General features: G+C 73.6%; 48 protein-coding genes and 1 pseudogene (2 of these 49 cut by a window edge). 28 read left to right on the top strand and 21 right to left on the bottom strand.

Annotated features, from left to right (window positions below; all coding sequences use genetic code 11):
* Window positions 1-448, bottom strand: the start of a protein-coding gene (locus IH00_RS0120430) for a DUF4231 domain-containing protein (RefSeq protein ID WP_234334903.1). Its footprint begins 482 nt before the window's first position; the window shows 448 of its 930 coding nt (coding positions 1-448); it begins with the start codon at window positions 446-448; the stop codon falls past the left edge of the window.
* A 203-nt stretch (window positions 449-651) separates the two neighbouring features.
* On the opposite strand from IH00_RS0120430, the gene fxsA reads away from it, so the two are divergent.
* From fxsA to fxsT, 4 genes are all read left to right on the top strand, one after another.
* Window positions 652-816, top strand: coding sequence for an FxSxx-COOH cyclophane-containing RiPP peptide (fxsA, locus tag IH00_RS39555; protein WP_234334902.1), 165 nt, complete (start codon window positions 652-654; stop codon window positions 814-816).
* A gap of 30 nt (window positions 817-846) precedes the next feature.
* The gene (gene fxsBH / locus IH00_RS0120420; protein WP_199819784.1) at window positions 847-3,090 is read left to right on the top strand and encodes a radical SAM/SPASM protein FxsBH, inactivated beta-hydroxylase extension form; all 2,244 of its coding nucleotides are present in this window, start codon (window positions 847-849) and stop codon (window positions 3,088-3,090) included.
* 122 nt (window positions 3,091-3,212) lie between these two features.
* Window positions 3,213-4,544: a TIR-like protein FxsC gene (locus IH00_RS0120415; RefSeq protein WP_158827868.1), complete on the top strand. Its 1,332-nt coding sequence runs from the start codon at window positions 3,213-3,215 to the stop codon at window positions 4,542-4,544.
* Window positions 4,528-8,460, top strand: a complete 3,933-nt coding sequence (gene fxsT / locus IH00_RS0120410) for an FxSxx-COOH system tetratricopeptide repeat protein (RefSeq protein ID WP_031075612.1) — start codon at window positions 4,528-4,530, stop codon at window positions 8,458-8,460. The genes IH00_RS0120415 and fxsT overlap by 17 nt, the downstream gene beginning before the upstream one ends.
* 91 nt (window positions 8,461-8,551) lie before the next feature.
* On the opposite strand, the gene IH00_RS0120405 is transcribed toward fxsT, so the two are convergent.
* The gene (locus IH00_RS0120405) at window positions 8,552-9,418 is read right to left on the bottom strand and encodes an alpha/beta fold hydrolase (protein WP_031075610.1); all 867 of its coding nucleotides are present in this window, start codon (window positions 9,416-9,418) and stop codon (window positions 8,552-8,554) included.
* Between the two features lie 232 nt (window positions 9,419-9,650).
* Between IH00_RS0120405 and IH00_RS0120400 the strand changes: the two genes are divergently transcribed.
* Entirely contained in the window at window positions 9,651-10,736 is a 1,086-nt protein-coding gene (locus tag IH00_RS0120400; RefSeq protein ID WP_031075608.1) for a S1 family peptidase, read from the top strand.
* Window positions 10,737-10,868: 132 nt separating this feature from the next.
* Here IH00_RS0120400 and IH00_RS0120395 read toward each other — a convergent pair whose 3' ends face one another.
* Window positions 10,869-11,942: a hypothetical protein gene (locus IH00_RS0120395; protein WP_052411520.1), complete on the bottom strand. Its 1,074-nt coding sequence runs from the start codon at window positions 11,940-11,942 to the stop codon at window positions 10,869-10,871.
* A 141-nt stretch (window positions 11,943-12,083) separates the two neighbouring features.
* Between IH00_RS0120395 and IH00_RS0120390 the strand changes: the two genes are divergently transcribed.
* The 3 genes from IH00_RS0120390 (at window position 12,084) to IH00_RS0120380 (ending at window position 17,766) form a co-directional block, all read left to right on the top strand.
* A complete protein-coding gene (locus tag IH00_RS0120390; protein ID WP_031075604.1) occupies window positions 12,084-15,614 on the top strand; it encodes a DNA polymerase III subunit alpha in 3,531 nt (1,176 codons plus the stop codon).
* Window positions 15,611-16,570 carry a DNA polymerase Y family protein gene (locus IH00_RS0120385; protein WP_031075602.1) on the top strand — a complete coding sequence of 320 codons (960 nt, stop codon included), beginning with the start codon at window positions 15,611-15,613 and terminating at the stop codon, window positions 16,568-16,570. The genes IH00_RS0120390 and IH00_RS0120385 overlap by 4 nt, the downstream gene beginning before the upstream one ends.
* A 332-nt stretch (window positions 16,571-16,902) precedes the next feature.
* Window positions 16,903-17,766, top strand: coding sequence for an esterase/lipase family protein (locus IH00_RS0120380; RefSeq protein WP_031075600.1), 864 nt, complete (start codon window positions 16,903-16,905; stop codon window positions 17,764-17,766).
* Between the two features lie 71 nt (window positions 17,767-17,837).
* Here IH00_RS0120380 and IH00_RS0120375 read toward each other — a convergent pair whose 3' ends face one another.
* Window positions 17,838-18,872, bottom strand: a complete 1,035-nt coding sequence (locus IH00_RS0120375) for a lytic polysaccharide monooxygenase auxiliary activity family 9 protein (protein WP_031075599.1) — start codon at window positions 18,870-18,872, stop codon at window positions 17,838-17,840.
* A 515-nt stretch (window positions 18,873-19,387) separates the two neighbouring features.
* Between IH00_RS0120375 and IH00_RS0120370 the strand changes: the two genes are divergently transcribed.
* Genes IH00_RS0120370 through IH00_RS42005 form a run of 3 tightly spaced genes read left to right on the top strand, consistent with a single transcriptional unit; the run spans window position 19,388 to window position 22,520 of the window.
* Window positions 19,388-21,007 (top strand): PP2C family protein-serine/threonine phosphatase, encoded by a 1,620-nt coding sequence (locus tag IH00_RS0120370; protein WP_078887861.1) that lies wholly within the window; start codon window positions 19,388-19,390, stop codon window positions 21,005-21,007.
* The gene (locus tag IH00_RS0120365; protein ID WP_078887860.1) at window positions 21,004-22,125 is read left to right on the top strand and encodes a cobalamin B12-binding domain-containing protein; all 1,122 of its coding nucleotides are present in this window, start codon (window positions 21,004-21,006) and stop codon (window positions 22,123-22,125) included. The genes IH00_RS0120370 and IH00_RS0120365 overlap by 4 nt, the downstream gene beginning before the upstream one ends.
* A gap of 23 nt (window positions 22,126-22,148) precedes the next feature.
* A complete protein-coding gene (locus IH00_RS42005; protein WP_031075596.1) occupies window positions 22,149-22,520 on the top strand; it encodes an STAS domain-containing protein in 372 nt (123 codons plus the stop codon).
* A 9-nt stretch (window positions 22,521-22,529) separates the two neighbouring features.
* Here IH00_RS42005 and IH00_RS0120355 read toward each other — a convergent pair whose 3' ends face one another.
* Entirely contained in the window at window positions 22,530-23,198 is a 669-nt protein-coding gene (locus IH00_RS0120355; protein WP_031075594.1) for a response regulator, read from the bottom strand.
* A gap of 124 nt (window positions 23,199-23,322) precedes the next feature.
* Between IH00_RS0120355 and IH00_RS0120350 the strand changes: the two genes are divergently transcribed.
* Genes IH00_RS0120350 through IH00_RS0120335 form a run of 4 tightly spaced genes read left to right on the top strand, consistent with a single transcriptional unit; the run spans window position 23,323 to window position 26,763 of the window.
* Window positions 23,323-24,306: a Bug family tripartite tricarboxylate transporter substrate binding protein gene (locus IH00_RS0120350; protein ID WP_031075592.1), complete on the top strand. Its 984-nt coding sequence runs from the start codon at window positions 23,323-23,325 to the stop codon at window positions 24,304-24,306.
* Window positions 24,303-24,821 (top strand): tripartite tricarboxylate transporter TctB family protein, encoded by a 519-nt coding sequence (locus IH00_RS0120345; RefSeq protein ID WP_031075591.1) that lies wholly within the window; start codon window positions 24,303-24,305, stop codon window positions 24,819-24,821. Before IH00_RS0120350 ends, IH00_RS0120345 begins: the two co-directional genes overlap by 4 nt.
* Window positions 24,821-26,317 (top strand): tripartite tricarboxylate transporter permease, encoded by a 1,497-nt coding sequence (locus IH00_RS0120340; RefSeq protein ID WP_031075589.1) that lies wholly within the window; start codon window positions 24,821-24,823, stop codon window positions 26,315-26,317. The genes IH00_RS0120345 and IH00_RS0120340 overlap by 1 nt, the downstream gene beginning before the upstream one ends.
* Window positions 26,314-26,763: a GNAT family N-acetyltransferase gene (locus IH00_RS0120335; RefSeq protein ID WP_031075588.1), complete on the top strand. Its 450-nt coding sequence runs from the start codon at window positions 26,314-26,316 to the stop codon at window positions 26,761-26,763. The genes IH00_RS0120340 and IH00_RS0120335 overlap by 4 nt, the downstream gene beginning before the upstream one ends.
* Here IH00_RS0120335 and IH00_RS0120330 read toward each other — a convergent pair.
* Both IH00_RS0120330 and IH00_RS0120325 read right to left on the bottom strand, forming a co-directional pair.
* Complete coding sequence (locus IH00_RS0120330) at window positions 26,742-27,242, bottom strand: ribonuclease FAU-1 family protein (protein WP_031075586.1); 501 nt, start codon at window positions 27,240-27,242, stop codon at window positions 26,742-26,744. The genes IH00_RS0120335 and IH00_RS0120330 overlap by 22 nt on opposite strands.
* Window positions 27,223-28,146 carry a GNAT family N-acetyltransferase gene (locus IH00_RS0120325; RefSeq protein WP_031075584.1) on the bottom strand — a complete coding sequence of 308 codons (924 nt, stop codon included), beginning with the start codon at window positions 28,144-28,146 and terminating at the stop codon, window positions 27,223-27,225. Before IH00_RS0120325 ends, IH00_RS0120330 begins: the two co-directional genes overlap by 20 nt.
* Before the next feature lie 72 nt (window positions 28,147-28,218).
* On the opposite strand from IH00_RS0120325, the gene IH00_RS0120320 reads away from it, so the two are divergent.
* A complete protein-coding gene (locus IH00_RS0120320) occupies window positions 28,219-28,593 on the top strand; it encodes a GntR family transcriptional regulator (protein ID WP_031075583.1) in 375 nt (124 codons plus the stop codon).
* 148 nt (window positions 28,594-28,741) lie between these two features.
* Here IH00_RS0120320 and IH00_RS0120315 read toward each other — a convergent pair whose 3' ends face one another.
* The 3 genes from IH00_RS0120315 to IH00_RS0120305 all read right to left on the bottom strand — a co-directional run bounded on the left by IH00_RS0120315 (window position 28,742) and on the right by IH00_RS0120305 (window position 30,587).
* Entirely contained in the window at window positions 28,742-29,545 is an 804-nt protein-coding gene (locus tag IH00_RS0120315) for a MerR family transcriptional regulator (RefSeq protein WP_031075579.1), read from the bottom strand.
* Window positions 29,538-30,074, bottom strand: a complete 537-nt coding sequence (locus tag IH00_RS0120310; RefSeq protein ID WP_031075576.1) for a VOC family protein — start codon at window positions 30,072-30,074, stop codon at window positions 29,538-29,540. The genes IH00_RS0120315 and IH00_RS0120310 overlap by 8 nt, the downstream gene beginning before the upstream one ends.
* Before the next feature lie 135 nt (window positions 30,075-30,209).
* Window positions 30,210-30,587, bottom strand: a complete 378-nt coding sequence (locus IH00_RS0120305) for an antibiotic biosynthesis monooxygenase family protein (protein ID WP_031075575.1) — start codon at window positions 30,585-30,587, stop codon at window positions 30,210-30,212.
* 203 nt (window positions 30,588-30,790) lie between these two features.
* On the opposite strand from IH00_RS0120305, the gene IH00_RS0120300 reads away from it, so the two are divergent.
* Window positions 30,791-31,438, top strand: coding sequence for an RNA polymerase sigma factor (locus IH00_RS0120300; RefSeq protein ID WP_031075573.1), 648 nt, complete (start codon window positions 30,791-30,793; stop codon window positions 31,436-31,438).
* Window positions 31,435-32,628 (top strand): hypothetical protein, encoded by a 1,194-nt coding sequence (locus IH00_RS0120295; RefSeq protein WP_031075571.1) that lies wholly within the window; start codon window positions 31,435-31,437, stop codon window positions 32,626-32,628. Before IH00_RS0120300 ends, IH00_RS0120295 begins: the two co-directional genes overlap by 4 nt.
* A 56-nt stretch (window positions 32,629-32,684) precedes the next feature.
* Here the strand turns inward: IH00_RS0120295 and IH00_RS0120290 are convergent, their stop codons facing one another.
* From IH00_RS0120290 to IH00_RS0120275, 4 genes are read right to left on the bottom strand one after another with little or no spacing between them, the layout of a single operon-like run.
* Window positions 32,685-33,788, bottom strand: coding sequence for a DUF5925 domain-containing protein (locus IH00_RS0120290; RefSeq protein ID WP_031075570.1), 1,104 nt, complete (start codon window positions 33,786-33,788; stop codon window positions 32,685-32,687).
* A gap of 40 nt (window positions 33,789-33,828) precedes the next feature.
* Entirely contained in the window at window positions 33,829-34,707 is an 879-nt protein-coding gene (locus IH00_RS0120285) for a polysaccharide deacetylase family protein (protein ID WP_052411519.1), read from the bottom strand.
* Complete coding sequence (locus IH00_RS0120280) at window positions 34,704-35,753, bottom strand: glycosyltransferase family 2 protein (RefSeq protein ID WP_052411518.1); 1,050 nt, start codon at window positions 35,751-35,753, stop codon at window positions 34,704-34,706. Before IH00_RS0120280 ends, IH00_RS0120285 begins: the two co-directional genes overlap by 4 nt.
* Entirely contained in the window at window positions 35,750-36,583 is an 834-nt protein-coding gene (locus IH00_RS0120275; RefSeq protein ID WP_031075564.1) for a glycosyltransferase family 2 protein, read from the bottom strand. Before IH00_RS0120275 ends, IH00_RS0120280 begins: the two co-directional genes overlap by 4 nt.
* Window positions 36,584-37,692: 1,109 nt before the next feature.
* On the opposite strand from IH00_RS0120275, the gene IH00_RS0120265 reads away from it, so the two are divergent.
* A complete protein-coding gene (locus tag IH00_RS0120265) occupies window positions 37,693-38,499 on the top strand; it encodes an SGNH/GDSL hydrolase family protein (RefSeq protein ID WP_031075562.1) in 807 nt (268 codons plus the stop codon).
* Here IH00_RS0120265 and IH00_RS0120260 read toward each other — a convergent pair.
* Window positions 38,483-40,093: a serine/threonine-protein kinase gene (locus IH00_RS0120260; RefSeq protein WP_039947235.1), complete on the bottom strand. Its 1,611-nt coding sequence runs from the start codon at window positions 40,091-40,093 to the stop codon at window positions 38,483-38,485. The two genes, IH00_RS0120265 and IH00_RS0120260, sit on opposite strands and share 17 nt — an antisense overlap.
* 223 nt (window positions 40,094-40,316) lie before the next feature.
* On the opposite strand from IH00_RS0120260, the gene IH00_RS0120255 reads away from it, so the two are divergent.
* Entirely contained in the window at window positions 40,317-40,580 is a 264-nt protein-coding gene (locus IH00_RS0120255) for a hypothetical protein (protein ID WP_031075559.1), read from the top strand.
* A gap of 308 nt (window positions 40,581-40,888) precedes the next feature.
* Here IH00_RS0120255 and IH00_RS0120250 read toward each other — a convergent pair whose 3' ends face one another.
* From IH00_RS0120250 to IH00_RS0120240, 3 genes are read right to left on the bottom strand one after another with little or no spacing between them, the layout of a single operon-like run.
* Window positions 40,889-42,085, bottom strand: coding sequence for a CaiB/BaiF CoA transferase family protein (locus IH00_RS0120250; RefSeq protein ID WP_031075556.1), 1,197 nt, complete (start codon window positions 42,083-42,085; stop codon window positions 40,889-40,891).
* Between the two features lie 33 nt (window positions 42,086-42,118).
* Entirely contained in the window at window positions 42,119-42,901 is a 783-nt protein-coding gene (locus IH00_RS0120245) for an ABC transporter permease (protein WP_031075554.1), read from the bottom strand.
* Complete coding sequence (locus IH00_RS0120240) at window positions 42,898-43,887, bottom strand: ATP-binding cassette domain-containing protein (RefSeq protein ID WP_078887858.1); 990 nt, start codon at window positions 43,885-43,887, stop codon at window positions 42,898-42,900. Before IH00_RS0120240 ends, IH00_RS0120245 begins: the two co-directional genes overlap by 4 nt.
* Window positions 43,888-43,949: 62 nt before the next feature.
* Here IH00_RS0120240 and IH00_RS0120235 point away from each other — a divergent pair, with 62 nt between their 5' ends.
* Window positions 43,950-44,657: a TetR/AcrR family transcriptional regulator gene (locus IH00_RS0120235; protein ID WP_031075551.1), complete on the top strand. Its 708-nt coding sequence runs from the start codon at window positions 43,950-43,952 to the stop codon at window positions 44,655-44,657.
* A gap of 4 nt (window positions 44,658-44,661) precedes the next feature.
* Here IH00_RS0120235 and IH00_RS0120230 read toward each other — a convergent pair whose 3' ends face one another.
* Genes IH00_RS0120230 through hmgA form a run of 3 tightly spaced genes read right to left on the bottom strand, consistent with a single transcriptional unit; the run spans window position 44,662 to window position 47,997 of the window.
* A complete protein-coding gene (locus IH00_RS0120230; protein WP_031075549.1) occupies window positions 44,662-45,858 on the bottom strand; it encodes a type ISP restriction/modification enzyme in 1,197 nt (398 codons plus the stop codon).
* Window positions 45,859-45,872: 14 nt separating this feature from the next.
* Window positions 45,873-46,634, bottom strand: a complete 762-nt coding sequence (locus IH00_RS0120225) for a GntR family transcriptional regulator (RefSeq protein ID WP_031075548.1) — start codon at window positions 46,632-46,634, stop codon at window positions 45,873-45,875.
* Window positions 46,635-46,680: 46 nt separating this feature from the next.
* Entirely contained in the window at window positions 46,681-47,997 is a 1,317-nt protein-coding gene (gene hmgA / locus IH00_RS0120220; RefSeq protein ID WP_031075546.1) for a homogentisate 1,2-dioxygenase, read from the bottom strand.
* Between the two features lie 166 nt (window positions 47,998-48,163).
* On the opposite strand from hmgA, the pseudogene IH00_RS0120215 reads away from it, so the two are divergent.
* From IH00_RS0120215 to IH00_RS0120180, 7 genes and pseudogenes are all read left to right on the top strand, one after another.
* Window positions 48,164-50,194, top strand: a pseudogene (locus IH00_RS0120215) (right-handed parallel beta-helix repeat-containing protein); the annotation flags it as partial.
* A gap of 779 nt (window positions 50,195-50,973) precedes the next feature.
* On the top strand, window positions 50,974-51,171 hold the full coding sequence (locus tag IH00_RS45465; protein ID WP_420710892.1) for a hypothetical protein: 198 nt from the start codon (window positions 50,974-50,976) through the stop codon (window positions 51,169-51,171).
* Complete coding sequence (locus IH00_RS0120200) at window positions 51,168-52,451, top strand: hypothetical protein (RefSeq protein ID WP_234334901.1); 1,284 nt, start codon at window positions 51,168-51,170, stop codon at window positions 52,449-52,451. Before IH00_RS45465 ends, IH00_RS0120200 begins: the two co-directional genes overlap by 4 nt.
* A 33-nt stretch (window positions 52,452-52,484) precedes the next feature.
* A complete protein-coding gene (locus IH00_RS0120195; RefSeq protein WP_031075540.1) occupies window positions 52,485-53,270 on the top strand; it encodes a TetR/AcrR family transcriptional regulator in 786 nt (261 codons plus the stop codon).
* Window positions 53,271-53,426: 156 nt separating this feature from the next.
* A complete protein-coding gene (locus IH00_RS0120190) occupies window positions 53,427-55,637 on the top strand; it encodes a molybdopterin oxidoreductase family protein (protein ID WP_031075539.1) in 2,211 nt (736 codons plus the stop codon).
* A 123-nt stretch (window positions 55,638-55,760) separates the two neighbouring features.
* Window positions 55,761-57,167, top strand: a complete 1,407-nt coding sequence (locus tag IH00_RS0120185) for a CitMHS family transporter (RefSeq protein WP_031075536.1) — start codon at window positions 55,761-55,763, stop codon at window positions 57,165-57,167.
* 1 nt (window position 57,168) lies between these two features.
* A protein-coding gene (locus IH00_RS0120180) for a DUF3574 domain-containing protein (protein ID WP_234334900.1) crosses the window boundary here: on the top strand, window positions 57,169-57,671 show its 5' portion. Its footprint extends 25 nt past the window's final position; the window shows 503 of its 528 coding nt (coding positions 1-503); the start codon lies at window positions 57,169-57,171; the stop codon falls past the right edge of the window.

Below are 57,671 nucleotides of genomic sequence, written 5' to 3'. Positions count from 1 at the left end.
GGTCCTCCCAGCCGACCTTGCGCAGCTCGCCCAGCCCGGCCTCCATCTGGAGGAGGAAGATCCCGTCCGGGTCGCGGGAGTCGGCGTCGAAGGGCGCGCCGTGGACCGCGTACCGCCAGCACATGGATTTGATGAACTCCGCGGCGGAGCGGTTCAGTTGCCACTGCGACTTCGCACGGCGCCTGGTGGCGCGGGAGCCGACCAGGAGCACGCCGGCGTACGCCGAGGCGCTGAGCGCGCCGGCCAGTTGGAAGGAGGAGCCGATCCGCCAGCCGCCCGGCATCGCCGCCAGGAAGGCGCCGAGCACCAGCAGCAGCAGCTGGAGCCGCGTGTCGCGGACGGCCTCCCGCTGCCGGGCGATCGCCGTGCCGTCGGCGCGGTGGAAGAGTGCGGGCAGGTCCTCGTTCCGGAAGACCATGCTCTGCAACGGACCCTGATACCCGCTCATGCGCACCCCCGTCTGCGGTTTTGTCGTCACTCTTTCGGTGGAATGGCTCGTTCCGGGACGGTCGGGGAATACTGGCGCAACGCTTTTGTTTCACGTACTCGCGCTGATTTGCCGTAGGTGGGCATGAGAGTAAAGTCGTGCCGCCGACACTGCAACGGTGCGGTTCCCCCTCAGAACGCCACATATCACCAAGGACGGCCGCCGTGAGCTTTCCGAACTCCATGACATTCGCTGCCGCGAAGAAGAATCGCGTTCCTCTCGCCGAGATCGACGTACGCGGCGCGGACGCCGCCAAGAAGCTCAGCCGTGTCCTGCCCGCCACCGGTGACCGTACCGGACGCTCGGCCACGTTCAACTCCGCGCTCTGAAGCGGCTGGAAGTAGCTTTAAACTGGCGGAATGACCGGACCGCTGGTCCCATTCCGTGAGATCGTCCTGAAAGTCCATAGCAGGTGTGATCTCGCATGTGACCACTGCTATGTGTACGAACACGCTGATCAGAGCTGGCGGACCCGCCCGAGGGCAATCTCTGACGAGGCGATTTCCCGGACAGCTCTGCGACTGGCCGAGCATGCCGAGAAACATGCCCTGCCCTCCGTGTCAGTGATCCTGCACGGAGGGGAGCCGCTGCTGGCGGGGCCGGCCCGGCTGCGGCGCGTCTGCGAGGAACTCACCCGGACGCTCGCCCCCCGCACCGCGCTCGACCTGCGCATCCACACCAACGGCCTCCAGCTCGGCCCCCGCTACCTCGACCTCTTCGACGAGTACGGCGTGCGGGTCGGCATCTCCCTCGACGGCGACAAGGCCGCCAACGACCGCCACCGCCGCTTCGCCGACGGCCGCAGCAGCCACCCCCTCGTCCTCCGGGCCGTCGCCCTCCTGCACCAGGACCGCTACCGCCACCTCGACCTGGGCCTGCTGTGCACCATCGACGTGGCCAACGATCCCGTCGCCGTCTATGAGGCCCTCGCCGCCCTCGAACCGCCGCGCATCGACTTCCTCCTGCCGCACGCCACCTGGGAGGACCCGCCGCCGCGCCCGGACGGCTCGCCCACCGCGTACGCCGACTGGATCCTCGCCGTCTTCGACCGGTGGAACGACGAGGGCAGGCCCATGCCCGTCCGCCTCTTCGACTCCGTGCTGTCCACCCTGAGCGGCGGGCCCAGCCTCACCGAATCCCTCGGCCTCGCCCCCACCGACCTCGTCGTCGTCGAGACCGACGGGACGCTCGAGCAGGTCGATTCGCTCAAGAGCGCCTACGAGGGCGCCGCCGCCACCGGATTCGACGTGTTCCGGCACTCCCTCGACGAGGTCGCCGCCCACCCCGGCGTCCGCGTCCGCCAGCTCGGACTCGCCGGCGTCGGCGACACCTGCCGGCGGTGCCCCGTCGTCCGGTCCTGCGGGGGAGGCCTCTACACCCACCGCTACCGCGCCGACAACGGCTTCGGCAACCCGTCCGTCTACTGCACCGACCTCGAAGCGCTCATCCGCGGCATCGAGGACCGCACGGCGGCACAGACCGCCTCCCCCGCCGTGACCGACCCCGCCGCCCTCGCCGCGGACCAGCACGACCTGACCCGCGTCCTGCTCGCCGAGCTGCACAGCGAGCTCGCCGGACGCGGCGGCGAACCGTGGGCCGAGGCCTGGGAGCTCGCGGGCGCCGTCGAGCGGCGCTCCGACGGCCTCGACGAGGTGCTGGCCCACCCCTACACGCGCACCTGGCTCCTCGACTGCCTCGACGCCCTGCGCGAGGACCGCGCCACGGCCCCCGGCCTGGCCCGCCAGCTGTCGCGGTACGTCGCCGCCGCCGCCGTCCGCGGCCGGGTCGACACCGCCGTCCGCGTCGCACCCGCCGGCGGGACACTGCACCTGCCCACCCTCGGCGCGCTGAGCCTGGGCGGTGCCAGAGGCCCGGCCGAGGTCCGGGCGACCGGGGACGGCTTCCTCGTCCGGACCGGCTCCGCCGAGCAGCGCGTCGAACGGCTCGGCGAGGAAAGCCCTGGCTGGCGGCCGGTGCGCCGCCCCGCCGCCGGCCGCGCGCTGGACGACCTCGACCCCTACCGCGACCGCTTCCCGGCCCCCGCCACCGGGCGGCTCACCGCCGGCGCCGCCGCCGACTGGAGCGGACGGCTGGACGGCGCCTGGCGGCTGCTGCGCGGCGCCGTGCCCGACCAGGCCGCCGAGGCCGCCGCGCACCTGACCACCCTGACCCCCCTCACCGGCACCGCGCCCGGTGTCGGACGGCACGGCTACGGCGCGCTCGGCCTGCCGCTGCGCGGCGACGCCGGCACGCTGGCGCGGGCCCTGCTGCGCGGCTTCCGGCGCGCCAAGCTGCGAGCGCTGCTCGACGTGACGGACCTCTACGCGCAGGACGGCGCCTGGAGCCACCCCGCCCCGTGGCAGGAGGCGCCGGTCCCGGTCTCCGCGCTGCTCGCCGGGGCGTACGAGCGCACGGGGCTCGCGGCGTACGAACCGGGGCGCGTCCCGTACGCCGATCAGGCCGAGCGGGCCCTGGACCGGCTGGAAGGCGCCGCCGAGCTCACCGTCAGCGGCAAGGTGCTCGTCGCCGCGCTGCGCAAGGAACTGCTCCGATCGCGGCAGTGCCGATCCAGAAGTCCGTCCGCCATGCTGGGCCGGGGATGACCGAAAAGCACCGTTGATTGACTGAACGTCATGGGGGCGGAGCCGAATCCGCTCCGGAATGATTGATCCGCTCGTATCCTTCCCATCCTTGATGCGAGTGGTTCACACAGGACGGGGGTCGCGTGACGTCACCGCAGCGGCGAGCGGCGGACCATCGGCCGTATTTCTTCCTCAGCTACGCGCACACACCGAGGTACGGCGCCGGCGGCCCGGATCCCGACATGTGGGTCGAGCGGCTCTTCCGCGATCTGTGCGGCCACGTGATGGCCATGACCGACCTCCCGGCCGGGGCCGAAGCCGGATTCATGGACCGGGAGATACGCTCCGGCGAAGGCTGGTCGGAACGGCTGGGCGACGTCCTGGCCACCTGCCGGGTGTTCGTCCCGCTCTTCTCACCGCGCTATTTCGCCAGCGAGATGTGCGGCAAGGAGTGGTACGCCTTCGCCCAGCGCGCGATCTACCACCACGCCAAGCACAACAGACCCGCCGATGCCATCGTGCCCGCCCTGTGGGTCCCCGTCCCGCCCGAACAACTCCCCGGTCCCGCCGAACGGCTCCAGTTCAACCACCGGGCCTTCGGCGACCGCTACGTCACCGACGGGCTCTACGGCCTGATCAAACTGCGGATATTCGCCGAGGAGTACGAGCGGGCGGTCTACGAACTCGCCAAACGCATCGTCTCCGTCGCCGACACCACCGCCATCGGCCCGGGCCGCCCCGTCGACTACCGGCTCGCCCCCAGCGCGTTCGGCCCGCCCGGCGGTGGCCCCCGCCCCATCCAGGTCACCGTCGCCGCCCCCACCCGGCACGACCTGCCCGAGGGCCGGGCCCCCGAGTACTACGGCGACATGCCGCAGGACTGGAACCCGTACCACCCGGAATCCGCCCGGCCGATCGCCTACGTCGCCCAGGACCTGGTCCGCTCGCTCAACTACCAGGCCACCGTCGCCTCCTTCGACCACGACACCGGGCCGCTGGACGCCAAGCAGCCGCCCACCCGCCCCGAGATCCTGCTGGTCGACCGCTGGGCCCTCCAGGACGACGACCGCCGCGAGCGGCTCGCCGCCTTCGACGCCGAGCACCGCCCCTGGGTCAGCGTGGTCGTCCCGCGCAACCAGCTGGACCACCAGACCCGCGCCGCCGACGCCGAGCTCACGCAGCAGCTCGAGGCGACCATGCCGGTCCAGATGAGCCAGGGCCGGGCGGCCAGCCGCGCCGCCGCCCGCGGCGTACCCAGCATGGAGGCATTCGGCCAGATCCTGCCCCAGGTGGTGGAAGCGGCCGCCCAGCAGTACCTGCGGCACGCCGCGGTCTACCCCCCGGCGGGCGGCCGCCACACCGAACGGCCACGCCTGCGCGGCCCCATGGGGACCGACCCCGCGACCACGCACTTCATCCCCGAGACGCACGGACACGCGCCCGAAGCGGAGGACTTGGATGACCGCCAGTCGTGACGGACGCATCGTCACCTTCTACTCCTACAAGGGTGGTACGGGACGGACGATGGCCCTGGCCAACACGGCCTGGATACTCGCCGCGAACGGCAAGCGGGTCCTGGCCGTCGACTGGGACCTGGAGGCCCCCGGCCTGCACCGCTTCTTCCACCCCTTCCTCGACCCCTCCACGCTCGGCGCCACCACCGGCGTCATCGACCTGATCACCGAGTACGCCTGGGCCGCCACCAGCCCCGTGCAGCGTCCCGACGACTGGCACCGCGACTACGCGCGCATCCAGCCGCACGCCGTCTCCCTCACCCCCGAGAACCTCGGCTGGGCGTTCCCCGACGGGGGCACGCTCGACTTCGTCTCGGCCGGCCGGCAGAACCGCGAGTACTCCGCGACCGTCTCCACCTTCGACTGGGACAACTTCTACGACCGGCTCGGCGGCGGGCACTTCTTCGACGCGCTGCGCGACGACATGAAGGCCCACTACGACTACGTCCTCATCGACAGCCGCACCGGCCTCAGCGACATCGCCGACATCTGTACCGTGCACCTGCCCGACGCGCTGGTGGACTGCTTCACCCTCAGCGACCAGTCCCTGGACGGTGCCGCCGCCGTCGCCCGGCAGATCGACGAGCGGTACGGCGGCCGCGGCATCCGGATCTTCCCCGTACCGATGCGCATCGACGAGGGCGAGAAGGAGAAGGCCGACGCGGGACGGGCACTGGCCCGGCTGAAGTTCGACGGCTTCCCGAGCGGCCTCACGGGGGAGGAGCTCGCCGCCTACTGGGGCGCCGTCGAGATCCCGTACCGGCCCTACTACGCGTACGAGGAGACCCTCGCCACCTTCGGCGACGACGCGGGCATCGCCAACTCGCTGCTGTCCGCCTTCGAGCGGCTCACCGCCGTGGTCACCGAGGGCGAGGTCACCACCATGCCCTCGATCGGCGAGGACGTGCGGCTGCGGATCCGCGACGCCTTCACCCGGCGCCGCCCCGCCCTGCCCGCCGACCTGTTCCTGTCGTACGTCGCCGAGAACCGCATGTGGGCCGACTGGATCGAGTCCGTCCTCACCCGGGCCGGCTTCCGCGTCGTGCCCCGCGACGTCTCCGCCGACCCGGAGGTCTCCGGCACCGACGTCCTCCAGGCCGCCGAGAACGCCGCCCGCACCGTGGTGCTGCTGTCCAGCGCGTACCTGAAGTCCGCCCGCGCGGTGGAGGTGTGGGAGCGCGCCGCGGCCGAGGACCCCGGCGGCGGGCGGCGCCACCTGCTGCCGGTGCGCGTCGGGGACGTCCGCCTCACCACGCCGTACATCGACCGCAACCCCGTCGACCTGTTCCGGCTCGACGAGGTCAACGCCACCACGTCCCTGCTGCGCGCCCTGGACCGGCCGGTCAAGCTCAACGAGGGCGTACCGCCCGGACCGAGGTTCCCCGGCACCGTGCCGAAGATCTGGAACGCGCCGCCCCGCAACCCCGGCTTCACCGGCCGCTCCGTCGTCCTGGAGCGGATGCGCGACCAGCTCGGCGGCGGACTGGCCGTCGTCCTGCCGCAGCCGCAGACGCTGTACGGCCTCGGCGGCGTCGGCAAGACCCAGGTGGCGCTGGAGTACGTGCACCGCTTCATGGCCGACTACGACCTGGTCTGGTGGATCTCCGCGGAGCAGACCGACGACGTCATCGCCTCGCTCGCCGAACTCGCCGTGCGGCTCGGCGCGCAGGGCGGCGAGGACATGGCCGCCGCCTCCCAGGAGGCCATCGACCTGCTGCGGCGCGGGGTGCCCTCCCATCGCTGGCTGCTGGTCTTCGACAACGCCGACGACCCGGACGCGCTGAAGCGGTTCTTCCCCACCGGCGGCCACATCCTGGTCACTTCCCGGAACCAGACCTGGTCGCAGTACGGCGACGCGCTGCCCGTCGACGTGTTCCTGCGGGAGGAGTCGGTCGAGCACCTCCAGCGCCGCGCCAAGGGACTGAGCGCCGAGGACGCCGACAAGGTCGCCGAGGCCGTCGGGGACCTGCCGCTCGCCGTGGAGCAGGCGGCTGCCTGGATCGCCGAGACCGCCACGCCCGTCGCCGCCTACCTGGAGCAGCTGGAGCAGGCGGCCGCCCGCACCCTCGCCCTCAACCAGCCGGCCGGCTACCCCGAACCGGTCGCCGCCACCTGGAACGTCTCCATCGAACGGCTCCAGGAGCGCTCACCGGCCGCGGTGCGGCTGCTCCAGCTGTGCGCGTTCTTCGCGCCCGAGCCCATCCACGCCAACCTGCTGTACAGCAAGCAGATGATCGAGGCGCTCAAGCCGTACGACGCCTCCCTCCAGGAGAAGCTGGTCCTCGGGCGGGTGATCCGGGAGATCGGGCGGTTCGCACTGGCCAAGGTCGACCAGGTGTCCAACTCCATCCAGGTGCACCGGCTGGTGCAGGCGGTCATCCGCTCCCAGTTGTCGGAGGAGGAACAGCGCGAGGCCCGGCACGCGGTGCACCGCATCCTCGCCGGCGCCCGGCCGGACGACGACGAACCGATCGACAACCCGGAGACCTGGCCTCGGTTCGCCACCATCTGGCCGCACCTCGGGCCGTCGGAGGCGCGGTTCTGCCGCGACCCCGAGACCCGGCGGCTGCTGATCGACCGGGTGCGGTACCTGTGGAAGCGCGGCGACTGGCAGACCGCGTGGTCGCTCGGCAGCGACCTGCGCGACGCGTGGCGGGAGATGCTCGGCAACGACGACCTCCAGTACCTGTACCTCCGCTTCCACCTGTCGAACATCCTGCGCTCGCAGGGCCGCTACGTGGAGGCGCGGGAGCTCGACGAGGTGACGCTGGAGCGGCAGCGCGAGGTGCTGGGGCCCTCCCACCCGCACACGTACATGACGACCAGCGGCCTCGCCATGGACCTGGGCACCCTCGGCGAGTACGGCAGGGCGATGGAACTGGCGACCGAAGCGCACGAGGGCTTCAGCCAGATCTTCCACGAGGCGCACCCGCGGACCCTGGCCGCCGCCAACAACCTGGCGCTGAACCTGCGGATGGTCGGGCAGTACGCCCGTGCCCGCGAGATCGACCAGGAGGTCTTCGACCGGCGCACCGAGGTCCTCGGGCCCGAGCACCCGTACACCCTCTCCTCGGCCACCTCGCTCGCCCGAGACCTGCGGGAGGTCGGACGGTACGACGACTCCGTGACGCTGCTCAGCCGGACGTACGAGATCTACAAGGACACCCTCGGGCGGGCGTTCCCCGGCACGCTCGCGGCGGCGAAGTCGCTCGCCGTGTCGCTGCGCAGGGCGGGGCGCCTGGAGGACGCGCGGCGGCTGACCACGGCCACCCGGAACCGGTACCGCGCCAAGTACACCTCGGCCAACCCCGACTCGCTGGCCTGTGACCTGAACCTGGCGGCGGACCTGTACGCGGCCGGGGAGCCGGTGGCGGCCAAGGAACTGGCCCAGGAGGTCGTCGACCAGTACATGAAGGTGCCGGGGGAGCGGCACCCGTACACCCTCGCCGCCCTCACCAACCTCGGCATCTACCAGTGGGGCTGCGGGATGCCCGAGACGGCCGAGCAGACGCTGCGGGCCGCGCTCCAGGTCCTCGAGGAGGTGCTGGGGGACCGGCACCCGCACGTGCTGTTCTGCACGGTGAACTTCGCCAACGCCAAGGCGGACCTCGGCGAGCTCGACGAGGCGCTGCGCATCGAGCGGCGGGCGGTCGGCGCGCTGCGCGAGGTGCTCGGCGGGCACCACCCGGAGGTGCTGGCCGTCGCGTCGAACATGTCGGTCACCCTGGGCGCGCTGGGCCGCAAGGACGAGGCGGCCTACCTGCGCGCCGAGACCGCGGAGGCGCTGGCGCGGCTGCTGGGCGACGAGCACGCCCTGACCCGGCTGGCCCGGGAGGAGCGCCGGGTCCACCGGGACCTGGAGCCGCTGGCGGTGTGACACCGGCGGGGCCCCGCCCGGGTCCCCGCCGGCGCACCGCCGGCGCGCAGCCGCTCGGCGTCGCTCCCCCGCGGCCCGGTGCTGCGGGAGCTCAGGGTTCCAGGAGCCAGGTCAGGACGCGGGGCAGCGCGTGCAGCGCGTCGAAGTGGGCGGCGGCGGGTTCCAGGACGGCCGTCACGCAGGGGATCCGCTGGGCGAGCCAGCGCGAGTGGCCGACCGGTGAGAAGACGTCCTGCTCCCCGTGCCAGAGCAGCACTTCGCCGGGGATGTCCGCGGGGTCGAAGCCCCACGGGCTGCAGAAGGCCAGCGCGTCGTCGATCCAGCCCCACGCGGAGGTGCGCAGCGCCTCCTGGTAGTTGCGCAGCAGCATCGACCGGACGCCCGCGTCCGAGACCACCATCCGGTCGGAGGCGGTCAGCTCCCGGCGCAGGTCGTCCAGGAGCCGGACCGGGTCCTTGCGGATCTCGTCGGCGCGCGGGGTCAGCCGGGCGGCGACTCCCTCCGGGTCGACCGTCGCGGCCGTGTACTCGATGACGTTGGACGCGGCCATGCCCTCGAACCAGTCCAGCCCGTCCGCGTCCCGCGGTGCCAGCGTCACCAGTGCGGCGGTGCGCGTCACCCGGTCGGGGATCAGGGCCGCACAGGCCAGTGCGTGGGGCGCGCCGCCGGAGCGGCCCACCACCGCGAACCGCTCCAGGCCGAGCGCGTCGGCGATGGCCGTCACGTCCTGGACCACGTCGGCCACGCTGCGGCCGGGCAAGCGGTCGGAGCCGCCGTAGCCGGGGCGGTCGTAGGCGATCAGCTGCATGCCCCGCTGGTAGAGGACCATGCCCCGGGGGGCGGGGCCGAGTCTGCTGCCGGGGGTCCCGTGCAGCAGGAAGACCGGGCGGCCCCGGGGGTCCCCGAGGCGCTCCACCATCAGATGCCGGTCGTCCGCCGTGCGTACGCGACGTCGCAAGCCCCCGCCTCCTCCGCTCGTCCCCCGTCCGATGATGACCCATCAGGGGCGTTCCGTGGGGGTCGCTTTGTCGCCTTACCGGCGTGCGCACGCAGGGGGCGTGGAGTGAAGGTCGCGTGCGCGTCCTGAAGTCGACCTTGTGTGCTACCCACCGGTATCGGGATAGTGGACGCCCATCCTCCGTGTCAGGGCACCCCACTTGTCCTGACACGGCCCCCACAGGAGGTCGATGTTGAAGCACCGACGCATACCCAAAAGGCGTGCGGCGCTGGCCGGCGGAGCCGCGGTGGCCCTGCTGGGAGCTGGTATCACGTTCCAGACCGCAAGCGCGAGCGAGGAGAAGCCCGCGCCCGAGGTGAAGGCGCTGTCGGCGACCGCGGCCGGAAATCTCGCCTCGACGCTCGTGGAACGGCTCGGCGGTGACGCGGCCGGCGCGTACTACGACGTGAAGACGCGCGCGCTCGTGGTCAACGTCGTCGACGAGAACGCCGCCGACGCCGTCCGCGAGGCCGGTGGCCGGGCGAGAATCGTCGAGCACAGCCTGGCCGAACTGACCCGAGCCCGGCAGACCCTGAAGACCCGGGCGACCATGCCGGGCACGTCGTGGGCCGTCGATCCGGTGACCAACAAGGTGGTCGTCACGGCCGACCGCACGGTCGACGGGGCGTCCCTCGACAAGCTCACGCAGGTCGTGAAGGGCCTGGGCGCGAAGGCGGAACTCAAGCGCGCCGCCGGGGTGTTCCGGCCGTTCATCGCGGGCGGTGACGCCATCCACAGCGGCGGCGGGCGCTGCTCGCTGGGCTTCAACGTCGTCAAGGACGGCCAGCCCCACTTCATCACCGCCGGTCACTGCGGTGAGGCGAACAGCCAGTGGTCCGAGACCCAGGGCGGCGCGGCCATCGGCACGATGGTCGACTCGCAGTTCCCGGGCAACGACTTCGCCCTGGTCAAGTACGACGGCGACACCGCGCACCCGAGCGAGGTCGACCTCTACAACGGCAGCACGCAGCAGATCACCAAGGCGGGCGAGGCGACCGTCGGCATGAAGGTGACCCGCAGCGGCTCGACCACCCAGGTGCACGACGGCGAGGTCACCGGTCTCAACGCCACCGTGAACTACGGCAGCGGCCAGGTCGTCGAGGGCCTGATCCAGACCACGGTCTGCGCCGAGCCGGGCGACAGCGGCGGCGCGCTCTTCGCGGGTGACACCGCCATCGGCCTGACCTCGGGCGGCAGCGGTGACTGCACCTCGGGCGGGGTGACCTTCTTCCAGCCGGTCCCGGAGGCGCTGGAGGCCTTCGGCGCGCAGATCGGCTGACCCCCCGCGGGCTCGTCGAACGAGCCCCGCACAAGCAGCTCCGGGCCGACTTGGTGGCGGTCCGGAGCCTTGTCGTTCACGGATGCACGGGTCCACGGATTCAGGTTGGGGTCCATGGATTCGGGTTCGGGTTCACGGATGCGGCTTTGGGTTCACGGGCTCGGCTCCGGGTGCCCGTACGGGTTCAGGTCCGGGTTCCGGCTGCCGGGCCCCGTCGTGCCGGTGCAGCGCGGACGCCACCAGGGTGAGCGCGGTGCCGATCACCCCCCAGATGGCGAGCACCTGCATCGAGCCGGAGATCGCGTTCCCCTTGAAGTACGCGATCGAGCGGGCCGCCCACGTTCCCGCGCCCGGCGGCAGGCCGGGGCCGATCGTCCGCCAGAAGTCGGGGAGCATCGGGCCGGGGAAGGCGCCGCCGGCGCTCGGGTTGCCCGCGATCACGATCAGCAGCACCGCCAGGCCGATGCCCACGACGCCGGTGAGCGCCTGGAGCGCGAGGGTGGCCGCGCCCACCGCGAAGACCACCAGGGCGCCCAGGCCCCACAGCGCGGCCACGCTGCCGGGCAGGGCACCGAGCAGCGGGCCGACGATGAGCGCGCCGCCGAGGCCCCCGGCGATCCCCGAGAGCGCGATGACGGCGAGCCGGATGACCGCGCGCTGCGGGCTGGAGGGCCGTGAGCCCGCGCTGATCGCCAGGATCGACGCGCAGAGGTAGCCGCCCACGCACCATCCCACGACGAGGTAGAACGCCGACAGGCCGTTGAAGTCCTCGCGCGAGGCCGGGGCCACGTCGACGGTCCGCACCGTGCGTTGCCGGGCCTTCTCGGCCTCTGTGGTGATCGTCGTCAGGGCGTTGGCGAGGGCGGCGCCGCCGCCCGAGGCGACCAGCAGGGTGTCGGTGGTGCCCCGGGGGGCGACGAGCAGGGCCCCGTCGATCTCCCGGTGCATGATCTGCCGCCGGGCCCCGGCCGCGTCGCGCACCACGCGCGGGTCGAGCGGGTCGCCGGGCAGCTTCGCCAACTGGTCGGCGGTCCGGCCGGCGGCCGCGCCGGGAGCCACCACGCCGAAGGGGACGTCCGTGGGTCTCGGGTGGTGCAGCGCGCCCACGTAGGAGGCGATGAAGAGCAGCTGCAGGGCGAGGACGCCGAGGACCAGCAGGGCGGCCCGGGGGGTGACGGCGTTCTTGACCTCGTCGGCGAACCTCATGCCCCCACGCTCCGGGGCGGGTCGCGTTCGCGCAGGTGGGGACGGTCCGAATGGCGGATCCCCTTCGTGTCGTACAGACGTTCGAACTTGGTCTATGGTGGTAGTGGGGGAGGTGAGACCGGATTGATCCAGGAGGTGCGGGTGCCAGGCTTCACGCATCTGCACACCGTTTCGGGGTTCTCCCTGCGATACGGGGCGTCCCACCCGGAGCGGCTGGCGGCGCGCGCCGCCGAGCGCGGCATGGACGCCGTCGCCCTGACCGACCGCGACACCGTCGCCGGCGCGGTCCGGTTCGCCACGGCCTGCGCCAAGGAGGGCGTCCGGCCGCTCTTCGGGGTCGACCTCGCCGTCGACAGCCCGGTGCGGGAGGACGGCGCGCCCGCCGAGCGGCGCCGCACCCCCGTGCGTGGCGGCGCCTTCGTCGACGAGTCCGCCCCCCGCGCGCTCTACCTGGCCCGCTCCCGGGAGGGCTGGGCCACCCTGTGCCGGCTGATCACCGCGGCGCACGCCGCCGAGGACACCGCGGCCGCGCCCGGACCGGGAGGCACCGCGGCGACGGGTGCCGGCGCGCGCCCCGGCAGAGGCACCGCGTCCGGCGCCGGGAGCGGCGTGCCGCTGCTCCCCTGGGCGGCCAATCACGGCGACGACGTGACCGTCCTCCTCGGCCCCGACTCCGATGTCGGCCGCGCCCTCGCGGCCGGCCGGCCCGACCGCGCCGCCCGGCTCCTCGCCCCCTGGCGCGAGGTGTACGGCACCGGCCTGCGCCTGGAGGTCGTCCACCACGGCCGCACCGGCACCGGCCCCGGCTCCCTGCGGCAGGCCGCGCGCACCCTCGGCTTCGCCGCCGAACAGGGCGTGCGGGCCGTGCTCACCAACGCCGTGCGGTACGCCGACCCCGGCCTCGGCCCGGTCGCCGACGTCCTCGACGCGGCGCGCCGCCTGGTCCCCATCGATCCGCGCAAGGGCCTCGACAGCGGTGAGCGCTGGCTGAAGGACCCGGCCGCGATGGCGGCGAACGCCGAGCGGGTCGCCGAAGCCGCCGGGCTGCGCCGCGACACCGCGCACCGGCTCCTCGCCCTGACCGAGGAGACCGCCGCCGCGTGCCGGGTCGACCCCGAGGACGACCTGGGCATCGGCACCGTGCACTTTCCCGAGGCGCACCTGGTCGGCGCGGACCGGCGCACCGCCGAGCGGGTGCTGCGCTCGCGCTGCGCCGCCGGGATGGTGCTGCGCGGCCACGACCGGAAGCGGGCGTACTGGGCCCGGCTGGAGGACGAGCTGCGCACCATCGAGCGGCTCGGCTTCGCCACGTACTTCCTCACCGTCGCCCAGGTCGTCGACGACACCCGGGCCATGGGCATCCGCGTCGCCGCGCGCGGCTCCGGCGCGGGGTCCCTGGTCAACCACCTCCTCGGCATCGCCCACGCCGACCCCGTCGAACAGGACCTGCTGATGGAGCGCTTCCTGTCCGTACGGCGGCCCGCGCTGCCCGACATCGACATCGACGTGGAGTCCGCGCGGCGCCTGGAGGTGTATCGCGCGATCCTCGGCCGCTTCGGCCCCGAGCGGGTGGCCGCCGTCGCCATGCCCGAGACGTACCGGGTGCGCCACGCGGTGCGGGACGTGGGTGCCGCCCTGTCCATGGACCCGGCCGACATCGACCGTATCGCCAAGTCCTTCCCGCACATCCGCGCCCGGGACGCCCGCGCGGCGCTGGACGAACTGCCCGAGCTGCGCGCGCTCGCCGGTGAGAAGGAGCGGTACGGGAAGCTCTGGGAGCTGGTCGAGGCGCTGGACGCGCTGCCGCGCGGCGTCGCCATGCACCCGTGCGGGGTGCTGCTCTCCGACGCCTCGCTGCCGCGGCGCACCCCGGTGGTGCCGACCAGCGGCGAGAGCTTCCCGATGTCCCAGTTCGACAAGGACGACGTGGAGGAGCTGGGACTGCTCAAGCTCGATGTCCTCGGCGTACGGATGCAGTCGGCGATGGCGCACGCGGTCGCCGAGATCGAGCGCGCGAGCGGCGACGTGGTCGACCTCGACGATCCACGGCAGGTGCGCCCCGGCGACCCCGCCACGTACCGGCTGATCCAGTCGGCCGAGACGCTCGGCTGCTTCCAGATCGAGTCGCCGGGTCAGCGCGACCTGGTCGGCCGGCTCCAGCCGGCCACCTTCCACGACCTGGTCGTGGACATCTCGCTCTTCCGGCCGGGGCCGGTGGCGGCCGACATGGTGCGGCCGTTCATCGAGGCCCGGCACGGCCGCGCGCCGGCCCGCTATCCGCACCGCGACCTGGAGGACGCGCTGAAGGAGACGTACGGGGTCGTCGTCTTCCACGAGCAGATCATCAAGATCCTCGACATCATGACCGGCTGCGGCCGCGAGGAGGCCGACGCGGTACGGCGCGGGCTGTCCGACCCGGAGTCGCAGGCCCGCATCAAGGTCTGGTTCGCCCGGCACGCGAAGGCGAAGGGGTACGCGGACGACGTGGTCGCGCGGACCTGGGAGATCGTGGAGGCGTTCGGAAGCTACGGCTTCTGCAAGGCGCACGCCGTCGCCTTCGCCGTACCGACGTACCAGTCCGCGTGGCTGAAGGCGCATCACCCGGCCGCCTTCTACGCGGGGTTGCTCACCCACGATCCCGGCATGTACCCCAAGCGGCTTCTGCTGGCGGACGCGCGGCGGCGCGGGGTGCCCGTGCTGCCGGTGGACGTGAACCGGTCGGGGGTCGCACACGGGATCGAACTGGTGTCCGGTTCGCTGGGGAAGTGGGGGCTGCGGCTGGCGCTCTCCGACGTCCACGGCATCAGTGAGGCGGAGGCCGCGCGGATCGAGGCCGGCCGGCCGTACGCCTCGCTGCTGGACTTCTGGGAGCGGGCCAGGCCCAGCCGCCCCGTCGCCGAACGGCTCGCCCAGGTCGGCGCGCTCGACGCGTTCGGCGGCAACCGCCGCGACCTGCTGCTGCACCTCGCCGAACTCCACCGTATGCAGCGCGGATCCGGTGCGTACGGCGACCAGCTCCCGCTCGCGGGCGGCCGGAGGTCCGCGCCCATCGGGCTGCCGGACCTCGACGACGCCGAACGGCTCAGCGCCGAGCTGGGCGTGCTGTCCATGGACGCCTCGCGCAACCTGATGAGCGACCACCACGCCTTCCTGGCGGAGCTCGGCGTGGTCTCCGCGCAAGCGCTGCGGGCCGCCCGGAACGGGCAGACCGTCCTGGTCGCGGGCGCCAAGGCGGCCACCCAGACCCCGCCCATCCGGTCCGGCAGGCGCGTCATCTTCACCACCCTCGACGACGGGACGGGCCTGGTCGACCTGGCCTTCTTCGACGACAGCCACGAGCGGTGCGCGCACACCGTCTTCCACTCCTGGCTGTTGCTGGTGCGCGGTGTGGTGCAGCGGCGCGGCCCGCGCAGCTGCAGCGTGGTCGCCTCGGCCGCCTGGAACCTCGCCGAACTGGTGGAGCTGCGGCGCGAGGGCGGTCTGGACGCGGTGGCGGCGCGGCTGGCCGAGCCGGCACCGGGCGGCGAGCCGGCGGCTCCGGCGGACGACGGACGCCGGATCACCATGCCCACCGGATTCCGGATGAACCCCTGGGCGGACCTGCGTCCGGCGGGTGAGGGAACGGCGGTACCGAAGAAGCTGTGGCACCAGAGCCAGGGGAGCGCGGGATGATCCTCTACGTACGATTCCGGCTGGAGCCGATGCACGAGGCTCTGCTTCCGCACCTGATGGGCCTGCTCGGCCAGTTCACCCCCGTGGTCGAGGCGGCCCCGCCGGACGCAGCGCTCGCCGATGTCCGCGGCGCCGTACGGTACTTCGGGCGCGGCCCCGCCGAGCTGGCCGCCCTGATCCGGGTCAGGGCGCTCGCCCTGTACGGCGTGGAGTGCGCCATCGGGGCGGGCCCGAACCCCCTGCTCGCCCGCATGGCGGCGCGGGACGCGGCGCCCGGCAGGACCCTGGTGGTCGACGACCCGGAGGCGTTCCTGCGTGACAAGCCGGTCGCCGCGCTGCATGGCGTCGGCCCCGCCACCGCGCGGACGCTCTGCTCGTACGGGCTCGACTCCGCCGGTCGCGTCGCCGCCGCACCGCTCGCCGTGCTCCAGCGGATCCTGGGCGCGCGGGCCGGGCGCGAGGTGTGGGAGCGGGCGCGGGGCGTCGACCGTACGGCCGTCGTCCCGAACGCCGCCTCCCGGTCGGTCGCCGCCGAACGGGCCTTCGACCGCGACGAGCTGGACCGGGACCGGCAGCGGCGCGCCCTGCTGTCGCTCGCCGGGGAGCTGGGCGCGCGGATGCGGGGCGAGGAGCAGGTGTGCCGCTCCCTGACGCTGACCGTGCGGTACGCCGACCGGTCCGCCACCGTCCGGACCCGTGCCCTGCGCGAGCCGACCGCCCACTCGGTGGACCTGGCCGCCACCGCGTACGCGCTGCACGAGGCGCTCGGCCTCCAGCGCGCCCGGGTGCGGGCCCTCGCGCTGCGGGCCGAGGGACTGATGCCCGCCGAACAGGCCGCGCACCAGCTCTCGTTCGATCCGGCCGACGAAAAGGCCCGTCGCCTGGAGGCGGTGGCGGACCGGGCCCGCGCCCGCTTCGGCCCGGGCATCATCGGCCCCGGCTCCCTCGCGGCGTAGGCGGCACAGGGGGAGGGGGCGGCGCGGGGCGGGGGCTCCGCACAAGCCCGGGGCTCCGCGGGAGCCGGGGGGCCAGAGGCGGGGTCCGGGAGAGCCGGCGGCTCGGCAGGGGTCCGGCCGCGGGAGCCGGGGGCCAGAGGCGGGGTCCGGGAGAGCCGGCGGCTCCGCTTCTTTTTACCGACACGTAACTTCCCTCTTCGCGCTACCCGCACGTAACTTGACATGAGCGCGGCAATCCCATCCCCCATGCCGCGCCACCCCATGAGTGGTCCGGGCCACGGGGCGTCCCGCCGACGCCCCACCCATTCCTCGAGCCGCAGGGAGACCACTCGATGCTGCCCTCACGCGTACGGCGAGCGCTCAGAGCGTTCGCCGTCCTGGCCCTCGCCGCCGCCGCGACCCTCGCTCCCGTGGGCACCGCCCATGCCACCGCCCCCAGCAGCGGCTGGAACAACTGGTCCTGCAAGCCGTCCGCCGCGCACCCCCGGCCCGTCGTCCTCGTCCACGGCACCTTCGCCAACTCCGTGGACAACTGGCTCGGCCTGGCGCCCTACCTGGTCAGGCGCGGCTACTGCGTCTTCTCCCTCGACTACGGGCAACTGCCCGGCGTGCCGCTGGTCCACGGCCTCGGCCCCATCGAGAAGTCGGCCGAACAGCTCGACGCGTACGTCGACAAGGTCCTCGCCGCGACCGGCGCCGCCGAGGCCGATCTCGTCGGCCACTCGCAGGGCGGCATGATGCCCCGGTACTACCTCAAGTTCCTCGGCGGCGCCGACGAGGTGAACGCGCTCGTCGGCCTCGCCCCCGACAACCACGGCACCACGCTGCTCGGCTTCACCAAGCTGCTGCCGTACTTCCCCGGCGTGGCCGGCCTCATCAGCGAGAAGACCCCGGCCCTCGCCGACCAGGTGGCCGGCTCACCGTTCCTGCGCAAGCTCAACGAGGGCGGCGACACCGTCCCCGGCGTGCGCTACACCGTCATCGCCACCCGGTACGACCAGGTCGTCACCCCGTACCGCTCGCAGTTCCTCGACGGCCCCGGCGTCCGCAACGTGCTGCTGCAGGACCTGTGCCCGCTGGACCTCTCCGAGCACGTGGCGATCGGGCTGATCGACCGCGTCGCGTACCACGAGGTCGTCAACGCGCTGGACCCGGCGCACGCGACACCGACGACGTGCGCCTCGGTCGTCGGCTGACGGACCGCCGCGTCCATCCGGCATGACGATGCCGGGGCCCGCCTCCGCGCGGACCCCGGCACCGCCGGTCGTCAGCGGCCGTGCCGCCCCGCCGCGGCGGACCTGCGGCGCGCCGTGCCGAACAGCAGCGCGGCACCGGCCGCCAGGACGGCCGCGCCACCGGCCGCGACGTACGGCGTCACGCCGCTGCCACCGGTCTCCGCGAGGTTGTCACCGGCCGCCGCCGCGGCGGGTGCCGGGGTGCCCGCACCGTTCGCCGCGGGCGCGTTCGCCCCGGTGGTGCCCGTGTCCCGCAGCGGCTCGGCCGCCTCCTGGCCGGCCGCGGCCGCCCCGCCCTGCGACGGCTGCTCGGTGTGGTCGTCACCGCCGTGGCCGCCGTGGTCCACCGTCGACTCGTCCGCGCCGTCCGCGATCTGCTCGTCGCTGGGGGCCGACGCGGTCGGCGCGGGGGCGCCGCCCGCCTGCCCGTCGTCCTTGCCAAAGACCACGTCGGAGCAGGTGTAGAACGCCTCGGGCGAGTCGGAGCGCTGCCAGATCGAGTAGACCAGGTGGCGGCCGGACCGCGCCGGGACGACACCGTCGAAGACGTACGCCCCGTTCTCCAGCTTCGGGTCGGTGACCTTCGCGAACGGCTTCGCCTCCAGGTCCGACCACTTCAGCGGCTTGGACGGGTCGTAACCGTCCTTCGTGAGGTACAGCTCGAAGGAACCCTTGTGCGGCGCGGTCGCCTTGTAGCGGAAGGTGTGCTTGCCGGCCGCGAGCGGCGAGGACGGCCAGTCACCGCGCGGCAGGTCGAGCCCCTTGTACTTGTCGCGGTTCGCACTGCACAGCTTGCCGTCCGGGATCAACTGCTGGTGCTTGCCCGCGGCGTTGGCGATGTTGACCTCGTTCCAGTCGTAGAACGCCTGCGGGCCGCTGGCCGCCAGCGCCGCCTTGCAGGCCGCCGAGTCGGGGCTCTCGGGTCCCTCGGCGTAACAGGCGGACACCCGGCTGACGGGGTCCGTCATCGTCCCGTGCGCGGCGGCCGGAGCGGCGGCCAGTCCGGTCAGCGCGAGCGGCGCGATACCCAGGGCGACGGCGGCGGCTGCCGTGCGGCGAGCGGTCATGATGGCGTTCTCCTTCGACGGGAAGTGCAGGGTGGGGGGTTGCGGGACCGGAGTCAGGACGGGCGGCGCAGCCCCCCGGCTTCGGCACCGACGGTCCGGACCAGCCCCGGTGACCAGCAAACTAGCCCGCCGGAAGCCCGAATTCGCCAGCCCGGGGCGGCCGGCGGTGATCCTTATGCTGCGTTTAAGGAAGCGCTAAGAAGCCCCTCAGGTAGACGCTTCCCGGGCGGCCGTCGCGCGGCGCGGCACCACCGCCGGTCCGCGGGCCCGTGGGCCGTCGCTCGGCGCTGTGCGCCATGTGGACGACGTGTGAATGTTGGGCTTGCTCCCTGGCGGTCGGAAGGGGGCGATTCCCCTGTGTTCCGGGGGCAGGCGCACGTCGTCGCGGCGTCCCGCCGCGGCGGGAGCGGGCCCGGGTGGTTGCGTGGGGTCACCGGCCTGCGGGACGGTTGCTCTCCGGCAACCGTTGTTCTTCGCTGAGTGAGGTGAGGGTCCACGCGTAGGGGTCCCGTCGCATGACTTCTTCCCCGGCCGGCTCCCGGACCGGCGTTCTCGCCACGGTGACCGCCCACACCGCCCCGTATCCGGTGGTGGTCATGGACGCGGACGGACGCGTGGTGGACCTCAACGGTGCGGCCGGCGCCCTTCTGCCCGCCGCCTGCCCCGGCCGGACGCTGCCGTCTCCTGCCTGGCTCGCCGGCGCCGGCAGCGCCGCTCACCCCCGCCCCGTCACCGGTGCGGTGGGCCACCGCTACTTCTCGGCGCATCCGTCCGCCCTGGCGGGCGGCGCCACGGCGTGGTGGCTGGTGGAGGAGACCGACCACCGGTCGGCCGTGCAGGAACTCGAGGCCGAACGCGGGCGCATGCAGTTCCTCACCGCGGCGTCCACCGCCCTGCTCGCCTCGCTGAACCTGGACCGCTGCATGGAGGTCACCGCCTGTCTGGCCACCGAGCACCTGGCTGATGCCGCGCTGGTCATCGCCCCCACCGCGACCGGGAAGCTGCCGGTGGTCCTCTGCGACCACCGTGGCACCGTCTCCCATGACGCGGTCGCCGTGGCGCCCGATGCCATGCCCGGCCTGGCCGAGGCCCTGCGGGGCTTCCCTCCGGTGCCGTCGCGGTGGATGGACCCCGCCTCCGCTCCCGACTGGGCTGTCCCCGAGGGGTTCGGCGCGGTCGGTTCGCTGGCGATCACCCCGCTTCCGGGCCACGGCGTACCGGCAGGTGCGCTGATCCTGCTGCGCCGGGCGCAGCAGGCCGCCTTCACCGACGCCGAGGAGACGCTGGCCGGGCTGTTCGCCGCCCGGGCCGGCGCGGCGATGTCGGCCGCGCGCCTGTACGCGGAGCAGAACACGATCTCCGACATCCTCATGCGGGAACTCCTGCCGCCCACCCTGCGGCAGGTGGAAGGAGTGGAGTTCGCGGGCGGATACCGGCCCAGCGGGAACACCGAGCGCGTCGGCGGTGACTTCTACGACGTGCACCCGCCCGGTGACGGCTTCCCCGAGACCCTCGCCGTACTGGGGGACGTGGCCGGCAAGGGACTGGAAGCCGCGGTCCTCACCGGCAAGATCCGCAACACGCTGCACGCCCTGCTGCCCCTGGCCGGCGACCACGCCGGACTGCTGCGCCTGCTGAACAACGCCATGCGCACCAGCCACCACACCCGCTTCGCCACCCTCGTCCTCGCTTCCGTGCGCCGTGAGGAGCGCGACGTCGTGCTCCGGCTGACCTCCGCCGGGCATCCCGCCCCGCTGATCGTCCGCCGTGACGGAAGCGTCGAGGAAGCCGACACCGGCGGGACACTGATCGGGGTCATGCCCACCATCACCTCCCGTACCTCCCGCGTCCGGCTCGCCCCCGGGGAGACGTGCCTCCTGTACACCGACGGCGTCACCGAGGCCAGGGGCGGCCCGCTGGGCGACACCTTCTTCGGGGAACAGCGCCTCAAGCGCGCAGCGGCCGAATGCGCCGGCATGCCCGCGCAGGCGGTCGTCGAGCGCATCCAGATGCTCACCTCGCAGTGGATCGGCGGCGGACGGCACGACGACATCGCCGTCATGGCCATCACCGCACCCCGCGGTGCCCATCTCAGTGCGGTGGACGGGCGAACCAGGGGCAGGTACACGGCATGACCACCCACGTCCCCGGCACCGCGGGGGAGCCCGGCCGCGGCGCCGGCGCCCGCCCCGTCCCGCCCCGCAACGACGAGCACACCGAGCAGGCAGAGCACACCGGGCAATGGGCGGACAAACTCTGGGTCGCCGTCCGGGCCGCGGACGCGTACGCGGCCGGCGACGTCGTCGCCGACGCCCTGGCGGCCGGGCTGGACGCGGAGACCGTGCTGCTGGACGTCATCGGGGCCGTCCAGCACAGAGTCGGCACGGAATGGGCCGCCAACCGCATGAGCGTGGCCGACGAACACGTCGCCACCGCCATCAGCGACCGCATCATCGCCATCCTGCCGGCGGACAGACCCACCGTCCCGCGCGGCCGGATCACCGTCGCCTGCGTGGACCAGGAGTGGCACGCCCTGCCCGCGCGCCTGCTCTCCGAGACACTGCGGCTGCGCGGCTGGCAGGTCCACCACCTCGGCGCGCAGGTCCCCACCGCCCACCTCATCGGCCACATCCACCGCACCGGACCGGACGCGGTCTGCCTGTCCAGCTCCCTGCCCACCCGCCTGCCCCTGGCCCACAACGCGATCACCGCCGTCCAGGCCACCGGAACCCCCGTCATGGCCGGCGGCCGGGCCTTCGGCGCCGACGGCCGGTACGCCCGCCTGCTGGGCGCCGACGCCTGGGCGCCCGACGCCCGCGCCGCCGCGACCCGGCTCGCCGGCGGGTCCCTCACCCGGCCGGGCCCCGCTCATCAGGCGAGCGACGACCTGCCGCACCTGGCCGACCAGGAGTACACCCTGGTCTCCCGGGCCTCCACCCGCCTGGTGCGCGACACCTTCCAGCGCCTGGAGCAGCACTTCTCCGCCATGACGGCCTGCACCGAGGAGCAGCGCGAGCGCACCGCGGAGGACCTCGCCCACATCGTCGACTTCCTGACCGCCGCCCTGTACGTCGACGCCCCCGAGGTCTTCACCGACTTCCTCGTCTGGACCGCCGGCGTCCTCACCGCCCGCGGCGTGCCCGCCCGGTCCCTCGTGCCGGGCCTCGACCTGCTGGAGGAGCAACTGCGCGACTTCCCGCGCGCCCGCCAGCTCATCGACGCCGGACGCGCCGCGCTGGCTCCATCCCCCTGACCCCCGAGACGCTGGACGAACACGTGACCACCCCCTCCGACGCGGACGGCGTCGCGCCCCCGACGCCCGCAGGCCCGCACACCGTGCGCCTGGCCCTCACCGGCGACCTGGACTACGACACCAGCGGTGACCTGCTCGACCAGGTCCACCTGGCATTGCGCGACCGCGCGGACGTCGACGACCTGCGCCTGGACTGCCGGAAGCTCGGAACGGTCGACTCCACGGGGCTGTCGACACTGCTGCAGATCCACCGCTCCGCCGGGCAGGACGGCATCGGGTTCCACCTGGACAACATCGGCCCGGCACTGCAACGCCTGCTGGACCTCACCGGCACCTACGAGTACCTGACCACTCCTCAGCAGAGCGAACCGGCGAACGAGAACCGGAACAACTGACCGCCCGGCTCAGCCCACCCTGCGGTAGCGCCGCTCCGGGCGGCCCGTGCCGCCGTAGCGGAGCGTGACCTCCGCGCGGCCCGTCTCCGCGAAGTACTCCAGGTACCGCCGGGCGCTCACGCGCGAGAGGGAGCCGGCCCGGGCGCACTCCGTGGCCGACAGGCCCGAGGGGTGGTCCCGCAGGATGCGGTCCACCAGTTCCGCGGTGTGCGCCGCCAGGCCCTTCGGCAGCTCGCGCGAGCCCGGCGGCCGGGTGCCGAAGATCTGGTCGACGTCCTCCTGCCGCGCCTCGTCCAGCCCGTCCAGGCGCGAGCGCAAGGACGCCACGTGCAGCAGCTGCTCCCGCAGCGCCGCCTGGCTGAACGGCTTGATCAGGTAGTGCAGGGCCCCGGCGCGCAGCGCCGAGCGGATCGTGCCCGCGTCCCGGGCGGCCGTGATGAACAGCGCGTCGACGCCGTGCCCCGCCGCGCGCAAGGACCGCAGCACACCGATCCCGTCCATGTCGGGCAGATAGATGTCCAGCAGGAGCAGATCGGGATGCAGGGCACCGGCCGCGCGCAGCGCCTCGGCGCCGCTGTGCGCCACCCCGACGACCGTGAAACCGTCCACCGCGGACACATAGCGGCTGTGCAGCTTCGCGACCATGAAGTCGTCGTCCACCACCAGCACCTTCGTCACGGCGACACGCTAGGTCGCGACCACAACGACCACAACGTCCGTTGATTGCGGAAGGGAGACAGCTTCTTAACGCACGGGCAACATGTGGGCCACCTCACAGATCGCCCGTACGAAAGGCAGACCCGTGCGATTGCGCACCCTCCTCGCCCCGCTCGGAGCGGCGCTGCTGCTGCTCGCCGGGCCGCCCCTGCTCACCCCCGGCAGCGGCTCCGACACCGGCACGCGGATCCCCGGCCTCCGCTTCATGGTGCCCAACACCCCCGGTGGCGGCTACGACATCACGGCACGCACCGCGGCCAAGGACGCCGAGGACGCCGGCCTCACCCACGGCATCGAGGTCTTCAACCTGCCCGGTGCCGGCGGCACCGTCGGCCTGACCCGGCTCGTCGGCGAACACGGCAACGGCCGGCTCGCCATGTCCATGGGGCTCGGCGTCGTCGGAGCGGTCCACACCAACAAGACACCCGCCACCCTCGCCGACACCACGCCGATCGCCCGGCTCACCGAGGAGCAGGACATCGTCGTCGTCGCCAAGGACTCCCCGTACCGGACCATTCAGGACCTGCTCGCCGCCTGGCGGAAGAACCCCGCCCGGCTGCCCGTCGGCGGCGGCTCCTCGCCCGGCGGGCCCGACCACCTCGCACCCATGCTGATGGCGCAGGCCGCCGGGATCGCCCCCCGGTCGGTGAACTACATCCCCTTCGACGGCGGCGGCGAACTGCTCGCCTCCATCCTCGGCAACAAGGTCGCCTTCGGCGTCTCCGGCGTCGGCGAGTACCTCGATCAGATCGAGGCCGGCGAGCTGCGCCTGCTGGCCGTCACCGGACCGAAGCGCGTCCCCGGTCTGGACGCGCCCACCCTGCGCGAAGCCGGCCTCGACACCGAGTTCACCAACTGGCGCGGCATCGTCGCCCCGCCGGGTCTGTCCGCCGCCGAGCGCGACAAGCTCATCGGCCTCGTCACCGCACTGCACGGCTCCGAGCAGTGGCAGGCATCGCTGAAGAAGAACGGCTGGAGCGACGCCTTCCTCGCCGGGGACGCCTTCGGCGCCTTCCTCGACGCACAGGACGAGCGCGTCGGCTCCGTCCTGAAGGAGCTGGGACTGTGAACGCACCCGTCACCGGAGGCCGCCGCTCCTGGCTGCGCGACCACTCCGAACTCGGCGTCAGCCTTTTGCTCCTGGCCATCGGCGTCCTCGTCCTGACGGACGCGCTCACGATGGACGTGGACCTCACCCAGCGCGGCCCCGTCGGCCCCACGACCGTCCCCCTCGTCGTCGGCACGGGCCTCCTCGTCGTCGCCGTCCTCCTCGCCGTCGACATCCTGCGCGGCGGACGCGGCGAAGCCGAGGGCGGCGAGGACATCGACCTGTCCGAGCCCGCCGACCGGCGCACGGTCCTGCTGCTCGCCGGGGTGTTCCTGGCCACCGCCGTCCTCATCGGACCGCTCGGCTTCCCGGTCTCGGGCGCGCTGCTCTTCTGGGGGTCCGCGTACGCGCTCGGCAGCCGCCACCCCGGCCGGGACCCGCTGATCGCGGCCGCCCTCTCCCTCGCCACCTACGTCGTCTTCAACAACCTGCTCGGCGTCCCGCTCCCCGGCGGCCCGCTGATGGGAGTGCTCTGATGGATGCCTTCTCCTCACTCCTCGACGGGTTCGGCACCGCCCTGACCCCCATGAACCTGCTGTGGGCCGCTCTCGGGGTGCTGCTGGGCACGGCCATCGGCGTCCTGCCCGGCATCGGCCCCGCCATGGCGGTCGCCCTGCTGCTCCCGGTCACGTACGGGCTCGAACCGACCGGCGCGTTCATCATGTTCGCGGGCATCTACTACGGCGCGATGTTCGGCGGCTCCACCACCTCCATCCTGCTCAACACCCCCGGCGAGAGCGCCGCCGTCGTCGCCGCCATCGAAGGCAACCCGATGGCGAAGGCGGGCCGCGGCGCCCAGGCGCTCGCCGCGGCGGCCGGCGGACACTTCGCCGGCGGCCTGATCGGCACCGTCCTGCTCGTCGCGCTCGCCCCGGCCGTCGCCGAACTGGCCGTCGGCATCGGCGCGCCCGACTACTTCGCCCTCATGGTGCTCGCGTTCATCGCCGTGACGTCGGTGCTGGGCTCCTCCCGCATCCGGGGCCTCGCCTCACTGCTCATCGGCCTCACCCTCGGTCTGGTCGGGCTCGACGGGATGACCGGCCAGCAGCGGCTCACCTTCGGCTCGCTCCAGCTCGCCGACGGCATCGACGTCGTCATCGTCGCGGTCGGCCTCTTCGCGATCGGCGAGGCGCTGTGGGTCGCCGCCCACCTGCGGCGCACCGGCGGCGACGCGATCCCCGTCGGCCGGCCGTGGCTGGCCAGGGAGGACGTCGGGCGCACCTGGAAGCCGTGGCTGCGCGGCCCGCTGATCGGGTTCCCGCTCGGCGCGATCCCCGCCGGCGGCGCGGAGATCCCCACCTTCCTGTCGTACGTCACCGAGAAGCGGCTGTCGCGGCACAAGGACGAGTTCGGCCGCGGCGCCATCGAAGGCGTCGCCGGACCCGAGTCGGCCGCCTCCGCCTCGGCGGCCGGCACCCTCGTGTCGATGCTCACCCTCGGCCTGCCCACGACGGCGGTCGCCGCCGTGATGCTCGCCGCCTTCCAGCAGTACGGCATCCAGCCCGGACCGCTGCTGTTCGAACGGGAACCCGAGCTCGTGTGGGGCCTGATCGCCTCGCTCTTCGTCGGCATGGTGCTGCTGCTCGCGCTGAACCTGCCACTGGCACCCGTGTGGGCCAAGCTGCTGCGCGTGCCGCGCCCGTACCTGTACGCGGGGATCCTGTTCTTCGCGGCGACCGGTGCGTACGCGGTCGGCGGAGAAGCGCTCGACCTGGTCATCCTGCTGGTCATCGGGCTCATCGGGTTCGGGATGCGGCGCTACGGCCTGCCGGTGCTGCCGGCCGTCATCGGCGTGATCCTCGGCCCGGCCGCCGAGCAGCAGCTGCGCCGGGCGCTGCAGATCAGCGACGGCAGCGTCACCGGCCTGGTCGACACGCCGTTCTCGGTGACCGTGTACGCCGTGATCGTGCTGCTGCTGGCCTGGCCCCTGCTGAGGAAGGTGCTCGTCCGCCGTCGTAACGTGCCGGCATGAGCGATCCCGAACCCCGTCCCGCGACCGCCGCCGACGTCCCGGCCGTGAAGGCAGTGACCGACGCGGCCTACCACCACTACATCGAGCGGATCGGCCTCGTACCGGCCCCGATGGAGGCCGACCACGCGGCGGACGTGGCCGCGGGAAAGGTGTTCGTCACCGGGGACCCGGTGGTCGGCCTCGTGGTCGTCAGGACCGAGGCCGACCACCTGTACCTGGACAACATCGCCGTCCACCCCGACGCCCAGGGCACCGGCCTGGGCCGGCGCCTGCTCGCCTTCGTGGAATCGCGCGCCCGGCGGCTGGGACTGCCCGAGGTGCGGCTGCTGACCAACGCCCTGATGTGGGAGAACCGGGCGATGTACGAGCGGTACGGCTACGAGGTCGTCGAGCGCCGCAAGGACGGCGCCTACGACCGCGTCCACTACCGCAAGCCGGTCTCCTGACCGCCCGGCAGGCGGCCCTGCCGGGCCAGGGCCTCCAACGCGTCCAGCGCCTCCCGGGCGGCGTCCGCCGCGGCGGGGTCCCGCTCCGCCAGGCCGCTCGCCGCGAACTCGTCCTGGTCCAGGCGCAGCACCTCGGCGCCGTCCGCCGACACCCACAGGTCCAGGTCCAGGTCCTCGACGACCACCTCACCGGCGTCGGCGTCGACCACGGCGGGCCGGGTGATGTCGCAGTACCAGCCCTTCAGGGAGCCGTCCGCCGCCCGGACCTCCTTCACCGCGTACCACCGGTCCCGCCAGTAGTGCTCGACGAAGACGTCACCCGGCTCGAACCGCACGAAGCCGAAGTCCCGCACCCCCTCGGCCGCCCACGGCGCACGGACGGTCAGCCGGGTGCCGTCGTCCGCGACCACCGCCGCCGGGTAGCGGATCTTCGTCCGCCCGGCCTTCACCAGGCGGACGTCAACCGAGCCTGCGGGCATGCCGTACCTCGGTGGCGCAGATCTCGTAACCGAACCACTTGTTGATCGCCAGCATCGGCTCGTTGGCGCCGTCGTTGCTGGTGTACGCGTCGGTGTACCCGGCGGCGCGGGCGCGGCGCAGCGAATCGGTCTTGGCGAGCTTCGCCAGACCCCGGCCGCGGTGGTCGCGCAGCGTGCCCGTCATGCCCGAGACGTACGTGGTCTCGCCGTCCGTGTAGGCGGCGGTGAAGGCCGCCACCTCGCCGTCGACGGTCACGACGCTGGACAGCCCGTGGTCCAGCAGCGGGTTGTTCCAGGTGTGGCCCAGCCAGTCCTCGTAGTCGTCGAAGTCCGTACCGATGTCGCTCGGTTCGTCCGAGGTGGCCTCCGCGTCGGCCTCGAACATCGGCCGCGGGTCCGCCATGTAGTCGGCGGCGGTGCGCAGTCCGACGCCCGGCGGGAGCGTGCCGGGGAGCTCGGGGAGGGCGGCGCCGGCCAGGTCCAGGTGCTGGAAGTGCGCCTTGCGGGTGGGGCGGTAGCCGCGCTTCGCGGCGAACTCCAGGTTCCGCGGTTCGTCCAGCACCCAGGCGTAGACCGTCGTGGCGCCCTCGGCCGCCAGATGCTCCTCGGCGGTGCGCAGCAGCAGGCCGCCCGCGCCTTCGCCCCGGTGGTCGGGGTGGACCTGCGGGGTCGCGTACGCCTGCCCGGGCTCGCTGCTGTCGTACGCGATGCCGACGTAGGCCGTACCGATGATCTCACCGTCCTTCTCGGCGACGAGCAGACGGAACTTCTTGGCGGGGTTCGCCGTCTCGACGTCGAAGAGGACGGAGCGGGGCGTCGCCGCCATGAAGGGCACGGTCACACGCCGGGACCGGGTCACGGCCTCGGCGTCCTGCGGCCGGAAATCACGCACGATCACTGTCATGGTGCCGCACGCTACGCGGGCCCCCCGCCCCGTCGCCTCCCAATTTCCGCACGGTGGGGGAGAATCGGGCCCGTGACCCTGAAGATCTCCATCGACGCGGGCTCCTCCACCGCCCCGTACGAACAGCTGCGCGCCCAGATCTCGGAGCAGGCCCGCTCCGGGCGGCTGCCGGTCGGCTACAAGCTGCCGACGGTCCGGGGCCTGGCGGAGGAGCTGGGCCTCGCCGCGAACACGGTCGCCAAGGCGTACCGGGTGCTGGAGGCCGACGGCGTGATCGAGACCCGCGGCCGGGGCGGCACGTTCATCGCCCCGGCGGCCGACGCCGCGGCCCGCCAGGCCGCTTCGGCGGCCGCCGCGTACGCAGCGGAGGCCCACCGCCTGGGCCTCACCCACGCCGACGCGCTCGCGGCGGTGACGGACGCGCTGCGCGCGGCGTACGGCGACTAGGGGTGTCCCGCCGGTCATGCCGGGTTCGCGACGCCCGGTGCCGCACCTCGCGGCGCTGTGGTGGGTCACCGCTGCTCCGCCGTGCGATGCACGGCACCGGACGCCATCGCGACGCGCGGGGCGGTCCGGTGCGCGCGACCGTGCTGCTCTACCGCCAGGTCGCGGTGTCGGGGTCGATGCCGTGGGCGCGCGCACTGGCGTCGATGATGCGGCGGAACCACACGGCGAGACCAGGGCGGATGCTGTCGTAGTGGGCGGCGAATCCCGGATCCTCCACGAACATGCGGCCGAGACAGACCTGCATCTGCCGGGTGAGGGGGAAGTACGAAGCGAACACCTCGCGGTGCCGCTCGACGAGGTGATCCGCTTCCGGACTCCCGGGTGTGACGCCGGCGTCCAGCGCATCCCCGAGGGCGCGTTCGAGGCCGGCCATCGCGTCGGCGACGGCCTGCCACTCCTCCGGACCACGGGACGCCGACCGCTCGGCGTACTGCCGCCATTGCGTCGTGTCTCCGTAGCGCTGACGGGCCTGGGCGGTCCAGTCCGGGTCCCACCGGGGGCCGAAGATCGCGGCCTGCTGCTCGACGGTCAGCAGCAGGCCGCGCTCGTGCGCGTCGATCATCCGGTCCAGTCCGGCGCTGAGCCGCTGGAGGCGGTCGATCCGTTCCGCAACCTGGGAGCGCTGCGCGCGCAACGCGCCGGGTACGTCCGCGGTCGAGTCGTCCAGGACGGCCCGGATCCTGTCCAGGCCGAGACCGACCTCACGGTAGACGACGATGCGGTGCAGGCGTTCCAGGTCACCGGCGGTGTAGAGCCGGTACCCGGCAGCCGTGCGCAGCGACGGCCGCGCCAGACCGATCTCGTCCCAGTGGTGCAGCGCGCGGACTGTCACGTCCAGGCGCGCCGAGACCTGACCGACGGTCAGGCCATCGGCGTCAGAGGCGTCAGGCATGCTCCTCATTGTCGCCGCGAGCGACGTCCGGATGGATGATGCCCATGGCTTCAAGGTTCCGCGCCTCCTGACTGTCCGGATCGAAGGGCTTCGCCGCAGTGAAGACGATCCGTGCGTTCTCGGGGGTGATCACCTCCACGTCACGGGTGGTCCAGGGGGTGTCCCGTGGACCGTCGACCGAGTCCGGGCGCACTGCACGACAGGCCTCGACGAGGGAATCGACCTGGCTGAGCACGCACGCGAAACCGAGGCTGATCGCCGGCGCCCGCTCCGGGACGTCCGCCGCCGAGACGAGGAGTACGTCCTGGAACGCCCACCGGCGCAGGTGCACCAGCCTGCCGGGGATGCTGAACAGCTCGAAGAACCCCAGCCCGCGAGTCCAGAAGTCCACCGACTCCGCCAGATCGGTCGTCGGGATCGTCGCGAACGCGGGCATTCCGTAGATGCCGCGGAACGGCTCCGGCGGAACCGCGTCCGGGCCGGGGGCGGGCACGGGACTCATCTCGAACGCGTTGTAGTGATCGCTCATGCACCCCACCTTCCAGCCTCACGCAACGTGAGGGTCAAGCCGGAAGTGCATCTCGCTCCACCGCGCCGGCGCGACGACGTGGTGGCCGGTACGACGCCGGCCGTGTCCCGCCCGGACGGCCCGGCACGCGGGCGCTCAGCCGGAGCGCCGCGCCTCGGCCGTCACCGCGGAGAACTCGACGGCGACGTCGTAGATGCCCGGACTGGACGTGACGGGCGTGCGCGGGTCCTCGGCCGCGGCGCGGGTGCGCTCCTGGAACCCGGCGTCCGCGGTCGCGGCTTCCCACGCCTCCTGGCTCTCCCAGTGCGACACGTTGACGAGCTGGTACCGGGTCTCCGACGAACGCGCCCGGTGCAGCCGGGAGTCGAGGAACCCGGGCTTGGCGCTCATCAGCGCGGCGCGCTCCTCCCACCGGGCGACGAACGCGTCGACCTGGTCGGCGGCTATCTCGAAGATGTTGATGAAGGTGACGGGCGTGCGCGTCGCGTCGGCCTGCCGGCTGTCCTCGGTCATGGGAACTCCGTGGTCGGATCGGTGTGCCGACGCCGCGCGGGGCCGGTACCACCGCCGTACGGCCGGGTCGGCCGGGGGCCGGGCGGTCCCCGTACCGGGGACGATACCGAAGGCGTCCGGTCCGTCCGGTGCCACTGCCTGTCGGCGCGTCAGGTGTGAGCGGGGTCACCGGAACCCCGGAGGGGGAGCGGACAGGACCGAGTGTGAATCATTCCTTGCGTGCCCGCATCAGGGCCGGTGACCCGGAGGCGTTCCGGGTCCTGTTCGACGAACACAGCCAGACGGTGTACCGGCACGCCGTGCGAGTCCTGGGCGACTGGGCGGCGGCCGAGGACGTGACCTCCCTCGTCTTCCTCGAGGCGTGGCGACTGCGCGAGGGCGTCCGGCCCGAATCCGCGGAGCCGCTGCGGCCGTGGCTGTTCGGCATCTGCACGAACGTGCTGCGCAACACGGCCCGCGCGGCACGCCGGCACGACGCGGCCCTCAGGCGTATGCCGGCGGGCCGGGCACAGCCGGACTTCGCGGATGAGCTGGTCGGGCGCCTCGACGACGCCGACGAACTCGCCGCGGCGCAGCGCGCCCTCGCCCGTCTCCGGCGCGGCGAGCGGGAGGTCTTCACCCTGTGCGTCTGGAGCGGCCTGAGCTACGCGGAGGCCGCCGAGGCGCTGGGCGTCGCGGTGGGCACGGTGCGCTCACGTCTCGCCCGGGCACGCAAGCGTCTGCTCAAGCTCTCCGCGGAAGAGCTGAGCGCACGATCGGGACGGCGGAACACGGAACCGCCCGCCGCCCGCGGACAGGTACGGGATGGCCACCCCCTGGTGGCCCGGTCACTGAGGAAGGCACACCGATGACGCGCGACGCCCTCACCCCCGAGGAAGAACTCCGCCGGCTCCTGCCGCCGCCGGGCGACCCGGTGCTGCCCGACGACCGCAGGTCTTCGATGGAGAGGCATCTCATGAGCGAGATACACCGGTCCCGCACCGACCGGGCCGACGAACACATCGCCCGCGTCCGCCCGGCGCCCCGGGTCCGCCGGGCGCTGCTCGCGGGCGCGGCGGCCACCGCGGCCCTCGCCGTGGCGGTACCGCTGGCGCAGCGGCCCGAGGCGGCGCCCCCGCGCACGGACTCGCCCACCTTCCTCCTGGCCGCCGCGGCGGACCAGGCGGCCCGGCAGCCCGGCGGCAAGCGCTACTGGCAGACCACCGGCACCGACCGGCAGGTGGTCGTCGCCAAGGGGCTCCCGACCCGCTTCGCCTTCACCTGCACCGACACGGTGACGGTGACGGTGGACACCGCGGCCGGGAAGCGGGGGCGGACCACCACCTCGGTCGAGGGCCAGGGCTGCCGCGGGCTGACGCCGGCGGACACGGCGGCCTGGAAGCAGGCCGGTTCACCCGCCACCTTCCCCAACACGGTCGGCGGCCGGACCGTCGTCAAGGGCGAGAACTCCACCCGGGAACTCGTACGGGGACCGGGCGCCGGGGCCATGTTCCCCGTCGGCAGGGCCCTGCTGCCGCTGGAGGAGGTGCGTGCGCTGCCCGACTCGCCGGAGGAGCTGAAGGCACTGCTGTCGAAGAAGCTGCATCCCCGGTACGACAAGGGCGTCAAAGCCTACGACATCGGCCCGCTGGACGAGCTCCGCGGCCTTCCGCCGGAGGAGGCCCGGAGGCTCCTCGAGGAGAGGACGCTGAACCGGCGGCTGTTCGCCGCCGCCCGGGACATCGTCCTGGACCTGCCGGCCGAGCCGGGCGCCCGCGCGGCCGCCTTCCGCCTGCTGGCCGGACTGCCGAAGGTGAAGGTCACGGAGCACGTGAAGGACGAGGCGGGCCGCAAGGGCACCGCGGTCTCCCTGCCGGCCTTCCAGCCGCCCATGGGCCAGGTGGAGGAGCGGCTGGTCTTCGACCCCGCCTCGTCCAGGGGCCTGGCGTCCGAGACCGTGCTCGTGCGCTCCGACCCGGGCACCCCTGCGTCGCTGCGCCCCGGGACGGTGGTCGCCTCCCGCACGGTGAGCGCGGCGGAGTGGTCCCACACGGCCCCCTGAGCCGAGACCGCGAGGTCCCGTCCGCCCGCCCGGGCGGACGGGACCTCGCGGGCCGGTCAGAGATACAGCCCCGCGTCGCGGCCACGTGCCTGGTCCGGGACCGCGGCAGGGGCGGTGCCGCGGCGCAGGGCGAACAGCTCCGCCAGGGTCGCCCCCTCGCGGCCGACGCCCTCCTCGGTGCCGAGCCACGCCACCGACTCCTCGCGCGTCAGGCGGCCGACCTCGATGCGGGCCAGGCAGCGGCCGGGGCGGACCACCGCCGGGTGGAGCCGCTCCAGGTCCTCGTTCGTGGTGACGCCCACCAGGACGTTGCGGCCCTGGCCGAGCAGACCGTCCGTCAGGTTCAGCAGCCGCGACAGGGCCTGGCCCGCCGTGTGCCTGGCCTCGCCGCGGATCAGCTCGTCGCAGTCCTCCAGGAGCAGCAGCCGCCAGCGGCCCTTCGCGGTGCCCTCGTCCTCGCCGATCGCGATGTCCATCAGGTAGCCGACGTCGTTGAACAGCCGCTCCGGGTCGAGCACGCAGTCGACCTGGCACCAGTCCCGCCACGACCGGGCGAGCGTGCGCAGCGCGGAGGTCTTGCCGGTGCCGGGAGGGCCGTGCAGGAGCAGCAGCCGGCCCGCGATGTCGTCGGGCGTGACCTTCATCAGCCGGTCCATCGCCTCCGCCACCGGAGCCGTGTAGTTGGGCCGCACCTCGTCCCACGACCCGGCGGCGATCTGCCGTGTCGTGCGGTGCGGGCCCCGGCGCGGGGACACGTACCAGAAGCCCATGGTCACGTTGTCCGGCTGCGGTTCCGGTTCGTCCTGCGCGCCGTCCGTCGCCTGTTTCAGGATCCGCTCGGCCAGCTCGGAGTCGACCGCGGTCACCGTCACGTCCGCGCCGCGGTTCCAGCGGGAGACCAGCAGCGTCCAGTTCTCGCCCTCGGCGAGGATCGCGCTGCGGTCGTCGTCGCGGGTGGCGCGCAGCACCGCGGCGCCCGGCGGGAGCAGTGTCGCGCCGGACTTGACGCGCTCGATGGTGACGCCGTGCGCGTACGGCTGCTCGCCCGTCGCGAAGCGCCCGAGGAACAGCGCGTCGAGGACATCGGAAGGGGAATCGCTGTCGTCGACGGTGAGCCGGATCGGCAGGGCGTCCTGCGGCTGGGATGGCGTGGCAGACATGCGCCCATGATCCGCCACGCGCGCCCTGCCCGCACGGTGTTTATGCGCGCGCCGGGGCGCTCCCTTCCGGGGCGCCGCGCACCAGCACGCCCCCGGTCCGGCGGGCGGCCCACCGGGCGCGGCGCACCACCGCGTACCCCTTCGTGAGCGCCCGGTCCTTCGCGAAGGCCCGCCCGATCGCCACGCCCTCCAGGAGCCGCCCGAACTCCTCGATGCCCGTGGCGCGCCGCACGGTCACCCGGCGCAGCGCGTACGGCCCCTGTACCCGCCGGGCGAGCGCATTGCCCACGGCGAGCGACTGCGCGAAGCCCGCCGCCCGCACCGCGTGCCGCACCCGGCGGCTGGAGTAGCCGTAGGGGTAGGCGAACGAGACGGGCGCGGCGCCCAGCTCGTCGGCGATGATCTCCCGGCACCGTACGGTCTCGAACGCCAGGCGCCGGTCGTCGAGTTGGTCCAGCTGGGGATGGGTGTGGGTGTGGCCGCCGATCTCGGTCCCGGCGGCGGCGAGGTCGCGCACCTGGTCCCAGTCGAGCATGGTGTCCAGGGCGCCGCCCTCCTCGTACGCGCCCCGCAGCCACCCCGTCGAGACGAACAGGGTGGCGGCGAAGCCGTACCGGGCCAGGACGGGCAGGGCGTGCCGGTGCACGCCCTCGTACCCGTCGTCGAAGGTGATCAGCACGGGGCGGTCCGGCAGGGCGGCGCCGGTCCGCCACGCGTCGCCCAGGCGGGCCGTCGTGACCGGGGTGAACCCGCGGGCGGCGAGCAGCCCCATCTGCGCGGCGAACGCCTCCGGCGCGACGGACAGCCCGTACGCCGCCCGCGCGGGCCGGTGCCCGACGGCGTGGTACATCAGGATCGGCACGGGAGGTGGGGCGGGCACGGCGGGCACGGAGCGCGAGCAGGTCCCGGGAGTGCTCATGGCACCACTCCGGTGGGTGATCCCGCGGCAGGTACGCCTCCGCCGGGCCCGTCCGCCGCGGGAGCGCCGCCGATCGGGCCGTGCGCGAAGGACGTGCCGCGGCCGCGACGCGACTGCCACGTCCCCCGGAGGTAGCCGCCCGCCGCCACCGCCGCACCGGTGACGATCGCGCCCGCCCGTCCCGCGCCGCCGGGCCGGGCGAGCACGAAGTCCCGTACGCCGCGGGCCACTCCGGCGGGCAGGACCCGGGAGGTGTAGTGCCGCTCGGTCTCCAGGCCCTTGCCGGCTCCCACGCTGCGGGCCACGAGGGCCTTCGACAGACCCTCGGCCCAGGCCCGGGCGCGGAAGTAGCGGTAGGTCTCGCGGGCGGCCGGGACCTTGTGGTGGATGACCGCACGGTCGTCGATGAGCAGGACCGCGCCCGGCAGGGCCTTGCCGAGCCGGATGCACAGTTCGGTCTCCTCGCAGCCCAGCGGCCGCTTGTCGCCGTCCCGCCCGATGCCGGTGGCGAAGCCGCCCGCCGCGTCGAAGGCGGTCCGCCGGAAGGAGGCGTTGCCGCCCAGGACGTTGCGCACGCGGACCCGCCCGGGCGGGAGCCCCCGGTACGTGCAGCCGACGACCCAGTCGAACTCCTCGGGGAACCAGGCCGGGCGCCGCCCCGACGCCCAGACCGGTACGGTCCGGCCCCCGACCGCCACCACGCGCGGATCGTCGTACGCCTCGTCGAAGCAACGCAGCCAGTCCCGTTCGGCGACGGCGTCGTCGTCGAGGAAGGCGACGATGTCGCCGCGGGCCGCCGCGATGCCGGTGTTGCGGCCGGCCGAGAGGCCGCGGGGGCCCGCGTTCGCGAGCACCCGCACCTCCTGCCCGGCGTCCTCGTACTCCCGGCCGAGCCGCTCCAGCAGCGCCGCGTTGTGGTCGACCACGAGCAGCGTCTCCAGGGCCGGCCGGGACTGCCGGCGCACCGAGCCGACCGCCGCGAGGATGTCCTCCCAGCGGTCCTCGGTGTACGCGCAGATCACCACGGAGAACCGGCGAGCGCTCAAGGCCCGGACACCTCTCCTCGCGGCACGCCGACCGGGAAGTCGGCCGTCCGGCGGCGCGCGGCGCCCCGGACGCCCTTCTCGCGGAGGATCACCTTCAGGACGCGGATGCCGTCGCGCAGGGCGTTGAGGTTGCTCACGCCATGGATGCGCAGGTATTCGTGGCTGGGGACCTCCTGGACCCGCAGGCCCGCCTTGACGACCCGGATGTTGATCAGCGTCTCGATCTCGAAGCCGGTGCAGTCCAGGGCGATGCTGTCGAGGCAGTGGCGCCAGAAGGCGTTGTAGCCGTAGCAGAGGTCGGTGTAGCGGGCGCCGAACTTGGCGTTGACGATGGCGCACAGGGCGCGGTTGCCGATCCGGCGGACGAAGGTCATGTCGTCCGTGCCGCCGCCGTTGGCGAAGCGGGAGCCCTTGGCGAAGTCGGCGCCGCCGACCAGCGCGGAGACGTAACTGACGATCTCCTGCCCGTCGGCCGAGCCGTCCGCGTCGACCATCACGATGATGTCACCGGTGCAGGCGGCGAAGCCGCTGATCAGAGCGTCCCCCTTGCCCTTGCCGATCTGCTTGACGACCTTGACGTCGGGCCGCAGCTCGCGGGCGACCTCGACGGTGGCGTCGGTGGAGTTGCCGTCGACCAGCACGACCTCGTGGATCCAGTCGGGCAGGGTCTTGAAGACGTGCGGAAGGTTCTCCGCCTCGTTCATGGCGGGAATGACCACGCTCACCGGCGGCGCGATGGCCAGGTGGGACGTGATGGCCCGGTAACGGGCTGATATTCGGCTCGCTGTACGCCGGCCGGACTCGGCTGACGCGACGGCGGAGTCGCTCATGAGTCGGTTCCCTCTCGTCCGGTGGACCGCCCGCCCCCGGGCGGTCCTGATGAGTTTCCGGTTCGAAAGGGGGGGTCTCACCCCGGTCATGACGGAATGGATCTCCGTACGGAATGGGGCGAGCTGATATTGCCGGCCGCACGCGGACACGCCTCGGCACAAGAACGCACCGTGCACGGCACCCCCCTCGGGAGGGTTCCTTCCGTGACCTGCCGGACCTGCGGGCGCACGGCGCGCGCTCGTCGAACCGGCCTGATGCGGAAGACACCCCCTACCGCGCCCCGTCCGTGTCCCTCGCGGCCTCTAGCCCTCCCCTGAGCCGACGTGCGTGAGGGACCGATGCGGGTGATGTACGACGGTATTGATAAATGCGACTGTATGGCAAGACCTGGACCGTGGGTCACCTTTTTGCTTCTTTGGTCCATCCCGATCGCATTTCTTCGATCTTTGGCAAAAGACGCAGGGGAAGGGTCGCTCGGTTCCGGCTGAATTCCCGATCATGCGCCGGAAATCCGGGAGAAGATCCTTCCGTCCCGCCCGGGTGTATTCAGGTGTGCTGCTTTTTCCCGTGCGACACACGGGAAACGGCCCCGAGCGGCGCGGAGGGCGGCGACGACCGCCACCGTGCCCCGTAGGACCACACGTGCAGCGCCACCGTCGCTTCGGCGACGACCGCGTCCACCGCGCCCGCGCCCGCCACGGCGAGGACCGTCCGGGTCGTCGGCTCCAGCCGGCGCGGTGCCGCGGCGAGCCCCGCCGCCGGGGCGGCCGGCAGGAAGAAGAGGCCGAACGGCGCGCGCAGCGGCGTCTCGTGGCCGGCCGGTGCCGGCGCGGCACCTGTTGCCCCCGACGGCGGCCGCCGCGCCCGCGAGCGCGTGCGGCGCGTCCCCGCGGCACCACCTCACGCCGGGCACCGCGGGGGCGTCCCCGCGGCGACGCGGGGCCGGCCTGCCGCGGAGTCGTGGCCCATGCGCCCCGCTGGTCCGTCAGCCCCCGCGACGCCGCCCCGACTTCCCGAGGTCAGACCCAAGTTACCCGCAAGTCTTGGCATGGACACTCCATGCTGCTACCAACAATTCAGGCAGAAATCCTGCTCACAGGGAGGTTCCATGAAACTGTCCCGAGCCGCGGCATTATCCTCCTCACTCCTCCTGAGCGCCGTCCTCGCCCTGACCGGGGCGGGGGCGGCGCAGGCCGCTTCGTCGGCAGCCGTCGACTACGTGGCCCTCGGCGACTCCTACTCCTCCGGAGTCGGCGCCGGGAACTACGACAGCGCGAGCGGCAGCTGCAAGCGCACCCCCCGCGCCTACCCCGCCCTGTGGGCGGCCGCCAACTCCCCCTCCTCGTTCGCCTTCACGGCCTGCTCCGGCGCCCGTACGAACGACGTGACGGCCAACCAGCTGGGCCCGCTCTCCTCCGCCACCGACCTCGTCTCCCTCACCATCGGCGGCAACGACGCCGGCTTCGCCGACGTCATGACCACCTGCGTGCTGCAGTCCGAAGCCACCTGCCTCGCGCGGGTCGAGGAGGCCAAGCGGTACGTCGACAGCACCCTGCCCGCCCGCCTCGACACCGTGTACACGGCCATCAGGAGCAAGGCACCGTCGGCCCGCGTCGTCGTCCTCGGCTACCCGCGCTTCTACAAACTGGGCGGCAGCTGCGTCGCCGGCCTCACCGAGAACGAACGCCGCGCCATCAACGGCGGCGCCGACCACCTCAACGCCGCCACCGCCAAGCGCGCGGCCGACCACGGCTTCGCCTACGCGGACGTCGCCCCGGCCTTCACCGGCCACGAGATCTGCTCGGGCGCCTCCTGGCTGCACAGCGTGAACTGGCTCAACATCGGCGATTCCTACCACCCCACCGCCGCCGGGCAGTCCGGCGGTTACCTGCCCGTCTTCAGGGCGACGGCGTGACCGTGTGACCGGGTGACGACGGGGGGTCGCCCGTCGGGCTCCCGTCGTGGCACGTGATCGAGAACGCCACCCAGTTCGACCGTGCCGCGACCGGGCTCCGGACCTCCAGCCGGACCCGGTCGCGGTACGTCCCGCCCTCGCCGTGCGTCGCCGCCGCGGTGTGCCCGACCTGCTGCTCCGTGTGCTCGCCCGCGCCGAACTCCAGCGTCCGCCAGGCCGATCCGGACTCCTCGTGACTCTCGCCCACCCAGCGGTAGCCGACGGACATGGGGGTGCGCCCCACCGTGATCGTGCCGGTGAACGCCGGGGCTTTCCCGGGCGGCGGCGGGCACGTCCCGCTGTGACTGCCGCGCTCCGCCCGGACGTGGACCAGGACCGTCCGGTGGGGCGGGGGAGTGCTCGCCGCGGTGGACGGAGCCGGGTCCGAGGGCGAACCGGCGGACTGGGACGGCTCCGGTGACGCCCGCGTCGGCGCCGTACCGGTGGGGCCGGTGCTTTCCGGCGTGCCCGCACCGCCCGGCGCGGCGCCCCCGGCGCCGCCCGCGTCCCGCTCGCGCAGCAGCGCGTACGTGAGGCCGCCGGCCGCCAGCAGCAGGAGGACCACCCCGGCCACGAGGACGGCGACCGCGCGCCGCGGCTGCCGCCCGGGCCGCGCCGTCGCGACGGTCGCACCGGAGGCCGCCGGGCCCGCCGGGCCCTCCGACGGGAACGCCGCGACCACGGGTGCGGAGGTGTCCGACGCGGTGACCGGGGCGGTACGGGCGGTGCCGCCCGCGCCGATGACCCGCAGGCGGTGGGCCGCCTCGTCGGCGGTGAGCCGCTCGCTCGGGTCCTTGCGCAACAGCCCCTCGATCACCGGCGCCAGCGGCCCGGCCCGGCGCGGCGGCGGCAGCTCCTCGTCCACCACGGCGCGCAGGGTGCTCAGCGGGGTGTTCCGACGGAAGGGGGAGCCGCCCTCGACCGCCGCGTACAACAGGACGCCGAGCGACCACAGGTCCGAGGCGGGACCCGGCGTGCGCCCCAACGCCCGTTCGGGCGCCAGGAATTCTGGCGAGCCGATCAGCTCTCCCGTCATGGTGAGGTTCGACGTGCCCTCCACCGCCGCGATGCCGAAGTCCGTCAGCACCACCCGGCCGTCGTTGGCCAGCAGCACGTTGCCCGGCTTGACGTCCCGGTGCAGCACTCCCGCCTCGTGCGCGGCGCGCAGGGCCGCCAGCACCTCCGCCCCGATGTGCGCGGCCCGCCGGGGCGGCACCGGTCCCTCGGCGTCGAGCACGTCCGACAGCGTCACCCCGCGGACCAGCTCCATCACGATCCACGGCCGGCCGTCCTCGGTGGCCACGTCGTACACCGTGACCACGTTGCGGTGGGAGACCCGGGCGGCCGCCCATGCCTCGCGCTCCAGCCGCGCGTACAGCCGCTGTTCGTCCGCCGCGCCCAGCCCGGCCGGCGCGCGCACTTCCTTGACGGCCACCTCGCGGCCCAGCACATCGTCACGAGCGCGCCACACGACGCCCATCCCGCCTTCACCGAGCGGACCCAGCAATCGGTAACGCCCCGCCACCAGCCGTTCCCCACCGGGCCTTTCGGTCACAGAGCCCCCTTCAGACGGTGTGGCGGAAACCACTCCAAGTTAGCCGAAGTCAGGTCGACTGGGAACGTGTCCAACTCGCCCTGGAATCGGATGTATTCGGAGAGTAATCGTCAACACCCGTACGTGGGTGGTGAATCACGTTCACCGGGATACACGAGTGTGAGGCCGGGGCGATAGGCTTAACCTGCCCGGGCCGGGTGACTTCGTACGGGTGGGGAGTGACATGGATCAGATAACAGTGCGCAGCAGGGCACGTGTGCCCGCGATCACCTGCGGGAGCAGCGCGACCAGTTCGCGGCTCGACCGCCACCTCTCGGTGCTCGGCGGCCCGGCCGTCCCGCAGCGCGAGGCGGCCGAGGCGACGCTGCTCATGCGGGAACTGACGACGCGTGATGTCGCGCACACCCGTACGAGCAAGAGCGCGCGCGTGCGGCTCTTCGCGCCGCTGCGCCGCCTGCGGCGCTCGCTCTTCGGCAACCACGGCTGACCCCGGGCGCAGGGCCTTCCCGGTCCTGACGGCTCCGTGCGCCCGGCCCGCCCGCACCCGTCCCCGGACGCCTCCCGGAACCCCACCCCGCGTCCCCGGTGCCACGGCGCACGTCCCGGATCACCGGGGCGCGCCGCCGCGGCCCGACCGGTCCCGGCACCGGGCCCCGCGCGGAACGTGCCTGCCTGCGTGCCGGTCCGTTCCACCGGCTCCGGCGAAACGTCTCTCCGTCCCGGTGGGCCGCCTGGCCCGTCCGGGACGGGCCCGGCGGCCCACCGACGGCGGCGGTCGCCGGCCGTCCCGTGGCGTCAGGCGGTGAGGCCCGCCCGCCGCAGCTCCGCGCGCAGACCGGCCGGGACGCCCAGCTCGTCGAGGACCGCCTCCGTGTGCTCCCCCAGGGCCGGCACCGCCCCCATCCGGGGTTCCGCCCCGCCGGGCAGCGTGATCGGCGGCAGCATCGCCCGCAACGGGCCCACCGCCGTGTCCACCTCGCGCCACCGGTCCCGCGCCGCGAGCTGCGGGTGGGCCGCCACGTCCGCCACCGTGTTGAGCCGGGCGCACGCGATGCCCGCCGATTCCAGGCGCTCGACGGCCTCCGCCGTGCCCAGCCGGGCCAGTGCCTCCGCCACCACCGCGTCCGTCTTCTCACGGTGCGACACGCGGGCGGTGTTCGTCGCGAAGGCCGGATCGTCGCCCAGCTCCGGACGCCCCAGCACCAGGTCGGCCAGCCGCCGCCACTCGCGGTCGTTCTGCACCGACAGCAGCACCTGGCCCCCGTCGGCCGTCGGGTAGGCGTCGTACGGCGCGATGACGGCGTGCGCGACCCCCGTGCGCGCCGGTGCCTCGCCCCCGTGCATCCCGTGGTGCAGCGGATGCCCCATCCACTCCGCGAGCGACTCCAGCATGGAGATCTCCACCGGTCCGCCGCGCCCCGTCGTCGCCCGCCGCAGCAGCGCCGCCAGCACCCCCGAGAACGCGTACATCGCCGCCGCGATGTCGGCCGCGGGGATCCCCGCCTTGACGGGCTGCTCCGGCGTTCCGGTCACCGACACCAGCCCCGCCTCGCACTGCACGAGCATGTCGTACGCCCGCTTGTGCGCGTACGGGCCGCCGGCCCCGTACCCCGAGATGTCCACGGCGATCAGCCTCGGGTCGGCGGCGCACAGCGTCGCCGCGTCCAGGCCGAGCCGTGCCGCCGCCCCCTGCGCCAGGTTCTGGACGAAGACGTCGGCGCCCGCCACGAGCCGGCGCGCCACCTCCAGCCCGCGCGGGTCCTTGAGGTCCAGGGCGACGGACTCCTTGCCCCGGTTGCACCACACGAAATGGGAGGCCAGGCCCGCCGCCGCGGTGTCGTACCCGCGCGCGAAGTCACCGCCGTCCGGGCGTTCGATCTTGATGACCCGCGCCCCGAGGTCGGCGAGCTGCCGGGTGGCGAAGGGCGCGGAGACGGCCTGCTCGACGGCGACGACGGTGACGCCCTCGAGGGGCAGCGGCAGAGTGCTCATGCAGCCGTACCTATCGTGTACGTACCACCTTTGTCACCCCTCGGGCGCCGCGTATCTGCGCACCGCCAGGGGTACGCACACCGCCAGCAGCGCCAGCGACCAGCACAGCGAGCCCGCGACCGGGTGCGCCACCGGCCAGGCCGCGCCCTCGGGCACGGGCGCGTTGCCGAACAGGTCGCGCAGCGCCGTCGTCACCGCCGATATCGGATTCCACTCGGCGACCGTGCGCAGCCAGCCCGGCATGCCGTCGGTCGGGATGTACGCGTTCGACAGCAGCGGCAGCATGAACGTGGCGCTGCCGAGCTGACCCGCCGCCTCCTCGCTGCGCGAGGCGAGGCCCAGCAGGATCCCCACCCACGTCGTGGCGAACCGGAACAGCAGCAGCAGCCCGAAGGCCCCCACCGCGGCCGGCGCCCCGCCGTCGATCCGCCATCCCATCGCCAGCCCCACGAGCATCAGCGGCACCAGCCCCACGGCGGTGGTCAGCAGGTCGGCCACGGCCTGCCCCAGCGGTACGGCCGCACGGCTCATGGGCATCGAGCGGAAGCGGTCCATCACGCCCCGGTGGGAGTCCTGGGCCGCGGTGAACATGCCGGTCATGATGCCGTTGGCGGCGGTGGCGACCAGGAGCCCCGGCACCAGGTAGGGGCGGTAGTCGTCGCCGGGCATCGCCAGCGCGGTGCCGAAGACGTACCCGAAGAACAGCAGGAAGGCGATCGGCATGGTGTGGGTCATGACCACGATCGCCGGTGCGTGCCGGATGCGCTTGAGGTGACGTCCGAGGACGGCCGTACCGTCGATCAGAACGGCGCTCACGCGGCGTGCTCCTCACGGGTCGTCGTGCCGGTGGCACGGGTACCGGTACCGGTCCGGGGCGTCGTGCCCGACGTCAGGCGCAGGAAGACCTCGTCCAGGGTGGGCGGGCGCAGGGCCGCGTCGATGACGGGCACGCCCGCCGCGTCCAGCTCCCGCACCAGCCGGGGCAGGGTGAGCGTCGGGTCGGTGCTCACCGCCCGGGCGGTGCCGGCCTCCCTGTCGAGGGCGGGCTCGGAGCCCGTGAGCCGGTCGAGCACGGCAGCGGCGGCGGGCAGTCCCGACGGGTGCGCGACGACGACCTGCGCATAGCCGCCGATCAGCGCCTTGAGCTCGGCGGGTGTGCCCCGGTGGGCCGCCCGCCCCTCGTCGATCAGCACGATGTCGTCGGCGAGCCGGTCGGCCTCCTCCAGGTACTGGGTGGTGAGCAGCACGGTCGTGCCCAGGGACGCCACCTCCCGTACGGCGTCCCAGACGGCGTTCCTGCTGCGGGGGTCCAGACCGGTGGTCGGTTCGTCCAGGAAGAGCACGGCCGGGCGGACCAGGAGGCCGGCGGCGAGGTCGAGCCGGCGCCGCATGCCGCCGGAGTACGTGCGCGCCGGGCGCCCCGCGGCCTCCGTCAGCCCGAACCGCTCCAGCAGCTCGTCGGCGCGGGTGCGGGGGACCCGCAGCAGGCGGGCGAACAGCCGCAGGTTCTCGGCTCCGGTCAGGTCGCCGTCCACGGAGGCGTACTGGCCGGTCACGCTGATGCGGCGGCGTACCGCGGAGGGTTCGCGCACCACGTCGTGGCCCGCGACCCGTGCGCTGCCGGAGTCGGGCGCGGCGAGCGTGGTCAGTACCCGCACGGCCGTGGTCTTGCCCGCTCCGTTCGGTCCCAGGAGCCCGCACACCGAGCCCTGACGGACCGCCAGGTCGAGCCCGCGCAGGGCGCGGACGTCACCGTACCGCTTCTCCAGACCTTCACTAAGTACAGCGTACGTAGAAGTCATGGTGGCACCGTACCGCACTACGTACGGTGTACGTAACTACGATGGGGGCGAGGTGATGAACCATGGCGGGCCGAGCGGCCGAACCCGAAGTGATCTGGGCGCGCCCCGAGCGCACGGGCCGGGGCCCCAGGCCCGCGTACCGGCGCGCCGACATCGCGGCGGCGGGGGTGCGGATCGCCGACGCCGACGGCATCGACGCGGTCTCGATGCGGCGCGTGGCGGCCGAGCTGGGCTGCGGCACGATGTCGCTCTACAACTACGTGAGCTGCAAGGCCGACCTGTACGAGCTGATGGTCGACGCGGTCAGCGGCGAGTACGAACTGCCCGACGCGCCGAGCGGAGACTGGAAGGCCGACATGCTGGCCCTGGGCCGGCAGACCCGGGGCATCATGTACCGCCACCCGTGGCTGACCCGGGTGATGTCGACCGTGTACGGCTACAGCCCCAACGCCCTGCGCTACCTGGAGTTCTGCCTGGCCTGCCTGGCTCCGCTGGAGGTGCCGGGCGGCACCCGGATGGAGGTGATCGGGGCGGTCAACGGAACGGTCATGGCCGTGGTCGCCAACGAGCTGGCCATGGCCGAGCGCAGCCGCTCGCTGCCCTGGACGGAGGAGCAGGAACAGGCGGTGCGCGCCGCGTACCTGATGCGGGAGCTCGCCGGTGGCGCGTACCCGCGGCTCGCGGAGGTCCTCGCGCAGGCACCGGCGGCCATCGACGCCGACGAGGTCTTCGAGCGCACGCTCCGGCGGGTGCTGGACTCCTTCGGCTGAGCCCCTACAGCAGGGCCAGCTGGCCCTCGGGCCCCTCCTCCTCCCGGTCCAGGACGGAAGCGGGGCGGCGGGCCGCGCCGGGCACGGGGAGCACGCCGGCCGCGCGCAGCTCCGCGGGGGTGATCGTCGGGACCCCGGTCAGGTCGGGCCGGCCGGACTCCAGCCGGGCCTGGAGCGCCAGCACCGTGATCAGCTCCAGCAGCTCGGACGTCCACGCCTGGGGCCAGGCGGCGGGGCGGATCGCCTCGAGGGTGCCCGGCTCGGCCGGTGCGGTGCGGTGCCCGAACCACAGCTCCAGCATCCGCACGCCGCCCACGCGGTAGTCCCACGCCTCGGCCGGGACGGGCGCGACCCGGCCCGTGTCGCCCACCAGGAGGACCTCCCCGGCCGCGTCGTACGACAGCGTCCGCGGGTGCGGCGGCAGCGCGGCACGGACGTAGGGCCGGCGCCCGCCGGGCAGCCGGGGGCGCTCGCCGCCCCGGGCGCCGCGCACCTGCACCGTCGTCATGCGGCGGCCCAGGGCCACGCCCGACTCCCAGACGAGCGGGTCGGCGGGCAGCGGGACGACGCACCCCGCGGGGGAGGGACGGGCGGCGGCCAGCGCCCACGCCAGCACGTCCTCGGCGGCGACCTCGGTGTCGTACCGTCCGCTCAGCACCTCCGGCAGCCCCGGTGCCACGTTCGGCTCCCGGCCGCCGGGGCGCCGGTACAGCGGCCGGATGCGGCCCGGGCGGCCCGCGGGGGAGCGCCCGTCGGGCAGCGCCGCCGACACCAGCAGCGCGGGCCCCGGGGCCTGCGGGACGTACCCCTGCTCGACGGCGAACAGCTGCCGCTCGTCGGCCACCCGCCACAGCTCGGGCCGCGCCGCGTCCAGCAGCCGGTGATCGGGCAGCAGCCACTGCTCGTCGAACGGCCCGTGCGCCAGCCGTACCGGCTCCGGGCACGGCCCCGCCTCCCGCGCCAGCCGGGCCGTCCCGGTGCGCTGCCCGGGCAGCGCGGCGACCGAACTCGTCAGCGTCCGCGCCCGGCTGGGCCGGAACAGCGCCTCCCGCTCGTCCCGGCCGGCCCGCACCAGCGCGTCCCAGCGGGCGCGCAGCGCGGCCGCGTCCGGGGCGACGACCCAGGCCCGCCCCGGCCGCAGCGGCGCCACCGACCACGGCATCAGGTCGTCGAGGAGCACGTCATCCGTCACCCGCCGCATGCTAGTGACGGCAATCAGTCCGCCTCCACCGTGACCGTGAAGGAGAACCGGTCGCCGCGGTAGCGGATCCGTGCCACGTCCACCACCCGGCCGTCCTCGTCGTACGTCACGCCCGTGTAGTGCAGGATCGGCGACAGCAGCGGGACCTGGAGCAGCTCGGCCGTCTCCGGGTCGGCCAGCCGGGCCTCCACGGTGTCGGTGATGCGGCTGATCCGCACCCCGACCGCGTCGCGGAGGACCTTCGTCATCGGCCACCGCTCCAGGTCGGCGAGGTCGATGCCGGCCGCGATGTCCGGGCGGACGGCGTTCTCCGCCCAGTTGGTGGGCTCACCGCTCTCCCCGTCGCAGCGCAGCCGCCGGTACGTGACGACCTCCGCCACGTCCGGGAAGTGCTCGGCGAGCTCCACCGGGAGCCCGCCGGGCACCGCCGCCGTGCCATGGCCGAGAATCGTCGTCCGCTCGCCCGACTGCTGGGCCACGATCGCGTCGATCGAGCCGAGCAGCCGGCGCGGGGTGGAGCGCCGGGCGCCCGGCTCGATGAACGTGCCACGCCGCCGGTGCCGGCTGATCAGGCCCTCGGCCTCCAGCTCCTTGAGCGCCTGCCGCATGGTCAGCACGCTCACCCCGTAGTGGGCGGCCAGCTGCTCCTCGGTGGGCAGGCGCAGCGACGCGTCCGGCGCACGCCCGAGTATCGAGGCGCGCAGGGACTGCGAGACCTGGTACCAGAGCGGCAGCTTGCGGTTCAGGACCAGTGAGTCGGGGGCGAAGGCGGTCACGGCAACTCCGTACGACGGCGACGAGACGGCCCGGCGGGCGGCGGGCCTATGGCCGGAAGTGGCGCTCAAGACCCTGCCACACGTCGTCGTACCCGCGCTGCAGGTGGTCGGCGTTCGCCGCCTGGGCGGTGGTCGTCAGCGGCCACCGCGTCTCGAACATGAACGCCAGCCCGTCGTCGATCTTCTGCGGCTTCAGCTCGGCGGCGCTCGCCTTGTCGAAGGTCTCACGGTCCGGGCCGTGCGCCGACATCATGGTGTGGAGCGAGCCGCCCCCGGGGACGAAGCCCTCGGCCTTGGCGTCGTACGCGCCCTCGATCAGGCCCATGTACTCGCTCATCACGTTGCGGTGGAAGTACGGCGGCCGGAAGGTGTCCTCGCCGACCAGCCAGCGCGGCGCGAAGACGACGAAGTCGACGCCCGCGAGGCCGGGGGTGTCGGACGGGGAGGTGAGCACGGTGAAGATCGACGGGTCGGGGTGGTCGTACGAGATGGTGCCGAGGACGTTGAAGGTGCGCAGGTCGTAGACGTACGGGACGTGGTTGCCGTGCCAGGCGACGACGTCCAGCGGGGAGTGGCCGTACGTCGCGGTCCACAGGTTGCCGCAGTACTTGTTCACCACCTCCACCTCGCCCTCGACGTCCTCGTACGCGGCGACCGGCGCCCGGAAGTCCCGCGGGTTGGCCAGGCCGTTGGCGCCGATCGGGCCGAGGTCGGGCAGCTGGAACGGCTGGCCGTAGTTCTCGCACACGTAGCCGCGCGCGGTCTCGTCCAGCAGCTCCACCCGGAAGCGCACGCCACGCGGGATCAGCGCCACCTCTCCGGGCCGGGCGGCGAGGATGCCCAGCTCGGTGCGGAGCAGCAGCCCGCCGCGCTCGGGGACGATCAGCAGCTCGCCGTCGGCGTCGCTGAAGACCCGGTCCATGGACGTGTCGGCGTGGTAGAGGTGCACCGCCATGCCGGTGCGCTGGGCGGCGTCGCCGTTGCCGCCGAGGGTCCACAGGCCGGCCAGCCAGTCGGTGCCGGGCGCCGGGTCGGGGAGCGGGTTCCAGCGCAGCCGGTTCGGGTCGGGGACGGTCTCGGTGAACGGCGCGGTGCGCAGGGCGCCGTTGTCGGTGCGCACGAAGGGCGGGTGCGCGGCCGAGGGGCGGATCCGGTAGAGCCACGAGCGGCGGTTGTGGGCGCGCGGCTCGGTGAACGCGGAGCCGCTCAGCTGCTCGGCGTACAGGCCGAGCGGGGCCCGCTGCGGGGAGTTCCGGCCGAGCGGCAGGGCGCCGGGCACGGCCTCGGAGCTGTGCTCGTTGCCGAAGCCGGAGGAGTACTCCAGGCCCTCGGCGAGCTTCCGCGCCTGTTCGGTGTCGTTCATCGTCATCGACCGCTCCTGCTCCAGAAGGAATCCTATGTAAGACCGTAGGATTCCGTGGCGCCCACGTCAACGGCATCGGGTGCGGGCGAGGTGGGGCTGGGACGAAACCCGTGCGCGAGGGGTTCCCAAAGATGAACAACGCTCTACTCTCACGGGCATGGCCCGCATGCCGTGGAAAGCCAGGCTCCTCGCCGTCGTCTCCGCCGCGCTCGTGGTCCTGGTGGGCGCTCCCGCCGCCCGGGCCCACGAGGAACGGCCCGTCGCCTTCCCCGACGGCTCGGGCAGCGTGCCCGTGCTGCGCACCGGGGAGCCGGACCTGCTGGTGTGCAAGACCGACCCGGACGACTTCGCCCGCCGCACCGCGCGCTTCCCGCCGCTCATCCGGGACCGCAACGAACGGCTCTTCGCGCGCTGCGTCCGGGACGGGTACCGGCACGTGCAGCAGGCCGTCGACGCCGTCGACCGGCCCGGCATGACCATCGCGATCCTGCCCGGGCTGTACGAGGAGGAGCCCTCGCTGCCGCCGCCCGCGGGGGCGTGTGCCGCCCTGGACGCCCCGCGGTCGTCGTTCGGCTACCAGGTGCTGTCCTACGCCCAGCAGCGGCAGTGCCCCCACAACCAGAACCTCGTCGCGATCCTCGGCAAGAAGGACCTGCAGATCGAGGGCACCGGAGCGGACCGCACCGACGTCGTCATCGACGCGAAGTACCGCAAGCTCAACGCGATCAGGGCCGACGGCTCCGACGGCGTCTACTTCCGCAACTTCACCGCCCAGCGCACCACCTTCAACTCGCTGTACGTCCTCGCCGCCGACGGCTTCGTCATCGACGACGTGCTGACCCGGTGGAACGACGAGTACGGCTTCCTCACCTTCGCCAGCGACCACGGCCTGTACAAGAACTGCGAGTCGTACGGCAACGGCGACTCCGGCATCTACCCGGGCAGCGCGTCGGACATCAACGACGGCCGCGGCTACGGCGTCCCCCGCTACTCGATCGAGATCACGGGCTGCCGGAGCCACCACAACATGGTCGGCTACTCGGGCACGGCCGGGGACTCCGTGTACGTCCACGACAACGAGTTCGACCACAACATGGGCGGCGCCTCGATGGACAGCGCCTTCCCCGGACACCCCGGACTCCCGCAGAACCACGCCCGCTTCGCACGCAACGACATCCACGACAACAACCAGGACTACTACCGGTACGTCGCCGACGGCACCTGCGCCCGGCCGCCCGCCGAACGGGGCTACGAACAGGGCGTCGTCTGCCCGCAGATATCCATGCCGCCCGGCTCCGGCATCATCACCGCCGGCGGCAACTGGAACCTGTACGAGGACAACTGGATCCACGGCCACCGGCGCACGGCCTTCTACCTCAGCGCCGTCCCGGCCTTCATCCGGGGCGAGAGCGCGTGGTCGAAACAGGCCGACACCTCGCACCACAACCGGTACGCGGGCAACCGGCTCGGCGTCGACAAGGCCGGCAACCCGCGGCCGAACCGCACCGACGTGTGGTGGGACGGACAGGGCAGCGGCAACTGCTGGCAGCCGGACACCGGATCCTCGACGCCCCGCACCCTGCCCACCTGCGGAGCCCGGCGCGGCGAGGTCTCCGGAGGTTCCCATCGGCTCGTCGGGGAACCCGTCAAGCTCGTCCAGCTCCTCGTCTGCGCCGACTACGACGTCCGGGCGCGGCGGCTGCCGGCCGGCTGCGACTGGTACGGCGCCCGCGGCCTCGCACGCGTCGAGACCCAGCTCGCCCTCGGCACCGCCGCCGTCCTCACCCTCGTCGGGGGCGTCCTGTGGTGGCGCCGGCTGCGCACCGGCCGGCTCGCCGGGGCGGCCGCGGCGGCGGGTGCGGCGGGGCTCGCGCTGGACGTCGCCGGCTCGACGACGGGCCTCGCCGCCGGGTACGTCCCGGCCCTCGCGCTGCTGCTCCTGGGTGCGGGGTGGACCGGGCTGGGCCTCGCGCTGCGGCGCGCCGGCCGCCGCGGCCTGGGCCGGACGACCGTGGCGCTGGGCGTCGTCACCCTCCTCGACGCCTTCGACAAGGCGGTCGTCATGATCCCCTGGACCCCGGTGAGCCCCGCGTGGCTGCGCACCCTGCTCGCGGTGGTGTGGGTGCTCGGCGCGGTCGCCGCGTCGGCCCCGGGACCGGGGCGCGGGGAGGCGGGGGAGCGCCCCGACGGCGTTCCGGACCGGGACCCGGACGGTCCTCGGGACCCGGACGGTTCTCGGGACCCGGACGGTTCTCGGGCCCGGACGGTTCTCGGGACCCGGACGGTTCTCGGGACCTGGATGCTCCCCGGCATCCGGACGGCCCGCCGCGGCCGGCGGGAGGGGCCCGCCGCGGGCCCGGGCGCCCGGCCGGCGCCTCCGGCAGAGGCCCATGGCCGGTGGCCGCCTCGCCGGCGGTCGCCTCCGCCGTGGCCGCGGCAGTGGCCGTGGCCACGGTCGCCGGATGCGGCGGCCCCGCCACCACCCACCACAAGCCCGGCACCAGCCACCAGGAGGCGACCGGCTCCACGGGCACGCTGCTGGACGCGGAGGACGGGACCGGGCACCGGCTGCGACAGGTGCCGCCGCAGGGCGCGCCCGCGATACGGCTCACCGCACGGCGCGACTCGGAGGACGGCTGGAACGTCCACCTCGACGTACGGGACTTCCGCTTCACGCCGCAGAGCGCCGGCGGCGCCGCGCTGCCCGGCCGCGGCCACGCCCGCCTCCTCCTCGACGGCCGGCCCGTGGCTCGCGTCTACGGTCCCTGGCACCACCTGCCCGGCAGCGCGCTGCCGCCCGGCGCCCGCACCCTCACCGCCCGCCTCCACGCCGACGACCACACCGCCTGGGCCGTGCGCGGCAGACCCGTCGAGGCCACGGTCGGGCTCGGGCCCGCGGACGATGCCCGTGCCGACCGGACGCTGGACATCACCGTCACCGGAGGCGCCGTACAGCCGCCCCCGCGCCGGGTCGAGGTGAAGCGGGGTGAGCGCCTCGCCCTCACCGTCACCAGCGACCGCGACGACACGCTCCACGTCCACGGCTACGACAAGGAGGCTCCGCTGCCCGCCGGCCGGCCCACCACGCTCACGCTCACGGCCGACCGCACCGGGCTGTTCGCGGTCGAGACCCACGCGTCCGGCCTGGTCCTCGTGCAACTCGCCGTACGGTGAGGCCGTTCACGCCGCTGCCGCTGGCCCACGGGGTGGGATCCACGCACGACCTGCCGGTCCCGCCGTTCTACGCCTTCGCCGGTGCGTTCGCCGCGCTGTTCGTCTCCTTCCTCGGGCTGGGCCTGCTGTGGTCGGTGTCCCGCTTCCGCGGTGACCGCTCGGGCCGTGCGCTTCCCGCCTGCGTGCAACGCGCCGCCAGCGCGCGGCCCCTGCGCGCCGCCCTGCGCGGACTGGGCTCGGCGGCCTGCCTGTTCGTGGTCCTCCACCTCGTCCTCGGCCCCGACGACCCCGCTCGCAACCCCGCCGCCGGCGCCGTCCACGTACTGTTCTGGGTCGGTCTCCTCCCCGCATCCCTCCTCCTCGGACCCGTCTGGCGCCTCCTCAACCCGCTGCGCGCCCTGCACGCGCTCCTTCCCCGCCGCCCGGCGGCCGGCCGCCCCCTGCCGCCCCGCCTCGGCATGCGGCCCGCCGCCGCCGGCCTGCTCGCCTTCACCTGGCTGGAACTCGCCTCGCCCCACCCCGCGTCCCGTGCCTCCCTCCTCGCCTTCCTGACCCTCCACACCGTCGTCCACCTCGCCTGCGCCGCCCGCTACGGCGAGCGCTGGTTCACGCACGCGGACCCCTTCGAGGCGTACTCCACGCTCCTGGCCCGGCTCTCCCCGTTCGGCCGCCGCGCCGACGGCCTGCTCGTCCTGCGCCATCCCCTCCACGGCCTCGACTCCACCCCGCCCACCCCCGGCCTGGTCGCCACCGTCTGCGTCCTGCTCGGCTCCACCGCCTACGACGGAATCCGCGACACCCCCGCCTGGATCACCACCCTCCAGACCTCACCCCTCGGCCGCACCGCCACGGCCACTCTCGGCCTGGTCGCCGCCGTCGCCCTCGTCGCCACCCTCTACTGCCTGTGCGCCGGCGCCACGCGGCTCCTCTCCGGCCCGCTCGCCCACCCGCTCGGCGCCTTCGCCCACTCCCTCGTCCCCATCGCGCTCGGCTATCTCGTCGCCCACTACGCCACACTTCTCGTCACCGAAGGGCCACGCACCGTCATCATGGCGCTCGGCGTCGACCATCCCCCTCCGGCCGCTCCGCCCCTGAGCCCCGGCGGGATCGCGGCGCTGCAGATCGGCGCCGTCGTCACCGGCCACGTCCTCGGTGTCGTCGCCGCGCACGACCGCGCCGTCCGCCTCTTCCCGCCGCACCGCGCCGTCGTGGGACAGCTCCCGCTGTTCGCGCTGATGATCGTGTACACCCTCGGCGGCATCGGCCTGCTCGTCGCGTGACGCACGTCCCGCGGCGGTGGGCCGAGGGGCATGATGGAGTCCGTGCCCCAGCCCAGCTCCCTCCGCCGCACCCCCGTGCAGCAGCGCAGCGCCGAGCGCCTGGCCCGGATCCTCGACGCGTGCGCCGAACTCCTCGACGAGACCGGCTACGAAGACCTGAGCACCCGGGCCGTCGCCGTCCGCGCCGGCGTCCCGATCGGGTCCGTCTACCGCTTCTTCTCCAACAAGCGCGCGATGGCCGCCGCGCTCGCCCACCGCAACCTGGACCGTTACGCCGAGCGCGTCGCCGCCCGCCTCGCCGCGCTGCCCCGCCCGGGCGCGTACGCGGCCATCGACGCCGTGCTGGACGAGTACCTCGCCATGAAGCGGACCGTGCCCGGTTTCGGGCTCGTCGACTTCGGGGTGCCGGCGCCCGCGGGAAGCCCGGGGGAACCCGGGGCTTCGGACGGCCCCGAGGCGTCCGAGGGGCCTGAGAACCCCGGGGTGTCCGACGGACCCGGTGGTCGCGGTGGACCCGGTGGCCCCGGTGTCTCTGTGGCGGGTGAGACCCCCGGGGCCTCGGAGCCCGCCGACCCGTTCCCCGGTCACCCGGGCGAGCGGCATCCCAACCACCGCGTCGCCGACCGCCTCTGCGAGCTGCTCGCCACGCACCTCGGGCGCACCCCCGACACGGCGCTGCGCCGCAAGGTGCTCGTCGGCGTCGAGGCGACCGACGCGCTCCTCCAGCTCGCCTTCCGCACGCACCCCTCGGGCGACCCCGCACTGGTCGCCGAGACCCGGGCCCTGCTCCACGCCTACCTCGCCCCCGTCCTCGCCTGACGCCCGTCCGGCGGCCCCACCTGCAGGCCGCACCACCCGCACCACGGGCGGTGGCGACACCGAACCCCGCGCAGGGCATCGCCAGCATGCCTACCGGTCGGTATGCTCGCCGGTATTCGTGCGCCCACCGCCGCTGCCGCCGTCCCGGGAGGCCCCATGCCCACCGCCCTGCGCATCTGCCCGCTCTGCGAAGCCACCTGCGGGCTGACCCTCACCCTCGACGGCACCCGCGTCACCGGCGCCCGCGGCGACCGGGACGACGTGTTCAGCCAGGGCTTCATCTGCCCCAAGGGAGCCGCGTTCGGCGAGGTCGACGCCGATCCCGACCGGCTCCGCACCCCCCTCGTCCGCAAGGACGGCGAGCTGCGGGAAGCGACCTGGGACGAGGCGTTCGACACCATCGCCCGCCGGCTGCCGCCGCTCCTCGGGCAGTACGGTCCGAACGCCCTCGGCGTCGTCCTCGGCAACCCGAACGTGCACACCATGGCCGGCGCCCTCTACCCGCCCGTGCTCCTCGGCGCCCTGCGCACCCGCAACCTCTTCACCGCATCCACGCTCGACCAGATGCCCAAGCACGTCTCCAGCGGGCTGCTCTTCGGCGACCCGTTCGCCATCCCCGTCCCCGACCTGGACCGCACGGCCCATCTGCTGATGCTCGGCGCCAACCCGCTGGAGTCCAACGGCAGTCTGTGCACCGCCCCCGACTTCCCCGGCAGGATCAAGGCCCTGCGCAAACGCGGCGGCACCCTCACCGTCGTCGACCCGCGCCGCACCCGTACGGCCCGCCTCGCCGACCGGCACGTGGCCATCCGGCCCGGTACCGACGCGCTGCTGCTGGCCGCCCTCGCCACCACCATCCTCACGGAGGGCCTCAGCGACCCCGGGACGCTCGCCGGCCATGTCGAGGGCCTCGCGGACGTCGAGGAGGCACTGCGGGAGTTCACCCCCGAGGCCGTGGCCGACGCCTGCGACGTGGACGCCGGCACCATCCGCACCCTCGCGCGCGAGCTGGCCGCGGCGCCCTCGGCCGCCGTGTACGGGCGCATCGGCGGCAGCACGGTCGTCCACGGCACCCTCACCAACTGGCTCGTCGACGTCCTCAACGTGCTCACCGGGAACCTCGACCGGCCCGGCGGGGCGCTCTTCCCGCTCTCCGCCACCGCCCCCGCACCGCGACCCCCCGGCCCCGGCAAGGGCTTCGCGCTGGGCCGCTGGGCCAGCCGGGTCTCCGGACACCCCGAGGCCAAGGGCGAACTGCCCCTGGCCGCCCTCGCCGAGGAGATCGAGACACCCGGCGACGGCCGCATCCGCGCGCTCGTCGCCATCGCCGCCAACCCGGTCCTCTCCGCGCCGGACGGCGACCGCCTCGACCGGGCGCTGGCCGGGCTCGACTTCATGGTGAGCGTCGATCCGTACCTCAACGAGACCTCCCGTCACGCGGACGTGGTCCTGCCCCCGCCGCCGCCCTCCCAGAGCGCCCACTTCGACTTCGCGTTCAACGGCTTCGCCGTCCGCAACCAGGTCCGCTACACGCCCGCGGCCGTCCCCCTCGAGCCCGGGCGCATGGACGAGTGCGAGATCCACGCCCGGCTGATCCTGGCCGCCACCGGCATGCACGGCGCCGACCCGGACACCGTCGACGCCATGGTCATCGGACGCACCCTGGCCAAGGCCGTCACCGAACCCCACTCACCCGCGTACGGCCAGGACCCCGAGGAGTACGCCGCCGGACTCGGCGGGCGCAGCGGCCCGGAGCGCCGCCTGGACATGATGCTGCGCCTCGGCCCGTACGGCCTGACGCTCGACCGGCTCCTCGCGCACCCCCACGGGATCGACCTCGGCCCGTTGCAGCCCCGCATCCCGCACGTCCTCAAGACCCGCAGCGGGCGCATCGAGCTGCTTCCGGAACCGGTCGCCGCCGACCTGCCGCGGCTGCGCCGCACGCTGGACGACGCCGGCACCGACAACCTCGTCCTGGTGGGCCGCCGCCATCTGCGGTCCAACAACAGCTGGCTGCACAACATCCCCGCCCTCAACGGCGGGACCAACACCTGCACGCTCCAGGTCCACCCCGAGGACGCCGCCCGGCTCGGCCTGGCCGACGGCGCCCCGGCCCGGATCAAGGCCGACGGCGGGGAGCTGGAGGTACCGGTGGAGGTCACCGACGCGGTGCGCAGGGGAGTGGTCAGCCTCCCGCACGGCTGGGGGCACGACCGGCCCGGCACGCGCATGGCGGTCGCCGCCGGGCGGCCCGGCGTCAACGTCAACCAGCTCCTCGACGGGTCACGGCTCGACCCGCTCTCGGGCACCGCCGTGCTCAACGGCTTCCCCGTCGACGTGTCACCGGTCCCGGCGACCCGGCCATGACCTGGGGTTTTGCTCGTATTGCTCACGCGTCGACATCTTGCTGACGGCTGAACGAGGCACCTAACGTCATCCGGGCCGCCGCTCCCCCCGGTGGAGTTCAAGGGTGAACGTTAGGTGTCCTCCATGCTGACAATCCTCGGCTTCGCCATGATCGCGACCTTCCTGGTCCTGATCATGATGAAGAAGATGTCGCCGATCGCGGCGCTCGTCCTCATCCCCGCCCTCTTCTGCGTCGCCGTCGGGCACGGCGCACAGCTCGGCGACTACGTCATCGAAGGCGTCGGCAACCTCGCGCCCACCGCCGCGATGCTGATGTTCGCCATCGTCTACTTCGGCGTGATGATCGACGTCGGGCTGTTCGACCCGATCGTCCGGGGCGTCCTGCGCTTCTGCAAGGCCGACCCGATGCGGGTCGTGGTCGGTACGGCCGTGCTGGCGGCGATCGTGTCGCTCGACGGCGACGGCTCCACCACCTTCATGATCACCGTCTCGGCGATGTACCCGCTCTACAAGCGCCTGAAGATGAGCCTGGTGGTGATGACGGGCATCGCCGCCACCGCCAACGGCGTCATGAACACCCTCCCCTGGGGCGGCCCCACCGCCCGCGCCGCCACCGCGCTGAAGCTGGACGCCGGAGACATCTTCGTCCCGATGATCCCCGCCCTCGGTGCCGGTCTCCTCTTCGTCCTCGCCCTCGCGTACGTGCTCGGCCGGCGCGAGCGCAAGCGGCTCGGCCACCTCACCCTGGACGAGGTCATGGAGCCGCAGCCGGAGACCGTGCTGGTCGCAGCGGGTGCGAGCACGGGGACCGGCACGGACACCGGGGCGGACGCCGTCACGGGCGGCGGTGCCGCCGGCGGGCCGCAGGCCGACGACGGCCACGAGGGCTTCCAGGGGCTCGACCCGGACCGGCCGACCCTGCGCCCCCGGCTGTACTGGTTCAACGCGGCCCTCACGGTGGCCCTCCTCGCCGCAATGATCATGGAGCTGCTGCCGATCCCGGTGCTCTTCCTGATCGGCGCGGCCCTCGCCCTGACGGTCAACTTCCCGCACATGCCGGACCAGAAGGCCCGTATCGCCGCCCACGCCGACAACGTCCTCAACGTCTCCGGCATGGTCTTCGCCGCCGCCGTCTTCACCGGAGTGCTGACCGGCACGGGCATGGTCGAGCACATGGCCGACTGGCTCGTGGGGGCCGTCCCCGAGGCCATGGGCCCGCACATGGCGCTCGTCACCGGCCTGCTGAGCCTGCCGCTGACGTACTTCATGTCCAACGACGGCTTCTACTTCGGGGTCCTGCCGGTCCTCGCCGAGGCCGGGGCCGCGCACGGGGTGTCCCCGCTGGAGATCGCCCGCGCCTCGCTGGTCGGCCAGGCGCTGCACATGTCCAGCCCGCTGGTGCCGGCCGTGTACGTCCTCGTCGGCATGGCGAAGGTCGAGTTCGGCGACCACACCCGCTTCACCGTGAAGTGGGCCGCGCTCACCTCGCTGGTGGTGCTCGGCGCCGGGATACTCCTCGGGATCATCTGAGGTGAGCCGGGGCCGGCTGCTGCGCCTCGTCATCGCCTTCGGCTTCGCGCAGGGGGCGGTGTCGATGGCGCGGCCCGCCGTTTCGTACCGGGCCCTCTCCCTCGGGGCCGACGAACGGGCGATCGGCGTCATCGCGGGCGTGTACGCGCTGCTGCCGCTGTTCGCCGCCGTACCGCTGGGCCGCAGGACCGACCGCGGCAGCTCCTACGCGGAGACGCGCCTGTTCTTCGGTACCGAACGCCCCGCCGGTGGCCCGGACGTCACCGACAAGCGGTTCATGGCCTTCGTCGACCGCGAGGTCGCACCGCGCTTCCCCGAGGGCCTCACCGTCCAGGACGGGCGCGGACAGTGGCGCGACGCGAGCGGCACGATCCGGCGCGAGCGCTCCTACGAGCTGGTCCTGCTCCACCCCGCCAGCGAGGCGAAGGCCCGCGACCCGCACATCGAGCGGATCAGGAGCGCCTACGAGCGCGCCTTCGGCCAGGAGTCCGTACTACGGCTGGA

Origin of the sequence: Streptomyces sp. NRRL S-118, assembly GCF_000716335.1 — a bacterium.
Taxonomy (GTDB): Bacteria; Actinomycetota; Actinomycetes; order Streptomycetales; family Streptomycetaceae; genus Streptomyces.
The sequence above is the reverse complement of the archived record's forward strand: the minus strand, read 5'-3'. Positions and strand labels throughout refer to the sequence as shown.

Coding starts and splice junctions, on each gene's coding strand:
- fxsBH (WP_199819784.1), top strand. CDS start 847: ATGACCGGACCGCTGGTCCCATTCCGTGAGATCGTCCTGAAAGTCCAT.
- fxsT (WP_031075612.1), top strand. CDS start 4,528: ATGACCGCCAGTCGTGACGGACGCATCGTCACCTTCTACTCCTACAAG.
- IH00_RS0120395 (WP_052411520.1), bottom strand. CDS start 11,942: ATGAGGTTCGCCGACGAGGTCAAGAACGCCGTCACCCCCCGGGCCGCC.
- IH00_RS0120385 (WP_031075602.1), top strand. CDS start 15,611: ATGATCCTCTACGTACGATTCCGGCTGGAGCCGATGCACGAGGCTCTG.
- IH00_RS0120380 (WP_031075600.1), top strand. CDS start 16,903: ATGCTGCCCTCACGCGTACGGCGAGCGCTCAGAGCGTTCGCCGTCCTG.
- IH00_RS0120375 (WP_031075599.1), bottom strand. CDS start 18,872: ATGACCGCTCGCCGCACGGCAGCCGCCGCCGTCGCCCTGGGTATCGCG.
- IH00_RS0120370 (WP_078887861.1), top strand. CDS start 19,388: ATGACTTCTTCCCCGGCCGGCTCCCGGACCGGCGTTCTCGCCACGGTG.
- IH00_RS0120365 (WP_078887860.1), top strand. CDS start 21,004: ATGACCACCCACGTCCCCGGCACCGCGGGGGAGCCCGGCCGCGGCGCC.
- IH00_RS0120340 (WP_031075589.1), top strand. CDS start 24,821: ATGGATGCCTTCTCCTCACTCCTCGACGGGTTCGGCACCGCCCTGACC.
- IH00_RS0120335 (WP_031075588.1), top strand. CDS start 26,314: ATGAGCGATCCCGAACCCCGTCCCGCGACCGCCGCCGACGTCCCGGCC.
- IH00_RS0120330 (WP_031075586.1), bottom strand. CDS start 27,242: ATGCCCGCAGGCTCGGTTGACGTCCGCCTGGTGAAGGCCGGGCGGACG.
- IH00_RS0120325 (WP_031075584.1), bottom strand. CDS start 28,146: ATGACAGTGATCGTGCGTGATTTCCGGCCGCAGGACGCCGAGGCCGTG.
- IH00_RS0120315 (WP_031075579.1), bottom strand. CDS start 29,545: ATGCCTGACGCCTCTGACGCCGATGGCCTGACCGTCGGTCAGGTCTCG.
- IH00_RS0120310 (WP_031075576.1), bottom strand. CDS start 30,074: ATGAGCGATCACTACAACGCGTTCGAGATGAGTCCCGTGCCCGCCCCC.
- IH00_RS0120305 (WP_031075575.1), bottom strand. CDS start 30,587: ATGACCGAGGACAGCCGGCAGGCCGACGCGACGCGCACGCCCGTCACC.
- IH00_RS0120295 (WP_031075571.1), top strand. CDS start 31,435: ATGACGCGCGACGCCCTCACCCCCGAGGAAGAACTCCGCCGGCTCCTG.
- IH00_RS0120290 (WP_031075570.1), bottom strand. CDS start 33,788: ATGTCTGCCACGCCATCCCAGCCGCAGGACGCCCTGCCGATCCGGCTC.
- IH00_RS0120285 (WP_052411519.1), bottom strand. CDS start 34,707: ATGAGCACTCCCGGGACCTGCTCGCGCTCCGTGCCCGCCGTGCCCGCC.
- IH00_RS0120275 (WP_031075564.1), bottom strand. CDS start 36,583: ATGAGCGACTCCGCCGTCGCGTCAGCCGAGTCCGGCCGGCGTACAGCG.
- IH00_RS0120265 (WP_031075562.1), top strand. CDS start 37,693: ATGAAACTGTCCCGAGCCGCGGCATTATCCTCCTCACTCCTCCTGAGC.
- IH00_RS0120255 (WP_031075559.1), top strand. CDS start 40,317: ATGGATCAGATAACAGTGCGCAGCAGGGCACGTGTGCCCGCGATCACC.
- IH00_RS0120250 (WP_031075556.1), bottom strand. CDS start 42,085: ATGAGCACTCTGCCGCTGCCCCTCGAGGGCGTCACCGTCGTCGCCGTC.
- IH00_RS0120240 (WP_078887858.1), bottom strand. CDS start 43,887: ATGACTTCTACGTACGCTGTACTTAGTGAAGGTCTGGAGAAGCGGTAC.
- IH00_RS0120235 (WP_031075551.1), top strand. CDS start 43,950: ATGGCGGGCCGAGCGGCCGAACCCGAAGTGATCTGGGCGCGCCCCGAG.
- IH00_RS0120230 (WP_031075549.1), bottom strand. CDS start 45,858: ATGCGGCGGGTGACGGATGACGTGCTCCTCGACGACCTGATGCCGTGG.
- hmgA (WP_031075546.1), bottom strand. CDS start 47,997: ATGAACGACACCGAACAGGCGCGGAAGCTCGCCGAGGGCCTGGAGTAC.
- IH00_RS0120195 (WP_031075540.1), top strand. CDS start 52,485: ATGGAGTCCGTGCCCCAGCCCAGCTCCCTCCGCCGCACCCCCGTGCAG.
- IH00_RS0120190 (WP_031075539.1), top strand. CDS start 53,427: ATGCCCACCGCCCTGCGCATCTGCCCGCTCTGCGAAGCCACCTGCGGG.
- IH00_RS0120185 (WP_031075536.1), top strand. CDS start 55,761: ATGCTGACAATCCTCGGCTTCGCCATGATCGCGACCTTCCTGGTCCTG.